We start from the raw sequence: 52,365 nt of genomic DNA on the forward strand, positions 1-52,365 counted from the left end.
CAGGCAGCAACAGGTTGCGAGTGTTGGTCCCGCGCACCAGGCGATAGGTCATGATGAAGTAAAGAATATTTGCGAACCAGGCAGGCTGCAAACCGATGACCGCAATCCAGCCCATAAGGAGGACCTGAAATCCCAGCATGCTGTTGGACCGACAAAGGAATGCAGGCATCAGCAGACTTGACGCATAGGCGCTAACTGAAACGACAACAATAAGATATCGGCTCGGATTGATCAGCGCGCGCTCCATCGCCCCTTCTCCAATAAAACGCAGGCATCCTCCGCCAGCCTGCCATCAGCCATGGCGCCCATTGGCGCCAGCAGGATCGGATGCTCGATCCCGAGCTTTTCCTTAAGCCTTGTCTTCAGTCCCATGCACTCACCATCACGTAATAGCCATCCGGATCCCGCAACGCGAATTCCCTGGTACCGGTGCCTGGATTGACGCTTACCTCTTCCTCAAGTTTCGCCACCATGCCGCGCGCCCTGGACAGCGCCTCCTCGAAATCGTCGACTCGGAAGAAAAGCAGCAAACCATTTCCGGGCTGCGCGTTGCCGGGGCTTGCCAGCGTGGGATGATCGTGCGATCCCCACTGGTGAAGACAGAGCAGGACCGTGCCATCCTGATCCAGGAGCTGTCCAAAGAATTCATGGGCTGGCGCGGTCTGGGGCTGTCCAAACAAGGCCTGGTACCAGTTGAACCTATGGGCGACGTCGGCGACGCCAATGATTGTCCACGTGCGTTTCATAGTTCCTCCTGACGCGTGTTCGCCTAGCCTGACGGAAAACGCCGGTCCCAAAGCCCTATCAAACGAGGGTCCTCGTCAACACGCTTGATCACTGGCGTCATGTTTGGAGCCTCCTGATAGAAGCGCTCACGCCAGGGACCGAAGCGCGAGATCACGGCCACGTAGAGATCGAGCACGCTTAAGGTATCTCCCAGCAGGTACCCCGAAGGACTGAGTTGCGCCTCCATGACACGCCAACAAAAGGCGATGCGCTCATGAACAGAGTTTACTATCTCGTCCCTGGCGCTTTGCGGCGCGCCAATCCTGCTTACGTCCGGCTTGATCCAGTGTAGCGAATAGATTGCTGATGAGACGAAGAACATCCAGCGCAGGAACTGCGCTCGCAATGGATCGTTCGAGCCCGGGGCCAAGTTGGCATCCGGATGAGCATCGGCCAGCCAGAGCAGGATGGCTGCGCATTCGGTGACGATTTCGCCGCTCGGCAGCACCAGTGTCAGCACTTGCCTCATCGCGTTTTGCCCTCCAACACGCATGCGCGCAGCTTCGGACGACCAGGTTTCGCCCTCGATCAACTGGAACGGCGTGCCAAGCAGGGTGACGGCTGCTTCAACCGCGACAGAGCCGGAAGCAGCTGCGCCATACAAAACGATTTCCGGTTCGCGGGCCATCTCGCCGTGAAAGTCAGTCGCAATCCAGGCCAAAGCGCTCCCTGAACTTGCTGGCTTCTTCAGGAGCCTCCTTTGTCAGGAGCGCACAGGCTGTGAAATTGCCGAACATCTTGCGTTTCGATGCATCAATATAAGTCCAGTCAACGATCAGGTTCTTCGAGAAATCAAAGCGCTGTCCATTCTTGAATTTCTTCACCATCCTTGGCTCATTTGCCAGCGTGCCTACGAACTTCTCACCGTGCCGCTCAAAGTCCCTCACCCAGAAGTACTCGGTATTTTTCCCATCAGTCACGCCGACCTTCACAGAGTAATCCGAAGTTCCTTTAGCTGGAGCAGCTGCCATGCGCAGGAAATTGTCCAGGGTCGAGCGGGCCTTGCCGAACGCTCTTTCCATCGCAGGATCTGCAGTGGCCATCATCGAGATCTCATCACGTTCCGCTTGCTTGATTGGTGTTTGTGCGCCGGCAGCGGGGATCGCAAGCACCGCAAAAAGCAGCGCCAATAGGGTGAATCGTTTTGTCATTCTTCAGTTTTAGTTTTCGAGGTTGGCAAAATTAAGTTCAACACCGTTCCCGGCGGGGTCCGTGAGAAATATTTGAAGCTGCTGCGTGGCTGGCACAACGGCCACCCGGTAGTTGATTCCGCGCGATGAGAGCTTGCCTTCATACGCAACACGATCAGTGCAACGAAAGGCCGCATGGTCAAACGTCCCCTCAGGCTGGGCCGGCCGGTTTTCATCTGGAGCGGCTTCGGATAGATGGAGCAGCGCATGTTCGCCGGCATAAAGCCAGTACCCAAAGCTGCGGAACGGCGGCCGATGGCCGACCGTCAGTCCGACCACTTCGCAGTAGAAATCACGCAGTTCATCGAGTAACGCCCGCGGCGCACGCAGGTTGTAATGGCTGAATCCAATAATCGGCATAAATTGGCTCGTCCTGATGGCCGCTCACCGAATCATCCGGCCGGCTACGTGATAGACCCCACAATATGTAGCGATCGAATCCTCATACACCATCACGCTGTTTGGATCAATTTCAAATGAGGCATAAACCAGGCTCCAATCGATGGGGCGCTTGAATTGCGTATGGAACCCTTCCTTGCTACAGGACCAGCGCGTTCCGTCAATTTCATTTCCGCTCTTCAAAAGCAAATCAATGAGGGCATCAAACGACTCCTGCGTGTGATCCAGCTTGCTCTTCATCGGGTCCTCAGGTAAGCGTACGTACTGCATTCAGGCTGGTGTCGAGCCAATTGCGATACCAGTCAGCGAACGTCATCGGCGAGCCGTTTGCGTTTCTCAAGGGAGCGATGCCTTGGTAGTCTGCCCGCATATCACGCCACACGGTACCTGCCAGCTCGCCTGTGACCACCAGCCAGTTCCTGAGTGCGCAGCCTTCATGGCAGATTGGGATTGCGCCGTTCATAGTCGAGGGATTCCAATATTGCACATCCAGCTTGTCATACCAAACATCCCACAGCGCTTCTTCTTCCAATTCCGACAGGCCTTCTTCGGGATCCGGCTCGCCGGCCCAAAACGCGGGTGGGAGATTCCACGCCTCGACATGCTGGAATGGCAGGCTGAGATCTCCGATAAGGTCACCCTCCGGCCAAGGAATGAAATCGTAGCCCTCGTCGTGCTCGCCGAGCACGAACAAACCGTAGAATGGACCGGCGCCCCCGTTGCCCACCGTCGTGACAAACGATCGATAGACCTCAGGAAGCGTAAAGCGATACTGCTCTTCCACCTGACGGACTTCGTCTGGCGAAAGAACAGGACCGAGCTCATAAGCATGCGTCCTGGCGCCAAAATTCAATAAATCCTTGTCAGCCGCCTTTAGTTCGTCAAGCTTTTCAATGATCGTTCTCATACTTTTTCTTCTGGGGGTGGCCAGGCTTTGCCGCAAATCAGGAGTCGCGGCGAAAACAGCATCGGGGTAAGTGGCCGAGGTAATTGCCGCTTTGGCAAAACACCACTATGCCACCGAAATGGCCTATGAACAATCGCGAAGGAAAAGCGGGCAGCGCCGGCATGGCTGCCCATGTTGGAGCAAGGGAGCGCTCCACGGAAGGATGCGAAGAACCTTAATGCAGCAGCACTGGTTGACTCATCAGTGCTTCATAGTTGCCCAGAAAATCATCGATCTCCTCGATGGTGGGCTCGCTGGCAATCAACTCGTTAACGTCGCGGCGGAAGTTCTGCGCCATGACCCCGGCAATGAAGATTTCGCGCTTGCCGCCTTTGTCGACAATCTCATAACCGCCGAAGCGCAAGGCTTCCAGGCTGCGGTCCGCGCCAAATTCGACAACACTGTATTGCTCGCTGTTGTAAATGAGGTTCATATGGCTTCCTTCACGTTTCGTTTCCAAACCGAGATGGGGCTGTGCTAGCCATTTTCAAGCGTTCAGTACTGGCTCCAGGCGCAGCAGGGCGTCGTAAGGGGCCGTGACAAGCATGGCGCGCAGGCTATCCACGTGTGTGGCATCGGCCAGGCTGATAAAGAGCTGCGCCGGGGGACGGCGCAAGAGTCGATTCAATGTAACACGCAAGACAAGATTACCGGCGCAGCATAGGCAGCCGGGGGCGATGCGGTGTACCTGCGGCTGCCATACCGTCGGGTCACTTTCATCATACACCAATGGAGAATTAGCGTCGGCCAAACCTTCCAGGATGATGGCCGTTGGTGCGCCAGGCAACAAAACGGCCGCAATCGCGCGCTCGCGCGTTGCGGCCGTCGGGCCTGTTACCAGGGTCGTCGGAATCAAGCCTGGTTCTTTTTAGACAGCTTGCCGGGTTCGACGCCCAGTTGCTTCAGCTTGCGGTACAGGTGGGTACGTTCCAAGCCGGTCTTCTCGGCCACGCGGGTCATGCTGCCGCCTTCGCGGCCCAGGTGGTGTTCGAAGTACATGCGTTCGAAGGCGTCGCGTGCTTCGCGCAGCGGCAAGTCGAACGACAGGTTGAAGATCGGATTGTCGCCATTGACCGCACGCGCCATGCCCAGGTTGTGGGTCACCGGCTGTTGCGTCACCTGCACCTGGCCGAAACTGGTTTCCTCGACCGGCGCCGGCATCACCGGACGGGATGCCATCACCGGTGCTCGCACGGCTTCCTGCGCCCGGCTCAGGCCAGCCTGCACGGCCTTGAGCAGCTTTTGCATCGCAATCGGCTTTTCCAGGAAGTTCATGGCGCCGATGCGCGTCGCCTCCACCGCGGTATCAATGGTCGCGTGACCCGACATCATGATGACCGGCATGGTCAGCAAGCCATCGCGCTGCCACTCCTTCAGCAGCGTCACGCCGTCCGTGTCCGGCATCCAGATGTCGAGCAAGACCAGGTCGGGCGCGCCGGCCGCGCGGGCCTGGCGCGCCTGCTGGGCGTTCTCCGCCAGCGTGACCGCGTGACCTTCGTCGCCCAGGATTTCCGAGAGCAGCTCCCGAATGCCCATTTCATCATCAACTACGAGAATGTTTGCCATGTATCCCTTGCCCCTTCCCTCATTTTTATCGCTCTCTACGCAGGCATTCTATACCTGTCGGCGCGACAATGATTTTATTAGTCCAACAATATTATGCCAACTACACCGACGCCAACTTTAACAGCAAAATCAGCACCGACGCTCCACTACTATCGTCACGGTTCTGGATATCGATCCGGCCGCCGTGTTCCTCGATAATCTTTTTCACCATTGCCAGGCCCAGGCCCGTCCCCTTTGCCTTCGATGTTACGTACGGCTCGAACGCGTTGGCCAGGATTCTCGGTGCGAAACCGGGGCCATTGTCCGAGATTGAGAGGCGCACTGCAATACGTGTGCCGCCATCCGCACTTTGATAGATGATGCCCTCGGTGACCACGTCGATGCGCGGCTCGGCGTCGGCAGGCGGATGCTCCTGCAGCGCGTCCTGCGCATTTTGCAGCAAGTTGTGGATCACCTGGCGCAATTGTGTGTCGTCGCCCAGGATCATGGGCAGGGCGGGCGCCAGGTTGGCGTGGATGATGTCGTCGCCCTCGCCGCTCACGTACAGGTGCAGGATGTCCTCGACCAGGGTGTTCAGGTCGAGCGGCTGCAGCACGGCAGGCGGGGTACGGGCGTAATCGCGGAAGTCGTCGACCATGCGTTTCATGGCCGAGACTTGGTTGACGATGGTGGTGGAGGCCTTGTTGAGCAGTTCCACATCGGGGCCGGCCAGCTTCGATTCAAGCTTCATTTGCAGGCGTTCGGCTGACAGCTGGATAGGCGTCAGCGGGTTCTTGATTTCATGGGCCAGGCGGCGCGCCACTTCGCCCCAGGCGATCGAGCGCTGGGCCGAAATCACGTCGGTGATATCGTCGAACACGACGATATAGCCGGTGCCGGTTTCCAGCGGCAGGCGCGAGCCGCGCGTCAGCAGGATCTGTTCATGGTCCTCAGGACTGCCGGGCTGGCGCGGGATCTCGATCTGGCGCTGCCAGTGCAGTCGCGCCACGTTGCGCCCGGCGGCCGTTTGCGCGCTCTGGGCCGAGAAGGCGCTGATGATGGCGGCGGCAAATTCCTGCATGCCTTCCACTTCCGACAGCGGTTGGCCGATCAGGGTCACGCCGGCATGCTGCAGGATGCGCTCGACCGAATCGTTGCAGGTGACCAGGCGGAATTCCGAATCCAGCACCATCACCCCTGCCGACATGTTTGCCAGCACCGATTCCAGGTGGGCCTTGGCGTTCTGCAGCGCTATTCGATTGCGTTCCACCGCGCTGCGCGCTTCGGACAACTGGCGCGTCATGGTGTTGAAGGACTGGGTCAGCGTGCCCAGTTCGTCGGAACTGGCCACGATCGGGCGCGGCGACAGGTCGCCCTCGGCCACGGCGCGCGTGCCCTCAGCCAGCAGCAGCAGCGGCTGCGCCAGGTCGTTCGCGATCAGGAAGGCGGCGGCAATGGCGCCGAACACCGCCAGCAGCAGCGTCAGCGTCAGCGTCTCGGTATACATCTTGCGCAAGCCCTGGCGGGCCACGAAGCGCTCTTTGTATTCGGAAAAGGCGGTACGCAGCATTTCGCCGTTGCTGGCCAGTTTCTGCGGTACCGCCTGGATGATCTGCAAGTAGCGTGGTGCCAGGTGGGCACCTGACGGCTGCACCGGGTCGGGAATGGCCATCAGCACCCGCAGGCGCAGCACGCTGTTGGCATCCAGCGGCGCAGGTTGCGGCGCGCCGATGCGGTCGTCGCGCAGCTCACCGCCGCCTTCATAGGCTGCATACGATGGTTCATCCTTGGCCTTGTTCAGCATGACCGCGCTCGGCAGGTCGGCCGACAGGTTGATGCGGCGCTCGCCCATGGCGGACACAATCAGGCCGCCGTCGGCATCAACGATGATGGCGCTCTGGGTACCGGGGTGACGGCGCACGAAACGCGCCAGGGTGGCCGGGGCGGAATAGAACGGGTCTTCGGCCAGTTGGCGCACGGTGCCGCGCGCCTGCGCCTCCAGCTCGGCCAGCGATTCGTCCAGTGCGGTGCGGCCCAGGTCCAGGCCCGCGTCCAGCGCTTCTTCCACACGCACATTGAACCAGGAATCGATGGAATGCGACACGAACTGCACCGATACCAGGAAGATCACCAGCCCTGGCAACACGCCGATGGCAGCAAACAGCACCACCAGCCTGGTCATCAGGCGCGAGCCGAATTTGCCGCTCTTGTAGCGCGAGTAGAGGCGGAACAGTGATACGCCGACCAGCAGCACCAGCGCCACCGCGACGGAGGCGTTCAGGCCCAGCAGCCAGCCATAATAGCGGTCGAAGAAGCCGGAGTTGTCGGAGGCCGATGCGAGCAGGAACAACAATATGCTGCAGATCGCTCCCGCGACGACAAACAAATACCTGAGGGCAGACTTCACTTACTCAGCCCTGTACTGGAAGGTTTTCTTGGCGGACGAGAGTCGCCACTCGCTGTTGTTGAAGGCGTTAACCTGGATCGGTTTGGGCAGGTAATCCTTGTCCATGCCCATGCGCAGGGTCACGTTATACGTTTCGCCCACCTTCAGGGCGCCGCGCGGTGCCACTACCCAGCGGGTCGGCCGGCGGATGAAAAACAGGGCTTCGTCCAGCGACTGGAAAGGCTGGGCGACGGAGCCGATGATCTTGACGTGGTACTGGCGCGTCAGCACGTCGTACCACAGCTTGTGGGTGCGCTTGGCGGTGACGGCTTTTTCGTCGAACCAGTACCAGCGCGGACGGGTGAAGCTGATTTCGGTGGTGAAGTGCAGCGATACGCCCGATTGCACGGCGTCTTCCAGGCCGTGGCTCAACTCAAAGGCGTAGTCGGCACGCAGGCGATACCCTTCTTCCGCCGCCTCGATATAGGCGCGCGTGATCTCCACCGACTCGTCGGAGGCGTGGGCGGCGTGCGGCAACGCACACGCAAGCGTCAACAGCAACTGCCAGCATAGGAGTCGAAGAAATCTTTGGATCACTTGCCTGGTGCTCGTCAAAGGGTTACGCATCTTTCTGGAACAATGCGTAGAACAAACCATCGTGATCCTGCTCGGCGCCGCCCAGGGGCAGCAATTGGCCCGGCGCATCGAGGCGGGTGGCGCGGTTGCGCACCGCGAAAGCGGCCGCCTGCGCCTCGGACTCCTGCGGCCACAACGAACATGTCACGAACAGCAATTTACCATTGGGGGCGAGCATTTTCCAAAGGTTGTCGAGAATTTGCGACGAAAGTGTTGCAAGTTGGCGGGTGTCGCTCTTGCGGCGCAACCAGCGGATATCGGGGTGGCGGCGCACGATGCCGGAGGCGGTGCAAGGCACATCGGCCAGGATGCGGTCGAACTGCTGGCCGTCCCACCAAGCGTCGGTTTCAGCCTCCGCCGGCTGCAGGTTCGCTTGCAATTGCAGGCGGTCGAGGTTCTCCTGCACGCGCTGCAGACGCTTCGGATCCGCGTCCAATGCTGTCAAATTGACATCGACCAGTTCGAGGATGTGGCAAGTCTTGCCGCCGGGGGCGGCGCAGGCGTCCAGCACACGCATGCCGGGTTGTACGTCCAACAACGGTGCGGCCAACTGGGCGCCGGCGTCCTGCACCGACACGTCGCCATCGTCGAAGCCTGGGATCTGGTGTACCGGCACCGGCTTGGCCAGGCGCACGGCGAAGTCGCCGACCTGGGCGGCTTCGATGCCGTCAGCGGCCAGGCGCGCCAGGTAGTCAGCCAGCGAGCTGCGGCGGGTGTTCACGCGCAGCGTCAGCGGCGGCGCCTTGTTACCGGCGGCCAGCACTTGTTCCCAGTCCTTCGGATAAGCGGTGATGACGGAGTCGATCCACCATTGCGGGTAGTTGTATTTGGCTTCCGGCTGCTGCATGGCGTCGTCCAGCAGCTCTTCTTTCTCGCGCAGGAAGCGGCGCAGCAGGGCGTTGACCATGTTTTTTGCGCGCGCTGTGTCCGGGTGGGAGCCGGCTGCGGTGACGGCCTGGTCGACCACCGTGAAGGCTTCGTATGGAGCTGGGCTGCCGTCAGCCGGGTGCATCAGCGGCAGGGCGACGGCAAGCAGGGCCTGGACCATCGGGTCCGGGGCTTTCGGCGCCATCAGGCCGATCAGGATTTCGCTCAGGGCCAGCTGGCGCATGGCGCGGTAGGCGATGTCCTGGATTGCACCGCGGGCTTGCGGGGTGGCGTTGCCGCTTGCGAATACCGCTGCCAGCGCCTGCGGCAGCGCGGTGCCTTGCTGAACCTGCACTGCCGACGTTGCGGCGCCCAGGATCGCGAAGGCCAGTGAATCCTGCTTCAGTTCGGACTGGAAGTCGGTCTGTACGCGCGGTTTCAGGTCGCGGTGGTGGCTCTCGCGCATGGCTGGCTTGGCTGGGGCGCGCGGCGCGGGCGCGTCCGCAGCACGGGCTGCGGGCTTGCGGGCCGCCCACGGCGAGCCGGAAGCGGCACCCTCTCCGCCCGCCGCACGTTCGAAGCCGCGCTGCTTGCCCTCAGCGCGAGAATCGTTGCGGAATTCGGCGCCTTCGCTTCGGCCGAAACCGCGCTGGCCGCCCTGGCCACGTCCTTCGCCGCGGTTTTCGCGATCCGGACGCGGTCCGCTGGTGCGTGGGGCGGATTCAGCGCGAGGTTGGCCGGCCGGGCGCGGGCCGGCGGCGCGAGGCCGGTCCGATCCCGCGGAGCGCTGTCCGCCATCCCCTTGCGCACGAGGCGCCTTGGCCGCCGGCGCAGCCGGTTTAGCCTTTGGTTTGAGGGATAAGGTTGGGCGCTCTTTCTTAGTCATTGCAATCCTGTCATCGCGCCCGCCAGCCGGCGGCACAGCCGTGCAGCCGTATTCGTCGCGGTAAATCTGTGAAAACCAAGATTGTACCCGGGTTAAGCGCCCAAACCTCCGGTTTCCCCCTGATTTACCCGTTCTTGCAAACAAGTATAATGTTCCTCTTTCAGACGTTCCCGGCTATTCACATGCTCGCCCAACAAAAGCAAGAGATCATTTCCCTGTTCCAGGCCGCCCTCGCGCCGATCCTGGAAGGTTCCGACGTTAAAGCCAACGTGGTGCTGGAGCGCCCGCGCGACGCATCGCACGGCGACGTCGCCTGCAATATCGCCATGCAGTTGGCCAAGCAGCTCAAGATGAACCCGCGCGAACTGGCGCAAAAGATCGTCGCCGCGCTGCAGGAGTCCCCTGCCGGCAAGGCCCTGGTGGCTTCCGCCGAAATCGCCGGCCCGGGCTTCATCAACCTGCGCGTCACCGACGCCGCCAAGCAGTCGGTGGTCAAAGCGGTGCTGCAGCAAGGCGCAAGCTTCGGCCAGAGCGAGTCCCTGGCCGGCAAGAACGTCATCATCGAATTCGTTTCCGCCAACCCGACCGGCCCGCTGCACGTGGGCCATGGCCGCCAGGCGGCCCTGGGCGACGCCCTGTCCTCGCTGTTCGAGGCGCAAGGCGCCAAGGTCACCCGCGAGTTCTATTACAACGACGCCGGCGTCCAGATCCAGACCCTGGCCAATTCGGTCCAGTGCCGCGCCAAAGGCTTCAAGCCGGGCGACGCGGAATGGCCTGAATCGGCCTACAACGGCGACTACATCGCCGACATCGCCGCCGACTTCCTGGCCAGGAAGACCGTTTCCGCCTCCGACGGCCAGCCGGTGACCGGCTCAGGCGACGTGGAAGACATCGAAAACATCCGCGCCTTCGCGGTCACCTACCTGCGTAACGAGCAGGACATCGACCTGCAAGCCTTCGGCGTGAAGTTCGACAACTACTACCTGGAATCCTCGCTGTACTCCGACGGCAAGGTGGAAAAGGCCGTGCAAGCGCTGGTCGCCAACGGCCATACCTACGAAGACGGCGGCGCGCTGTGGCTGCGCACCACCGACTACGGTGACGACAAGGACCGCGTCATGCGCAAGACCGACGGCGGCTACACCTACTTCGTGCCGGACGTGGCCTACCACATCGTCAAGTTCCAGCGCGGTTTCACCCAGGCCATCAACATCCAGGGTTCCGACCACCACGGCACCATCGCCCGCGTGCGCGCCGGCCTGCAAGCGGTCGGCCTGGGCGTACCGCAAGGCTTCCCGGACTACGTGCTGCACAAGATGGTCACCGTGATGAAGGACGGCGCCGAGGTGAAGATCTCCAAGCGTGCCGGCTCCTACGTGACCGTGCGCGACCTGATCGAATGGTCCGGCGGCGGCGACATCACCAAGGGCCGCGACGCCGTGCGCTTCTTCCTGATCTCGCGTAAAGCCGATACCGAGTTCGTGTTCGACGTCGACGTCGCGCTGAAGACTTCCGACGAAAACCCGGTCTACTACGTGCAGTATGCCCACGCCCGTATCTGCCGCATGCTGGCAAACTGGGGCGGCGACGAAGCCTCCGTGGCCAACGTCGACCTGTCGCCGCTGACAGCGCCGACCGAAGCTACCCTGCTGGCCGCCCTGGCCCAATACCCTGAGGTACTGGCCCGCGCCCAGTCCGAACTTGGTCCGCACCAGGTAGCCTTCTACCTGCGCGACCTGGCTGCCGCCCTGCACTCGTTCTACTTCGCCGAAAAGGTGCTGGTGGAAGACGAAGCAACCAAGCTGGCCCGCGTGGCCTTGATGGTTGCCACCCGCCAGGTGCTGCGCAACGGCCTGGCACTGATCGGCGTTTCCGCTCCTAACCAAATGTAAGGTCCACATGGCTTTTCGCTCCCTTCGCTTTTCTCCGCGTCAGCAACAAGGCAACACCTTGGTTGGCTTCATCATCGGGCTGGTTATCGGCCTGGTCATCGCCGTCGTCGTGGCACTGAGTATCACCAAAGGCCAGTCGCCGTTTACCGACAAGGTGCCGAAAAACGGCAAGCCGACCGATGAAGCATCGGGCCAGATCGCCGATCCGAACAAGCCGATGTACGGCAACAAGGAGGCCGTGAAAAAGGCGAACAGCGATTTCGAGCGCGAAACCGCGAAGAAAGCGCCGGCCGACGAATTGCAGAAGGTAGTGGACACCATCCAGGCCCAGGGCCAGGCTGCGGCCAAGGCGCCTGCCGCCCCGGCCCCTGCGCCGACGCCGGCAGCCACCTCGCCTGGCGCGCCGCCGCCGGTCAACAGCGCAGCGCCGCCGGCGCAGGCGGCCGCGCCGGCACCTGCCCTGCCAGGCGAAGACAAGTTCGTGTACTACCTGCAGGCAGGCGCCTTCCGCGAGGTGGGCGATGCCGAGAACACCCGCGCCAAGCTGGCCCTGCTCGGCTTCGAGGCCACGGTTTCCGACCGCGCCACCGACGCCGGCGTGCTGCACCGTGTGCGCATGGGCCCTTTCACCCAGGTGGAAGCGATGAACAAGGTACGTGCCAAGCTGTCTGAAAACGGCATCGATGTTGCCGTCGTCCGCAATCAAAAATAAGGGAAGTGTGAGCGATGAAACTGTTTAAGCAGATCCTGGCCACGGTACTGTGCAGCGTAGCGTTTGGCGCCGTTGCGTCCCCGGCGGCGCCGGTTGCCGGCACCGATTACGTCGTGCTGCCCGAACCGCAAACGGTCGATACCGGCAAGAAGGTCGAAGTCATCGAGTTCTTCGCCTACTACTGCCCTCACTGCAACGCGCTGGAACCGGCCATGGCGGCCTGGGTCAAGAAACAGGGCGACAACGTGGCATTCAAGCGTATTCACGTGAGCCGCGGCCCGACCGTGCTGCCGCAGCAGAAACTGTACTTCGCGCTGGAAGCCATGGGACTGGTGGAGCAATATCATGCGAAGGTCTTCAATGCCATGCATGAACAGGGCAATTCGCTGCGCAACGACACTGCGGTGATCGACTGGGCCGCCAGCAACGGCATCGACAAGACCAAATTCACCGAAGCCTATAACAGCTTCGGCGTGGCCGCCAAACTGCGCCGCACCGAACGCATGATGGGCGACTATCGCGTCGACTACTGGCCGATGCTGGTGGTCGATGGCAAGTACATGACCTCCCCTGCCGAGGCAAACAAGAACGTCAAGCCGGTGCCTAACGAGACCCAGCAGCACGCCAATGCGCTGACCGTGCTGGACTTCCTCGTGTCCAAGGCCAAGGCGGAGAAGAAGTAAGGCTTTGAAGCGCGTTTTCATTACCGGCGCCTCCAGCGGCATCGGGGCGGCACTGGCGGCGCATTACGCCGCGCAAGGCTGCACCCTCGGCCTGCTGGGCCGCCGCGCAAGCGCGCTGCAGGCGCTTGCCGCCACCCTGCCCAACCCGGAGCGCCACCGCTGCTATGCGGCCGACGTAACCGACCACGCGGCGCTGCGCAGCGCCGCCGACGCTTTCCTCGCCCATGCCGGCGGCTGCGATATCGTCATCGCCAGCGCGGGCATCTCGCACGGCACCATCACCGAACTGGCGGAAGACCTGCCGGTTTTCGAATCCATTCTCGCCACCAACGTCACGTCCACCGTGGCCACCTTTGCGCCTTTCGTGGCCGCCATGCGCGCGCAGGGGACGCCGGCGCGCCTGGTCGGCATTGCCAGCGTTGCCGGCGTGCGTGGCTTGCCGGGCGGCGGCGCCTACAGCGCCTCCAAGGCTGCTGTGCGGATCTACTGCGAATCGCTGCGGGTTGAGTTGCGCGGCAGCGGGATCAAGGTGGTCACCATTGCGCCGGGATATATCGATACGCCGATGACGCAGCAGAACAAGTATCCGATGCCGTTCCTGATGCAGCCTGCCGATTTTGCGGCGGCCGCGGCGCGCAGCATCGAACGGGGCGACAGCTACCGTGTCATCCCGTTCGGGGCGGGCATGATTGCGCGCCTGCTGCGCGCGCTGCCGAACTGGCTGTACGACAGGGCTTTCGCCAAGGCGCCGCACAAGGCGCGCAAGGGCACAATATGAATGCCATGCCTCTCACCGCCGCGGCGATCCGGGCCCTGGTTGCCGACAGCGCATCGCACGTCGCCATTGAAGTGGTCGACGAAACCGGCTCCACCAACGCCGACCTGCTGGCGCGCGTGCCCACCGCGGGGCAGCGGGCACCGGTCGCATTGTGCGGTCCCGTATTGCGCGCTCCCGTATTGCGCGTGGCCGAGCGGCAGACCGCAGGCCGTGGCCGCGCCGGCCGCAGCTGGCTTTCCGCGCCTGGCGCATCGCTGACCTTTTCCGTCGCCTGGCCATTCCGTGCGCCGCTGCATCGCATGGTTGGCCTGCCGCTGGCTGTCGGCGTGGCGCTGGCCGAAACCGTGAACGGCCTGGGTGTGCCGGTCCAGCTCAAGTGGCCGAACGATATGCTGAAGGACGGCGCCAAGCTGGCCGGCATCCTGGTCGAAACCCAGGCCGCGCCGGACGGCACCATCTGGGCAGTCATCGGTTGCGGCATGAACCTGCTGATGCCGGACGAAATGGAAGCGGCCATCGGCCGCGAAGTATCCTCTGCCCCGTGGCTGGCGCAGATGGACCGCAATGCCTTGCTGGCGCAACTGCTGAGCCGCCTGTGCGCGGTGCTGGCGGAATTCGACGATACCGGCTTCGCCGCCTTCACCGAGCGCTGGAATGCGTTGCAGGCGTGGCGCGGGCAGCCGGTGCGCTTGCTCGACCAGGGCGCAGTCCAGCAGGAAGGCTTGGCCGCCGGAGTGGACCAGCAGGGCCGGTTGCTGCTCGACACGCCCTCCGGCCGCGTGGCCGTGCTGTCGGGCGATGTGTCGCTGAGGCTAGCGCCATGAGCTACGAGCTGCTGATCGACGCCGGCAATACCCGCATCAAGTGGGCGCTCGCCGCGCCCGCCGCCGCTCTCGGCGACTGGCTCGCGCAAGGTGCGCACATGCACGCCGACGCCGCCGGCTTCCCGGCCGCCTTGGCCGCCGCCCTGGCCTCTCCCCTGGCCGCAGCAAGCGCCGGCACCGCGCCGGCCATCGGCCGGGTGCTGATCGCCAACGTCGCCGGCCAATCCGTTCGCGACATGCTGGCAGGCTGGCTGGCCGCGCCGCAGCTGCGCATCCAGCCGCAAGCCATCGAATGGTTCGCCTCCATCGCGCAGCGCGCCGGGGTGCGCAACGCCTACCGCAATCCGGCGCAACTGGGATGCGACCGTTTCGCCGCAGCCATCGGCGCGCATGCGCTGTGCCCGGGCAAAGCCATCGTGGTGGCCAACTGCGGCACCGCCACCACCATCGACGCGATCACTGCCGACGGCACTTTCCTGGGCGGCATGATCCTGCCGGGACTGGGCCTGATGGCCACCTCACTGGCCAAAAACACCGCCCAGCTGCCCCAGGTCCAACCGGGCAAGCTGCCGGAAGGTTTCGCCGACAACACCGACGACGCCATCCTGACCGGCTGCCTGGCCGCGCAAGCCGGTGCGATCGAGCGCGCTTTTGAGCTGCATCAGGCCGTAGAATGTATTATTTCCGGCGGCGCCGCGCCGTATGTCGCGCCCGCGGTCCCCGTGCCGCACCGCCATGTCGAGAACATTGTGATGATAGGACTGCACGCTGCCCTGCGCAGCGCCTGACCGTATGGAGTACCCGTGCTGAAACTGATTTTCGCCCTGCTGCTGGTCGCCAATGCCGCGCTGTTTGCGTACGGCGAAGGCTACCTCGGCCAATTCAGCGGCAACGAGCACGAGCCTGCGCGCTTGCAGCGGCAGCAGAACGTCGACAAGCTGCAGTTGATCAGCGCCGGCAAGGCCGAAAGCGCCGTCGCGGCGCTCTCCCCGCCGCCGCCGCCGCCGGTGCCGCGCGACGAGCCGGCAACCACCGCCTGCCTGGAAGTGGGCAATTTCGCGCTGGACGAGGCCCGCAAATTTGAAAACCGCCTGGCGTCCTTGGAACTGGGCGACCGCCAGCAGCGCCGCAACGTGGCGGAGCAGGAAGTCTCCAGCTACATCGTGCATATTCCGCCGCAGGCCAGCCGCGCCGCCGCCGAAAAGAAGGCCGACGAGCTGCGCGAGCTCGGTGTCACCAACTTCTTCATCCTGAACGACAGCTCGCCGCTGAAATGGGGGATCTCGCTGGGCGTGTTCCGTACCGAAGCGGCCGCGCAGGCGCAATTGGCGGCGTTGGTCAAGCAAGGCGTGCAGAGTGCCCGCGTGGCACCGCGCTACGCCAGCAGCAAGCAGGTGTATTTCCAGTTCCGCGACATCAGCGAAGACGCCAAAGCGCGCATCGAAAAGATCGCCGCCAAGTTCCAGGAACAGGAATCCCGCTCCTGCTCTAGCGCTCGATAACGATCGGCTTCAGTTTCAGGCTCGAAGGCAGCGCTTTGCCGGCTGCCAGCGCTTCTTCACGGCTCGCGTAAGGGCCGGCAAACAGGCGATAGAATTTTCCTGCCTGCTCCATATCCAGTTTCAGCCCGGCGTCGCTGGCCGTCAACCGCTTGCGCAAGCCATCGGCGCCGTCTTCGCGCGCGTAGGAACCCAGTTGCAGGTAGAAGCCCGGCGCGCCTGCGCCGCCCAGCAGTACCGGCTTGGCCTCGTCGCCGCTGGAAGATGCCAGCATCGGCGCCGCCTTCGGCATGCTCTGCGGCGCCACGGCAGTTGTCTCCGGCGCGCTGCCGCCCTCTTTGCGCGCTGCGATCATGCGCTCGATTTCAGCCGGCGCCAGGTGCACCACCTCGAGCTGGCTGCTGCCGCTGACCAGCAGGCCCAGCTTCAGCGCCGCCGTATACGAAACGTCGATGATGCGGGTGGAATGGAACGGCCCCCGGTCATTGATGCGTACCACGACCGATTTGCCGTTGGCGATATTGGTCACCCGCGCATAAGACGGAATCGGCAGCGTCGGGTGCGCCGCCGTCATCTTGTACATATCGTAGATCTCGCCGGACGAGGTACGCTGGCCATGGAATTTCTTGCCATACCAGGTGCCAGGGCCGCGCTGCTTGAAGTCCGAACCGAGCGGGATCGGCTTGTAGGTCTTGCCGAATACGACATAAGGACGGTTGGAGTACGGCGCGAGGGGATCGTTGCGCACATCCGCGTCCGGCGTATCCAGCAGGCCTGCGGGCGGGTTCGCGCCGGGGCCGTCGTCCTGGTAGTAGGCGCCGCGCCCGGAGCCGGCCGCCGGCAGCACCGGAATGCTGGTCGGTGGCTTGGCCGTCACCGGCGACGGCGGCTTGCGCGATGCGGAGTCGGTCTGCGTGGTACCGCAAGCGGCCAGCAGGGCGGCGGCCGCAAGCGGCAACAGTCGGATTGCGTGCTTCTTCAAGTTTGCACCAGCTTTCTATGTCGCTGGATAGACATCAGGATGCCCGATGCCAATCCAAGTGTCAGCAGCGCAGTGCCGCCGTAGCTTATGAACGGCAGCGGCACGCCCACTACCGGAAGGATGCCGCTCACCATGCCCATGTTGACGAAGGCATAGGTGAAGAAAATCATCGTGATCGCACCTGCCAGCAGGCGCGTGAACAGGTTCGGGGCGCCCGATGCGATCATCAGGCCGCGGCCGATCAGCAGCAGGTAGAGGAACATCAGGACCAGGTTGCCGACCAGGCCAAATTCCTCCGAATAGACGGCAAAGATGAAGTCGGTGGTGCGCTCGGGGATGAATTCCAGGTGGGCCTGGGTGCCCTGGGTCCAGCCTTTGCCGGTCACCCCGCCGGAGCCGATCGCAATGGTCGACTGCAGGATGTGGAAGCCTTTGCCCAGCGGGTCGGACGTCGGGTCGATCAGCGTCATGATCCGCTCGCGCTGGTAGTCGTGCATCATCGACCAGGCAACCGGCAGGCAGGCCGCGCCCATCACCACCAGGGCCAGAATGGCTTTCCACGCCAGGCCGGCCAGGAAGATGACGCAGGCGCCAGCCGCCACCACCAGCAACGCCGTGCCCAGGTCGGGCTGGCGCGCGATCAGGAACACCGGCACCAGCAGCAGTACCGCGCCCAGGATATAGGCGTGCCAGCGCATATGTCCATGACGCTGCTGGAAGTACCAGGCCAGCATCAGCGGCACCGCGATCTTGGCGAATTCGGAAGGCTGGATCTGCGCAAAGCCCAGGTTCAGCCAGCGCCGCGCACCGAGCTTGATGGTGCCGAACAATGCCACCGCAAGCAGCAGCGACACCGTCATCACATAGGCCGGCAGCGCAATGCGCATCATGTTCTGCGGCGAGATGTTCGCCACGAACCACATCACCAGGAAGGACATGGTGATGTTGCGCAACTGGTCTTCGATCTTGCCGGGAATGCCGATGCTGGCCGAATACAGTGCGACCAGGCTGGTGGCCAGCAACAGCACGATAATCAACATCAGCGGGCCATCGAATACCGTCACATAAGGGCGCATGCGCCGCCACAGTGAACGTCTTTCATTGATCGGCATGCTGCCTCCTTATTCTCTCTTGCGCGGCGGGCCGGCCGGCAGCTTCTGGTCCGCCGGCGCCGGCACTGGCGCTGGAGCCTGCGCCGGCGGCGCTGCCGCCTGGCCCTGTTGCAATGCGCGGCGCTCGGCAGCCGCGTCCACATCCGCTTCAGGCAAGTCCTCCACCGGCACGGTTTCCGCATCTTCCTTCGGCACCGGCGTGGTTTCCTTTTCCGTCGGGCGCTTGCCCAACAACCAATAGTCCAGCACTTTACGCGCAATCGGCGCCGCCACGGCGCCGCCGAAACCGGCGTTCTCCACGATCAGCGCCAGCACGATCTTCGGTTTGTCGGCCGGCGCGAAGGCGGTGAACCAGGCGTTGTCGCGCAGGCGCTCGTCCAGGCGGGCCGCGTTGTACTTCTCGTTGGCCTTGATCGCCACCACCTGCGCGGTGCCGGTCTTGCCGCCCACGGTATAGCCTGCGTTCAGGAACGCGCGGTAACCGGTTGCCCCCGGCTCGGTGGTCACCCCCACCATCGCATCCTTGATGAAGTCGATGTTGGACTGCTTGAGAGGGATGCGGTAGCTTTCCTTCGGCACGGTCAGGGTGCGCTTGCGGGTGCCGCCGTCTTCCAGGATCTTGACCAGGTGCGGCTTCATCACCACGCCGTTGTTGGCCAGGTTGGCCACCGCGTGCGCCACCTGCAGCGGCGTGTAGTTGTTGTAGCCGGAGCCGTTGGAGACCGAAATCGTATCGCCGCCCACCCATTTGCCTGCCGCCGGATTCTTCTTGAAGCGCTGGCGCTTCCATTCCTGCGAGGGCAGCACGCCCTTCTTCTCGTTTTCCAGGTCGATGCCGGTCAGCTGGCCGAAACCGAAAGGCGCCATGAAGTCATGGATCAGGTCGATGCCCATGTCGCGGCCCAGCATGTAGTAGTAGGTATTGCACGACACCACGATCGACTTGCGCATGTCGACCATGCCGTGGCCGCCCACCACGTCGTCACGGAACTTGTGGGTGCCGAGGTAGAAGAAGCCCGGGTCGGCAATCGCCTGGCCGGCGGTACGCTTGCCTGTTTCCAGCGCCGCCAGCGCCATGAACGGCTTGAAGGTGGAACCCGGTGCATAGGTACCGGACAAAGGCCGGTTCATCAGCGGCTTGTCGAGCGAGGTATTCAGCTCGTTCCAGCTTTGCGCGTCGATGCCGTCCACGAACAGGTTGGGATCGTAGCCGGGGCGCGACACGTACGCCAGTACGTCGCCGGTACTCGGCTCGATCGCCACCAGCGCGCCGCGGTATTCGCCGAATGCTTCTTCGGCGACTTTCTGCAGTTCGATGTCGATCGACAGGATCAGGTTGGCGCCCGGTGTCGCCGGGGTGCGCGACAGCGTGCGGATGGCGCGGCCGCCGGCAGTACGCTCCACTTCCTCGTAGCCGGTCTGGCCGTGCAGCTGGCGTTCGTAGCTCTTCTCCAGGCCTTCCTTGCCGATATGTTCGGTGCCGTTGTAATTGGCTTCGTACTCGGTCCCTTCCAGCGCCTTGGACTCGGCCGGGTTGATGCGCCCGATATAGCCGACCACGTGCGAGGCCACTTCGCCCAGCGGGTATTGGCGGAACAGGCGGGCCTGGATATCGACACCCGGGAAGCGGAAGCGGTTGGCGGCGAAACGCGCCACTTCCTCGTCGCTCAGGCGGCTGCGCAACGGAACGCTGGTGAAGCTTTTGGATTCCTCCATGAGCTTCTTGAAGCGGCGGCGATCCTTGGGAGTGATCTCGACCAGCTTGGCCAACTCGTCGATCACCTCCTCCATCGGCGCGGCCACCTTGGACGGCGTGATCTCCAGCGTGATGGCCGAGTAGTTGCGCGCCAGCACCACCCCGTTGCGGTCGAGGATCAGGCCGCGGCTTGGCACGATCGGCACCACCGCGATGCGGTTGTCCTCGGCCTTGGCAATGTAGTCGTTATGCTTGATCACCTGCAGCCAGATGAAGCGCGCCAGCAGCAGCGAGAAGCAAAAGAACACCAACCCGCCCAACACGGACAAGCGCACCCGGAAACGGTGCAGGTCTTGCTCTGTATTCTTGAACTCGGTCATGCTCAGATCGGGCGGGTGTGGTCTTTATCCACTGCGCGGCGCTGCGGCGCCAGCAGCAGCATGGTGGCCAGCGGCCACAACAGCGCAGCCACCACGCTTTCGATGAAGAAGAACCAGCCGGGGAATTTGCCGGCCACGATGAAACGCACCACCATCTGCACGGTTTGCGCCAGCAACAGCAGCGGCACCACATGCAGGATCTGCGTCGTCACGCGGAACCACAGGATGCGGCGATGCAGCATGATGGCGAAATACGACAGCAGCGTGTACGCCAGCGCGTTCTCGCCCAGCAGGGAAGCGTCGTGCACGTCCATCAGCAGGCCGAGGAAGAACGCGGTGCCGATGCCTACCTTGCGCGGCTGGTGCACACCCCAGAACACCAGGGTCAGCGCCACGAAGTCCGGTGCCGCGAAGAAGCGGCCCCACGGCAGCATATTGAGCAGCACCGCGCAGAACAGGCTGAAGAAAATGAACAGCGGGCTGACCGGCAGCAGGATGTATTGTGGACGGTTCATCGGGTCCCCTCTTTCGGTGCTGGCGCGGCGGCTGGAGCCGGCGCCTGCGCAGTTTCCGCCTTGGCCTTTTCCTTATCCTTATCCTTCTTCTTCGACGGCTTGGCGGCCGGCTCTTCCTCCGGAGGACGCGGCGGTATGTCCGGCAGCGACATCAGGATCAGCAGCGCGGTATTGCGCTCGGTACCGGCCAGCGGCGCGCACACCACGCGGCCGAAGGCGCCGCTGGCATTGCTCTCCACCTGTACCACGCGCGCCACGGCCAGGCCGGCCGGATAGACGCCGTCGATACCGGAAGTAATCAGGATGTCGCCGACCACCACGTCGGCTGTCGGCGCCATGAAGCGCAGGTCCAGGTTGCCCGACTGGCCGCGGCCGACGGCCACGGAACGCAGGCCGTTGCGCAAAATCTGCACCGGAATCGCCTGCTCCTTGTCGGTCAGCAGCGTGACTTCGGAAGTGAACGGGAACACCCGCGTCACCTGTCCCACCACGCCCTGGTTGTCGATCACCGGCAAGCCAGCGGCCACACCATGCTGGATGCCGCGGTTCAGGATCACCTTGCGCGTGAACACATCGCGCGCTTCGTACAGGATTTCAGCCAGTTGCGACTTGCCCGGCACACGCTGTTGCGCATCGAGCAGCTTGCGCAGCTGGTTGTTTTCAGCCTGGTAGAGCTGCGCCTGCTGCAAGGCCTGCGAGGCGGCGATCTGTTGCTGCTGCAGGACGCTGACCTGCTTCTCCAGCTTCGACAGCGTGGAGAAATAGTCGCCCATGCCGTAGATGGCATCGCGCGGCAACAGTGCGATTTTCTGCAAGGGATAGAGGACAAAGCCGACGCCCTGCCGAACTGCCGTCAGCGCGTTGACGCGCGAATCGGCCAGCAGCAGCGCAATCGAAATGCACGCGAACACCATCATCTTGAAACGGGCGGACGCGCCTTGCTTGAACAGTGGCGGTGGACTGTATTCCATGTCTTCCAATTAACAAGGGCAGCTTCCGCTGCCCTTTTTCTCAAGCTTACTCGTAGGAGAAGATGGATCCCAGCTGGTCCATGCGCTCCAGCGCCAGGCCGGAGCCGCGCACCACGCAGGTCAGTGGGTCTTCTGCCACCAGCACCGGCAGGCCGGTTTCTTCCATCAGCAGGCGGTCCAGGTCGCGCAGCAGTGCGCCGCCGCCGGTCAGCATCATGCCTTTTTCGGCGATGTCGGCGCCCAGTTCCGGCGGGGTCTGTTCCAGCGCGTTCTTGACGGCGGAGACGATGTTGTTCAGCGGGTCGGTCAGCGCTTCCAGGATCTCGTTCGACGAGATGGTGAACGAGCGCGGGATGCCTTCCGACAGGTTGCGGCCCTTGACTTCCATTTCCTTGACTTCGGAGCCAGGGAAGGCGGAGCCGATGGCCTTCTTGATCGCTTCGGCGGTCTGCTCGCCGATCAGCATGCCGTAGTTGCGGCGGATGTAGTTGACGATCGCTTCGTCGAACTTGTCGCCGCCCACGCGCACGGAACCCTTGTACACCATGCCGCCCAGCGAGATGATGCCCACCTCGGTGGTGCCGCCGCCGATGTCGACCACCATGGAGCCGGTGGCGTCGGATACCGGCAGGCCGGCGCCGATCGCCGCTGCCATTGGTTCTTCGATCAGGTACACCTGGGATGCGCCGGCGCCCAGCGCCGATTCACGGATCGCACGGCGTTCCACCTGGGTCGAGCCGCAAGGCACGCAAATGATGATGCGCGGCGATGGGCGGAAGAATTTGGAATCATGCACCATGCGGATGAACTGCTTCAGCATCTGCTCGGTGACGGTGAAGTCGGCGATCACGCCGTCTTTCATCGGGCGGATCGCCTCGATGTTGCCAGGCACCTTGCCCAGCATCTGTTTTGCTTCTTTACCGACGGCCTGGATGGTTTTCTTGCCGTTCGGGCCACCTTCCTGGCGGATCGCCACAACCGAAGGCTCGTCCAGCACGATGCCGGAACCGCGTACGTAGATCAGGGTGTTCGCCGTACCAAGGTCGATTGCCAGGTCAGACGAAATATAGCGACGTAAAAAACCAAACATGAGTGTCCTGTAGGGCGCAATGCGCAAAATTCGTTATATATGAGGTATCCGGTCAAATGCGGCCAGGCGGGTGTTCAGCACCAGCAGCGCATTAACCCGCGATTGTACCTTATAATCTACAGCTTATTTGCCCTAAATCCACTCTATTGTGCGAGCACGCAACCGTTGATTTATGCGGTGTTCGCCGCGATTTAACTGGTGATAGGCAACCGATCCAATAAATTACACTTCTGACAATTTCCATGTCCCTGACACTGAACGACGTTGAACGCATCGCCAAGCTGGCCCAGTTGGAGATGGACCAGGCCCATTCCGCCAATATGCTGGAAAAGCTGAATGGCATCTTCGCGCTGGCCGAGCAGATGCAGGCCGTGGACACCGAGGGTGTCGCCCCGCTGTCCCACCCGCTGGCCAATGCCATGCAGGTCGCACTGCGCCTGCGCGAGGACGTGGCAACCGAGCCGAATCGCCGCGAGGCATACCAGCACGTGGCGCCAAAGACCGAAGATGGCCTGTATCTGGTGCCAAAGGTCATCGAAAGCGAGTAAAGCATGCATAACAAAACAATCAAAGAGCTGTCCGAGCTGCTGCAAAAGAAGGAAGTCAGCGCCGTCCAACTGGCGACCCACTTCCTGGACCGCATTGAAAAAAGCGACCTGAATGCCTTCCTGCACGTGGACCGCGCGCTGACGCTGGCCCAGGCTGAAGCGGCCGACCAACGCATCGCCAACGGTACTGCCACCCCGCTGACCGGCGTGCCGATCGCGCACAAGGACATTTTCGTGACCCAGGGCTGGCGCTCGACCGCCGGCTCGAAGATGCTGGCCAACTACACCAGCCCGTTCGACGCCACCGTGGTGCAGAAGATGCTGGACGCCGGCATGGTCACCCTCGGCAAACTCAATTGCGACGAGTTCGCCATGGGTTCCTCGAATGAGAACTCGGCTTTCGGCGCCGTGAAAAACCCTTGGGACAAGTCTGCCGTTCCCGGCGGGTCCTCCGGCGGCTCCGCTGCTGCGGTAGCTGCCCGCCTGGCGCCTGGCGTGACGGGCACCGACACCGGTGGCTCGATCCGCCAGCCCGCTGCGTTCTGCGGCATCACCGGTATCAAGCCAACCTATGGCCGCGCCTCGCGCTTCGGCATGATTGCCTTCGCCTCCTCGCTGGACCAGGCCGGCCCGATGGCCCAGACCGCGGAAGACTGCGCGCTGCTGCTGTCGGCCATGACTGGTTTCGACGAACGCGATTCGACCAGCCTGAGCGCCGAACAAGGCAATGCTGCCGAAGACTTCACGCGCGCGCTGAACCAGCCGCTGGCCGGTCTGCGCATTGGCGTGCCGAAGGAATATTTCGGCGAAGGCCTGGCTGCCGACGTCGAGAAAGCCGTGCGCGCTGCGCTGGCCAAGTTTGTGGAACTGGGTGCCACCCTGGTCGACATTTCGCTGCCGAACACCGCGCTGTCGATCCCGGCCTACTACATGATCGCTCCGGCGGAAGCTTCGTCCAACCTGTCGCGCTTTGACGGCGTGCGCTACGGCCACCGCGCCGAAGGCTACAAGGACCTGCAGGACATGTACAAGAAGAGCCGCGCCGAAGGCTTCGGCCCGGAAGTACAGCGCCGCATCATGGTCGGCACCTACATCCTGTGCCACGGCTACTACGACGCTTACTACCTGAAAGCGCAAAAGATCCGCCGCAAGATCACGCAGGACTTCGCCAATGTGCTGGGCAGCCAGTGCGACGTGATCATGGGCCCGGTGGCCCCGACCGTGGCCTGGGACCTGGGCTCGAAGGCGGACGATCCGGTAGCGAACTACCTGGCCGACATCTTCACCCTGTCCACCAGCCTGGCCGGCTTGCCTGGCATGTCCATCCCTTGCGGTTTCGGCGAAGGCGAGAAGAACGCCAACCGCCCGGTAGGCCTGCAAATCATCGGCAACTACTTCGCCGAAGCGAAGCTGCTGAACGTCGCCCACCAGTACCAGCAGGCGACCGACTGGCACAAGCGCAGCCCTTCTTCGATTTAAGGAAAAAGATATGGAATGGGAAGTCGTCATCGGTATTGAGAACCACGTACAGCTCACCACCGACTCCAAAATTTTCAGCGGCTCGCCGACCAAGTTCGGCGCCGAACCAAACACCCAGGCCAGCCCGGTCGACCTGGCGCTGCCAGGCGTGCTGCCTGTCATGAACAAGGCTGCCGTCGACCGCGCGATCCGCTTCGGCCTGGCCGTCGGCGCCAAAGTCGCACCGCAGTCGATCTTCGCGCGCAAGAACTACTTCTACCCTGACCTGCCGAAGGGCTACCAGATCTCGCAGTTCGAAGACCCGGTGGTGCAAGGCGGCCAGCTTACCTTCGGCTACGAGAAGGACGGCAAGTTCGTCACCAAGACCGTGAACCTGACCCGCGCCCACCTCGAGGAAGACGCGGGCAAGTCGCTGCACGAGGATTATCACGGCATGTCGGGCATCGACCTGAATCGCGCCGGCACCCCGCTGCTGGAGATCGTGTCCGAGCCTGAAATGCACAGCGCCTCCGAAGCAGTGGCCTACTGCAAGGCCCTGCACGGCCTGGTGATGTGGCTTGGCATCTGCGACGGCAATATGCAGGAAGGCTCCTTCCGCTGCGACATCAACGTGTCCGTACGCCCGAAAGGCCAGAAGGAATTTGGCACGCGCTGCGAACTGAAGAACCTGAACTCCTTCCGCTTCATCGAGGAAGCCGTGCACGTTGAAGTGGCGCGCCAGATCGAGCTCCTGGAAGACGGCGGCAAGGTGGTGCAGGCGACCCGCCTGTACGATCCGGACAAGAAGGAAACGCGCCTGATGCGCGAAAAGGAAGACGCGCAGGATTACCGCTACTTCCCTGACCCGGACCTGCCGCCGCTGACCATCGGTGCCGACTGGATCGAACGCGTGAAAGCGTCCATGCCGGAACTGCCAGCCGTGATGCGCACGCGCTTCGTGGAAGAGTACAAGCTGCCGGAATACGATTCGCTGATCCTGACCGCATCCAAAGGCATGGCGCTGTATTTTGAAGCCGTGGTTGCTGCAGCTGGCAAGGACAACGCCAAGGCCGCAGCCAACTGGCTGATGGGCGATGTGTCGTCGACCTTGAACCGTGAAGGCGTGGAAATCGCCGACGCGCCAGTGTCGGCCGCGCAATTGGCCTTTATGCTGAAGCGCATCAGCGACGGCACCATCTCGAACAAGATGGCGAAGGAAGTGTTTGCCGACATGTGGGCGGCCAAATCCGACGACGAGAAGGTCGCGGACGCCATCATCGCTAAAAAGGGTGGCGGCCAGATCTCCGACGCGGGCGCGCTGGAAGCCATCGTTAACGAAGTCATCGCCAACAACGAGAAGTCCGTTGAGCAGTACCGTGCCGGCAAGGAAGCGGCCATCAACGCCCTGATCGGCCAGGCGATGAAAGCCTCGAAAGGCAAAGCCAACCCGGCCCAGCTGACTGAGCTGCTGAAGCAGAAGCTGGCTTCTTAAAACCGGTAAACCTGGGTCTGACCCACAGGTCAGACCCCGTCTGCGGAACGGCCCGCGGCCGGGAGATCATACAGGGTCAGGCACTTGTGCCTGACCCTGGTCTACCGGTTTTGACAGGTGCGCGCACATCCAGCGAAGAATATCCGCAAAGATCTCCTCGCGATTCACCTCGTTGAAATTCTCATGATAATTCTCGTGCTGCACATGGCATTCCAGCAGCTTGGGATCGATCATCGCCAGCAAATCCAGTGTCGCCTTCGGGTCGGCCAGCTTGTCATCCCCCGCCACCACCGCGTATAAAGGCCAGCGCCAGGTCGGCATCTTCTCCGCCAGTCCCTTTTGCGCCCCCTGCAGCGCCACGCCAAAACGCACCGTGCATTCGCGCGCCCGCACATCGTCCGCCTCATCGCGATGATGCCGCGCAGTAATCGAAGGATCATGCGTCAGCACATCGGTCAACGACGCCATCGGCACCTTCATGGTCGGCGCCAGCGCGGCCAGCACGCCGGACAACCTCTCCAGCAAGGCCGGCACCTTGATCGCATTCACGTAATACGGCGACGACAGCACGAAACCCTTCACCAGCGGATCCCGTTCCAGCGCTTCAAGCCCGAAACGCGTTGCAATCAGCGCGCCCATCGAATGGCCCATGATAAACACCGGTACGCCTGGATAATGCTGCTTGACCCAATGCAGGAACAGCCCCACCTCTTCGATGAAGACGGCGAAGTCCGGAATGTCGACGCGACGCGCATTCTCGTGCCCGCACAAATCGAACGCCACGGTCGCAAAGCGGTGCTGCTTGAAATACAGCGCCGGCGTCACATAGTCGCCCGCATGCGCCAGTCCGCCGTGGATGGCCAGCAGCACGCCAGCCGCAGGCTTCGCGGGTTCCCAGATGTGGATCTTGCGTTCGGCGCCATGGCGCCCCTTGAAGGTGGCGAAGCGGTCTTCGGAGAATCGGTTCATGCGGTCACGAGGAAATGCTCAGCGCAATGCCCATCTCCAGCATCAGCGAGAGGTCGGCCAGCGTGAAATCGAGAGTGGATGCGCCCTGGTTGGACGCGGCGGGGGAGAAGGCAACGCGCAGTTCGGCCTGGATCGGCGCCACGTCGAAGGTGATGCCGCGCGCCTGGCATTCGTGCAGGTAGGCGCGCACCTTGCGCATCAAGGCGTCCGGAACGGGGTCGGTGCCCAGCGTGGCGTAGAAGCCATGGTCAAGGCGGGTGCGGCCGGTCGGGCTGGTGTCGCCCTTCTTCCAGTCGCTTTCGGGCTCGCTGGGGAGCCCGTCCCGCACGTCCGCGACCGCGGCTTCGTCGCCGTATACCTTGAGCGTTGCGATGTTCATTACTTTCCTCGATCTTAATGTTGTAAGGAAGCAATCACAGTCTAGCACAACGCCCGGCCGGCGCCAGCTTGGCTTATTCCACGCCGTACTTGCTGCGGTAGGCGGCTACCGCGTCCTTGTGCTGTGCAAGCGAGGGGTCGGCCGACAGGTAGGTAAACAGGTCGGACAGGTTGCCGATCGAGATCACCGGGATGCCGTAGTTCTTGCTCACCTCCTGCACCGCCGACAGCGCGGACATCTGGCCATCCTTGCCGCCGCGTTCCATGCGGTCCAGTGCGATCAGCACGGCGCAAGGCTCGGCGCCTGCGTTGCGGATCATTTCCACGGATTCGCGTACCGAGGTGCCGGCCGAGATCACGTCGTCAATAATGACAACTTTGCCAGTCAATTTCGCGCCCACCAGGGTGCCGCCCTCGCCATGGTCCTTGGCTTCCTTGCGGTTGTAGGCGAAAGAGGTGTTGCGGCCTTTGCCGGCCAGCGCCATCGACGTCGCGGAGGCCAGGGTGATGCCCTTGTAGGCCGGACCGAACAGCATGTCGAATGCAACGCCGGAGTCCAGCAGGGTCTGGGCGTAAAAGTCGGCCAGCCTGGCCAACGTCGCGCCGTCATGGAACAGGCCGGCGTTGAAGAAATAGGGCGATTGCCGCCCTGCTTTGGTCGTAAACTCGCCGAATTTCAGCACTCCCGCCTGTACGGAAAACGCGATAAACTCTTGCCTCAAATTGCTCATAGTGCACCCATCTTTGTTCAAAGTGCCGATATTTTAACCGGAACACCTATGCCAAAAATCATTTCCGCAAACCTGAACGGTATCCGCTCCGCCGCCAAGAAGGGCTTTTTCAACTGGATGGGCACCATCGACGCCGACATCATCTGCGTGCAGGAATTGAAGGCGCAGGCAGCGGACATGACCGGGGAATTCCTCAACCCGCACGGCTACCACGGCCATTTCCACTACGCGGAAAAGAAAGGCTACTCCGGCACCGGCATCTACAGCAAGCTTGCCCCTGACCGCGTGATGATCGGTTTCGGCAGTCCCGAATTCGACGCCGAAGGCCGCTACGTGCGCGCCGATTTCGGCAACCTGACCGTGATCTCGGTGTACTGCCCCTCCGGCTCCTCGTCGGAAGAACGCCAGCTGGCCAAGTTCCGTTTCATGGAGTTGTTCCTGCCGCACCTGCAGCAGTTGCGCGCCGAAGGCCGCGAGTTCGTCATCTGCGGCGACTGGAACATTGCCCATAAGGAGATCGACCTGAAAAACTGGAAGGGCAACTTGAAGAACTCCGGCTTCCTGCCGGAAGAACGCGCCTGGATGACCAAGCTGTTCGAGGAAGTCGGCTACGTCGACGTGCACCGCGGCCTCGACCAGCGTCCAGAGCAGTACACCTGGTGGTCCAACCGCGGCCAGGCCTATGCGAAGAACGTGGGCTGGCGTATCGACTACCACGTCGCCACTCCAGGCATCGCGTCCAAGGCCCACACCGTGTCGGTCTACAAGGACGAAAAGTTCTCCGACCACGCCCCGCTGATCATCGAGTACCACGCCTGATGCGCCGCGCGCTCGCAACGTTGCTGCTGACGGCCGCCGGCGTTGCCGGCGCCGCCGATACCGCGGTCATCATCGATAGCTCGCGCCAGTTCATGCCGAACAGCATGCCGCGCAACGCGGCATGGCTTGGGCTGTTCTGCCAGAAGCTGGAGTGCGAACTGCTTCCGGCCGAAGTCGACATCTCCATCGATACAGCCAAGGATATCCTGGAGCAGGACGAAGAGCTGGACCGTGTGACCGTCCAGGGCAAGCCGCTTGCCGTTTTCGCCAACGTGCCGCTCAAGCCCGGCAAGGTCGTCACCTGGCATGCCATGAACGACGCCCAGTATTTCGGCAGCCCGCAATTCGAAAAGCTGCGCAAGCTGGGCAAGTGGAGTATGCCTTGGGGTACGCAGCCGATGGCCCTGTCCTGGGTCAAGACTGCGGAAGAACGCAAGCGCTATCACCTGAGCGATGGCACCAGCAAGCAATTCCTGTTTGCGGTCAACGCATCGGGCGAGTATGGCGGCGACACCACGCCCGTAGTGTATTGGGCGGGCGATCTGGATGGCGACGGCAAGCTCGACCTGCTGATGGGCATCCCCGACGAGAGCTGTGCCTACGATGAGAGGCTGTACCTCTCCTCCGGCGCTGCGGAAGGCATCCTGCTGCGCAAGGCTGCTCACACGCAAGGCAGCCAGGCCGCTTGCGGCTGCTGAGCAACGGCCTGCTTGCTGGCCGTCGTTGCATGTGCGATCCTGCATGTTCTTTTCAAAAACACAAGGAAAAGACCATGCAACAGAACACGCCCACCAAGCGCCTCGCGCGCACCGCCGGCCTGCTGTACCTGGTTGTCGTCGTCACCGGCATCTTTGCCTTGATGTATGTGCCGTCCCAGCTCAAGATCGGCAATGATCCAGTCGCAGTGCTCGCCAGCATCGATGCCCACGAGGGACTGTTCCGTGCGGGAATCGCTGCGAGCCTGGTGTGTTATCTCGCCTTCCTGCTGCTGCCGCTGGCGCTCTACAAACTCCTCAGCCCCTACGGCCGCAGCACTGCGGCAGTGATGGTGGCGCTGGCCGTGGCCAGCGTGCCGCTGTCGTTCGCTAATGTCGGCCACCGGCTCGAAGTGCTGAACCTGATCAACGGTGCCGACTACCTGCGCGGCATGACGCCGGACGCATTGGCGCAGCAGGTCATGTTGTCGCTCAAGGCTTACAGCAAAGGCATGGTCCTGAACCAGGTATTCTGGAGCTTGTGGCTCGGACCTTTCGGCTACCTGGTCTACAGATCCGGAATCCTGCCAAAAGTGCTTGGCATCTTGCTGATGGTCGGCAGCGCGGGCTATGCCACAGAGGCCTTCGGCTATATCCTGCAGGCCGATTTCACCTCGCTGCCAGGCGTCGACCTGCTGTCGATTCCAGCTTCGCTCGGCGAAATCGGCACTTGCCTGTGGCTCTGCATCATGGGCGCGCGCGAGCCGGCTCACAGCGCAGGCGCCTATAATACTGGGATAAAAATCGCCCGGAATTAAAATGAAAACCGTATTGGTCCTTTTCCTGCTGACTATCAAGAGCAGCTTCATCAACGACGAAGAGTCCGAAGCCACCGACGAGCAATTCGACACGATCCAGTTCGTGCAGACGGAGCAAGGCACCTGGCGCTTCAAGACTTTCGCCGAGGATGAGGATGTGCACCTGTGGAGCATCGAAGCCGACGGCGACCTGGTCGAGCTGGCGATCGAAACCACCAACCGCCATTATGGCGACGTGATCGACGAAGCCTTCATCATCGAGAGCGATGACGGCGTGGAAGGCCTGCGCCGCGAGCTGAAAAAGCAGGGCTTGAGCGATAACCTGCAGATCTCCCCGAAAGGGCCGCTGTTCTGGGCTCCGCCAGGCTCCAGCTACAGCCCCAAGTCCGCGCCGGCGCACTGAATCACGCACTGAGCCAATTAAAAACGCCCATTCCGGCCTTGGTTGTTTAGAATGCCAAAATTCAAACAACTATTGCGCTGGCCATGAACCAAGTCCTGACACCGTCTAACGAAGAAAACAGCAGCATCGACAAGATCGCCCTCGCCAAGCAACTGGCGGGCGATGTCACCCGCGGCGCCGGTGCCGGCATCCTACGCACTGTACTGGCAGTGCTCGCAGCGCTGATGGTCAATGCGCTGGGCGTTACGCTGTTGTTCCGCAGCGAACTGGGTGGCAGCCATGGTTCGGCCATGATCTACGCGGCCTTTGTCGCCGCACCATTCATGATCGCCGTCGGCGTCACCGGCATGATGGCTTACAAGCTTGGCTTGCAGGGCATCCTGGCGCGCGTGGTGGAGAGCCAGGCCGGGCTGATCGCCAAGCTGGGCGCAGGGATCCTGGAAACCTTCCTGCGCAGCGTCAATTACCAACCGGGCCGCCCACTGTCGGAGAAATTCCTCGGCGGCTGGCGCAGCTTCCTGAACCTGCAGTCCGGCCTGCCGAAACCGCTGCCATGGCTGCTCGCCAGCCTGACCTCGCGCATTCCTCTGGCCGAGACGATTACCGAAGTCGCCACCACCGGCATGACGCTGCGCGAAGTGGCGCATGCGGCGATGACGCGCATCATTTCGGAAGGTGCCGCAGGCGGCCTGCGTCCTTCCAACCAGGCCCTGTTCATCGCCCTCGCAATCCAGTTCGGCATGTGGTTCCCCATCGGCCTGCTGGTTCGCTACATGTTCGGCTAAGGACAGCATGAACAAGCCGGCAGCCCAGCTATAGGCGCTGCCTGCTCTCGAAAAAGCGCCACTCGCCCGTCAGCGGGTCCGGGAAGCCGATCGCCTTGGCCAGCAGCTTGAGCGGCGACGACACGTCGTCCTGCTTGCATGGCAGGGCAACTGGGTAGAAGACGTCATTCACGATCGGGATGCCCAGCGACGAAAGGTGTACCCGCAACTGGTGCTGGCGGCCGGTGTGCGGCCATAGTCGATACAGCACATGTTCGCCGCGCTGTTCGATCACATCGATCATGGTTTCCGAATTCGGCTCGCCCGGCGCTTCCTTCATGGTGAAGAATTTATCGCCTTCCACCATCCTGCTGCGATAGACGAAGGGGAATTCCCGGCCCGGCAGCGGGCCGGCGAGCGCCTCATACTCCTTCTGCACCAGGCGCTTCTGGAACAATGACTGGTAATCGCCACGGCTGCCCGCATTGCAGGAGAAGATCACCAGCCCCGCCGTCTCGCGATCAAGGCGATGGATCGGCACCAGGTCTTCAATGCCCAGTTTGCGGCGCACGCGCACCAGCAGCGTCTCTTTCACGAAGCGGCCGGATGGAATCGTCGGCAGGAAGTGCGGCTTGTCGACCACCACGATGTGCTCGTCCTGGTGCAGCACTTCTTCTTCAAACGGGATCGGGAATTCGGTGTCCAGCTCGCGGTAATACCAGATGCGGGCGCCGCGCACATAGCGCGATTCGGGCTGCACCGGCAAGCCCTTGCCGTCCACCACGTCGCCGCGCGCCATGCGTTCACGCCACCTGGCTTCGCTCACGGCAGGATAGTTGGCCGACATGAAGGTGATCATGTCCGGCCAGACGCCCTCCGGCAGCCACAGGTAGCTGGGCGTGACGCCATCGCGCATCGGCAATGGCGGCGCGCCCGAGGCGTGCTTCGGGCGCGACATTTCAGGACTTGGGCAGCGGGGACGTCTGGTAAGGCGGCAGCTTGTTCACGTCCAGGCCGCGCTGGCGGGCGTAGACCGGCAACACCAGCGGCATTTGCTTCTGCATGTCCTGGATGCGCGAATTGCCGCTTGGGTGGGTGGACAGGAATTCCATCGGCTGCTGCGCATTGACGGCGCCCATCTTCTGCCACAGCGCGATACCGGCGCGTGGATCGAAGCCGGCGCGGGCCGCCAGGTCGATGCCGACCAGGTCCGATTCGGTCTCATCGCCGCGCGAGAACTTCATCACGGTCAGTTGGCCGGCCACATTGGCGCCGGCATCGGTGATGCGCGGGTCAATGCCGAGGTAGGAGGACAGCACCGCACCACCCAGCTTGCTGGCCAGCGACACGGCCGTCGATTGCACGGCGCGCTTGCGGGCATGCTCGCGCAGGGCGTGGGCAATTTCGTGGCCCATGACCATCGCCACTTCATCGTCGGTCAGGTTCAGCTTGGTCAGGATGCCGGTATAGAAGGCGATACGGCCGCCCGGCATGCAGAAGGCGTTGACCTGGTCGGAATTGAGCAGGTTGACTTCCCATTGCCAGTTGGCTGCGGACGGGTTCCAGCGCTGGGCATTCGGCACGATGCGGGCCGCGATGGCGCGCAGCCGCTTGACCTGCGGGTCGGACTCCGGCACCAGCGCTTCCTTCTGCCTGGCTTCATTCAGCAGCTGGGAGTACTGCAGCTTGGATTGCTGGTCCATTTGCTGCTCATCAGCAAAGACGCGCAGGCGCGACAGCTTGGTGACGGGGATGCCGTCAGCTTTGGGGTTCATCGGCGCGGCCTGCTGAGCCGATGCGGTGCCGGCGGCCAGCGCCAGCGCAATAAGGGTGAACTTGAACTTCTTCATGGCTTTTAAGATATCACAGCTGGATGGCGCACAGCTTAACTGGATTGTTTTTTGCGCAGGCGGAACACGGCCAGGTCGCCGCGCAGGTTAGGCAGCACGGAGACTGTCCTGCCCTCCGCCAGCGCCACGCATTCGATCACTTCCAGCCCCACCTCTTCCGCCAATTCCTGGAAGTCGTAGATGGTGGCACAGCGCACGTTGGGCGTGTCGTGCCACTGGTATGGCAGCGATTTCGAGACCGGCATGCGGCCCTTCATCAGCGCCACGCGGTGCGGCCAGTAAGCGAAATTGGGGAAGGACACGATGGCTTCGCGGCCGACGCGCACGATATCGCGCAGCAGGTCCTCCACGTGCTTCATCATTTGCAGCGAGGACAGGCACAACACCGTATCGAAGGAGTTGTCGCCGAAGATGCCCAGGCCGTTTTCGAAGTCCTGCTGGATCACGCGCACGCCGCGCTGGGTGGATGCCAGCACCTGCTCGTCCGCCAGCTCCAGGCCGTAGCCGGTGCAGCGCTTTCCGCTCTGCAGGTAATCCATCATCACGCCATCGCCGCAACCCACGTCGAGCACGTGGGCGCCTTCGCGCACCCAATGCGCAATGAAGGCCAGGTCGGGACGGGCGCTGCTCAGGTCATCGAAAGTCATGCTGCTTGTTCCTTGTTCGTTTCTTTCCATACTTGCTCGTAGTAGGCGCGCACCATGTTCATATAGCGCGCATCCTCGAGCAGGAAGGCGTCGTGGCCGTGCGGCGCGTCGATCTCGGCGTAGGTCACCTCGCGCCGGTTGGCCAGCAAAGCCTGCACGATCTCACGGCTGCGCTCCGGCGAGAAGCGCCAGTCCGTGGTGAAGGAAGCGAGGAAGAACTTGGCGCGGGTGGCAGCCAGGGTCTTGGTCAGGTCGCCGTCGAACTTACGCGCCGGATCGAAGTAGTCGAGCGCCTTGGTGATCAGCAGGTAGGTGTTGGCGTCGAAGTACTCCGCGAACTTGTCGCCCTGGTAGCGCAGGTAGGATTCGATCTCGAAGTCGATGCCGAAGCCGAATTTGTAGTCGCCGCCGCTGGCCGCGATGTCGCGCAGCTTGCGGCCGAATTTCTCGGCCATGTCGTCGTCCGACAGGTAGGTGATGTGGCCGATCATGCGCGCCACTTTCAGGCCGTTCTTCGGCACCACACTGTGTTCGTAGAAGTCGCCGCCGTGGTAGTCAGGGTCGGACAGGATGGCCTGGCGGGCCACGTCGTTGAAGGCGATGTTCTGCGCCGACAGCTTCGGCGTGGACGCGATCACCAGGCAGTGGCGCAGGCGCTCAGGGTGCATGATGGACCAGGCCAGCGCCTGCATGCCGCCCAGCGAACCGCCCATCACCGCAGCGAACTGCTGGATGCCCAGCTGGTCGGCCAGGCGCGCCTGTGCCGCCACCCAGTCCTCCACCGTCACCACCGGGAACGCCGCGCCGTACTGCTTGCCGGTTTCCGGATTGATGTGCATGGGACCGGTCGAGCCGAAGCAGGAGCCCAGGTTGTTCACGCCGATGACGAAGAACTTGTCGGTATCGAGCGCCTTGCCCGGCCCGACCATATTGTCCCACCAGCCCACGTTCTTGGGATTGTCGGCGTAATAGCCCGCCACGTGGTGCGAGGCATTCAGCGCGTGGCACACCAGCACCGCGTTGGACTTGTCCGCATTCAGCGTGCCATAGGTCTCGTACATCAGCATGTAGTCGCGCAGGGACGCTCCGCTCTGTAGCTGAAGGGGTTCCGCAAAGTGCATTGTCTGCGGCGAGACGATTCCAATCGAAGGCATGTGAATCCGGTTTATGGTTAAATTGTGCTGCGAAAGTTGGTGTTACAGGGCTTGCAGGGCGTTGACTGCGTCGGCAATCGTTTCAGGGTCCATGCTGCGCATGATCTTGCGCATCTGCGGCGCAATCAGCTGCAGGTCGCTGTTCAGGATTTCCTGCTTCACCGACAGCAGCTGCGACGGGTGCATCGAGAATTCGCGCAGGCCCATGCCCAGCAGCAGGCGCGTCATCTTGGCATCGCCCGCCATTTCGCCGCACACCGCCACTTCGATGCCGGCTTTGTGGCCGGCGGCGATGGTCATCGCGATCAGTTGCAGGATGGCCGGGTGCAGCGGATCGTACAGGTGCGCCACTTCGTAATCGACGCGGTCGATGGCCAGCGTGTACTGGATCAGGTCATTGGTGCCGATGGACAGGAAATCCATCTTCTTGACGAACATCGGCAGCGCCAGAGCGGCAGCCGGGATTTCGATCATGGCGCCGACCGGCACTTCGGGGTCGTACTTCTCCCCCCTGTCGTCAAGCTGTGCCTTGGCGCGCTGGATCATGGCCAGCGACTGGTCGATCTCGAAGGCGTGCGCCATCATCGGAATCAGGATGCGCACCTTGCCGTGCACCGAGGCGCGCAGGACGGCGCGCAACTGGGTCAGGAAGATCTGCGGCTCCGCCAGGCAATAGCGGATGGCGCGCAGGCCCAGTGCCGGATTGAGCGCGGTATGCTCCATCTGGTCCAGCGGCTTGTCGGCGCCGATATCGAGCGTGCGGATGGTGACCGGGCGGCCCTTCATGGCCAGCACGGCTTTGGTGTACTGCTGGTATTGCTCGTCCTCGGTCGGCATCTGGCCGTCGCGGCCCATGAACAGGAATTCGGAGCGGAACAGGCCAACGCCGTTGGCGCCAGACTCCATCGCGTGCTCGCAGTCCTCCGGCAATTCGATGTTCGCCATCAGCGCAATCTGCGTGCCGTCCTTGGTAATGGCCGGTGTTTTTTTCAGCTTGCCCAGCTTCTTGCGGGCGCGCATCGCCGCCAGTTGGCGTTCGCGGTACTGTTCCAGCACCTGTGCGCTTGGGGTGACGATCACCACGCCGGCATCGCCGTCGATGATCACCCAATCGTCCTGCTGGATCAGGGTCGATGCCTGCGACATGCCGACCGCCGCCGGTATGTCGAGCGAACGCGCCACGATGGCGGTATGCGAGTTCTGGCCGCCGACATCGGTCACGAAGCCGATGAAGGAGCGGTCGCGGAACTTCAGCATGTCGGCCGGCGAGATATCGTGGGCCACCACGATCATCTGGGCCAGGAATTCATCGCCCTCGAGTTCGGCCTGTTTCGGCAGCAGCGGTTCGCTGCCCATCAGGACTTTCAGCACCCGCTCGGCGACCTGCTGGATATCGGCCTTGCGCTCGCGCAGGTACGGGTCTTCGATCTCGTCGAACTGGGCCGACAGTTCGTCGATCTGGGTCACCAGCGCCCATTCGGCGTTGTAATGGCGGCTGCGGATGATATCCAGCGGCGCCTCGGAAATCATCGGGTCCGACAGGATCAGGGCGTGCACATCGATGAAGGCACCCAGCTCCGTCGGGGCATCCTTCGGCAGCTCGTTCCACAGCGTTTGCAGTTCGCGGTGCACGGTGGCCAGCGCCGATTGCAGGCGCTTCACCTCCGCCTCCACGTTCTCCTCGGAAATCAGGTAATGCTTTACATCGAGCGCCGCCGGCGCAAGGATGTGCGCGCGGCCGATCGCGATGCCTCGCGAAACCGGAATTCCGTGGAGGGAGAACGATGCCATCGGGCTGCCGTCCCGCATTTACTCGCCTTCGCCGAACTTGTCGTTGACCAGCCCGGCCAGAGCGTTGATGCAATCCTGTTCATCGGCGCCGTCCGCTTCCAGCAGGACCTTGGCGCCCTTGCCGGCGGCCAGCATCATCACGCCCATGATGGACTTGGCGTTGATGCGGCGACCGTTACGCGACAGCCAGACATCGCTTTGGAACTTGGCTGCCAATTGGGTGAATTTTGCAGAAGCACGTGCATGCAATCCGAGCTTGTTGATGATTTCAAGTTCTTGCTGAATCATGTTTTAGTTTTGCTTGGTTGACTCGTTAATTGACTCGGATACGGTTATCGACCTTGACTGCGCCATTCTGCGCGCCGGCCAGGGCCATTTCCACGACTACGTCCAGCGTATCGGTACGATAGGTGATGGCACGCAGCAGCATGGGAAGGCTGATGCCAGCAACCACCTCGACCTGGCCGGCGTCGGCCAGCTTGTTACAGCAATTAGCGGGCGTGCCGCCCTTGATATCGGTCATGACCAGCACGCCGGCACCGCTGTCGAGGCGCTTGATGGCTTCACGCGCCAACTGCTGCACTTCGTTCAGGTCCTGGTCTGCCAGCACGTCGATCGCCTCCAGTTTTTCAACCGGAGCCCGGAACACATGCGCTGCGGCGGCCAGGAAAGCCTGGCCCAGCGGCGCGTGTGTCATCAATAAAATCCCTACCATGTTTATCCTTGCTTGCCTGCCCGGGCTTCCACCGCGTCGATGAACATGGACGCAACCTGGAAGCCAGTCTGCTGGGTGATCTCCTGGAAACAGGTCGGGCTGGTGACGTTTACCTCGGTGAGGTAATCGCCGATCACGTCTAATCCTACCAGCAAGAGGCCGCGCGAAGCCAATTCCGGGCCCAGGGCCTCGGCGATTTCGCGGTCGCGCTGCGACAGGGGCTGCGCCACGCCGGTGCCGCCGGCCGCCAGGTTGCCGCGCACTTCGCCGGCCTGCGGGATGCGCGCCAGGCAGAACGGCACCGGTTTGCCGTCGATCAGCAGGATGCGCTTGTCGCCCTTGACGATGTCGGGGATGTAACGCTGCGCCATGATGGTGCGGGTGCCGAGCTGGGTCAGGGTCTCGATGATCGAACCCAGGTTCAGGCCGTCGGACTTCACACGGAAGATACCGGCGCCGCCCATGCCGTCCAGCGGCTTCAGGATCACGTCGCCATGTTCAGCCTGGAAGTCGCGCAAGCGGGTCTCGTCGCTGCTCACCAGGGTCGGCGCGGTGAATTGCGAGAACTGGGCAATCGACAGCTTTTCATTGTGGTCGCGGATAGCGGCAGGCTTGTTGAAGACTTTGGCGCCCTGTTTTTCCGCCAGCTGCAGCAGGTAGGTGCCGTAGACGTATTCCATGTCGAACGGCGGATCCTTGCGCTGGATCACCGCGTCGAAGGCGGCCAGGCTGGTGTCTTCCGAGGGCGCGGCCTGGTACCAGTCGTGGGCGTCGCCGGTCAGCTCGATGCGCGAGACGTGGGCGGTGACCTGGCCTTCCTTGAGTGCCATGTGGCGCTGCTGGAAGGCGTACACCTCGTGCCCCCGGCGCGCCGCCTCCGCCATCATGGCAAAAGTGGAGTCCTTGTAGATCTTGAAGCTGGACAGCGGGTCGGCGAGGAAGGCGATTTTCATGGATTAGTCCAAAAATGTAACAACTGATTCTAGCCGATCTGCGCGTCCGGCGTTCAGTACACCTCAGGATCCGGGTCGGTGCGCTCCATCTCCAGCGAAGCGGCCAGCAGCGCCAGCCGCGCCACCACCCCGTAGACGTAGAAGCGGTTCGGCACAGCGGTGCCCGGCTTGGCCTTCACATCCGGCAGGGCATGCTGCTGGGCGAACGCCAGCGGCACAAACTGCGAGCCCGGCGCGTTCAGGTTCTGGTCCGGGCCTTTCTCGCCGTGCACGCGGTAGAAGCCGCCCACCACGTAGCGGTCGATCATATAGACCACCGGCTCGGCAAACGCCTCCTTGATGCTCTCGAAGGTCGGCACGCCCTCCTGGATATTCAAGTCGGTTACCGCCTTGCCATCCTTGATCACGGTCATGCGCGCACGCTGCTCTTCCGACAACTCCTTCAGCTCGGCCGCGTCGCGAATGGTGATGATGCCCTTGCCATACGTGCCAGCATCGGGCTTGATGATGACGAACGGTTTTTCCTTGATGCCGTATTCCTTGTACTTCTTGCGGATCTTGGCCAGCACCGCGTCAACCGACGACGCCAGGCACTCCTGCCCCTCGCCGGTCGCCAGGTCCACCGCGCCGCATTTGGCGTGGAAGGGGTTGACCATCCATGGATCAACGCCAATCAGCTTGCCGAACTTCTTGGCCACTTCGTCGTAGGCATTGAAGTGATTCGACTTGCGGCGCACCGCCCAGCCGGCGTGCAGCGGCGGCAACAGGCTTTGCTCGTGCAGGTTGGTCAGGATGTCGGGAATGCCGGCCGACAGGTCGTTATTCAGCAAGATGGTGCAAGGATCGAAATCCTTCAGCCCCAGGCGGCGGCCGTTCGGCGAGCGCACCAGCGGCTCCACCACCAGCATATTGCCGTCGGGCAGCGCCAGCGGCGTTGGCTGGGTGATGGACGGGTCCAGCGTACCGAAGCGCACGCTCAGGCCGGTCTGCCGGAAAATCTGCATCAGGCGCGCCACGCCCTGGAAATAGGTCGGATGGCGCGGCTTGATCTCCGGGATCAGCAGCAGGTTGCGGGCATCGGGGCAATACTTGTCGATCGCCGCCATGGCCGCCTGCACCGAAAGGGGGAGCATCTCGTTGGCCAGGAAATGGAAGCCGCCCGGGAACAGGTTGGTATCCACCGGGGCCAGCTTATAGCCGGCATTGCGCAAGTCCACCGACGCATAGAACGGCGGCGTATGCTCCTGCCACTCGAGGCGGAACCACCGTTCAATGGCTGGGGTCGCGGCAATGATCTTTTCTTCAAGATCCAGTAACGGCCCGGTCAGGGCCGTGACGAGATGGGGAACCATGTGACTTCCTTGCGGGTTGGTATTTGCAGACTCTCCATTTTGGGGCAAAACCGCCAATTAAAAGATACTTTGGAACAAAAAAAGCGCCCCGAAAGGCGCTTTTAAAGTTCTAAGCTTATTAGGCGTGGTAAGCCGATTCGCCGTGGCTGGTGATGTCCAGGCCCTCGCGCTCTTCCTCTTCCGGCACGCGCAGGCCAATCACGATGTCGACCAGCTTGTAGGCCACGAAGGCAACAACAGCCGACCACACGATGGTGACGCCGACAGCGGTCGCCTGGGTGAGCACCTGGCCGCTGATCGAGTAATCCGCGCTTGCCTTATTGGCAACGTAGTCAAATACACCCTGCCCGCCCAAGGACGGTGCGGCAAACACACCGGTCAGGATCGCGCCCAGGATACCGCCCACGCCATGCACGCCGAACACGTCCAGCGAGTCATCCGCGCCGATCAGGCGTTTCAGGCCATTCACGCCCCACAGGCAGATGATGCCGGCCAGCAGGCCGATCGCCAGGGCGCCCATCGGGCCGACGAAGCCGCAAGCCGGGGTGATCGCCACCAGGCCAGCCACTGCACCGGAGGCGCCACCCAGCATGGAAGGCTTGCCCTTGAAAATCCACTCACCGAACACCCACGATACGGTTGCGCAGGCAGTTGCCAACAGGGTGTTGACGAAGGCCAGTGCAGCGATGTCGCCAGCTTCCAGCGCCGAGCCGGCGTTGAAGCCGAACCAGCCCACCCACAGCAGCGAAGCGCCGATCATGGTCATGGTCAGCGAGTGCGGAGCCATGGAGTCGCGGCCGTAGCCGACCCGCTTGCCGATCATGATCGCGCCCACCAGGCCCGCGACAGCGGCATTGATGTGCACCACGGTGCCGCCGGCAAAGTCCAGCGCGCCTTGCTGGAAGATCCAGCCCGCCTTGGCGGTTTCGGTCGCCAGGGTCTCGGCATTGGTGATCGCATCAGGACCGGTCCAGAACCAGACCATGTGGGCGATCGGCAGGTAGCTGAAGGTGAACCACAGCACCATGAAGGCCAGCACGGCGGAGAAGCGCACGCGTTCTGCAAACGCGCCGACGATCAGGCCGCAGGTAATGGCTGCGAAAGTACCCTGGAAGGCAACATAAATGAATTCAGGGATCACGACACCCTTGCTGAAGGTCGCTGCCACCGAGAAGCCCTTGACCGGATCATAAATGCCGGACAGCAGCGAACGGCCAAACCCGCCGAAGAAGGCATTCCCTTCGGTGAAGGCAATCGAGTAGCCGTACAGGCACCACAGCACGATGATCAGCGCGAAGACGAAGAACACCTGCAGCAGCACGGACAGCATGTTCTTCGAGCGCACCAGGCCGCCGTAGAACAGGGCCAGGCCCGGGATCGTCATCATGATCACCAGCAGGGTCGCTACGAACATCCAGGCGGTATCGCCCTTTTGCGCGACCGGCGCGGCCGGAGCCGCGGCCGGGGCGGCTGCAGCTGACGCAACAACGGCGGCATCAGCCGGAGCTGCCGCAGGCGCGGCGGCAATTGCAGCGGCAGCCGGCGCTTCCGCCGGCTTGGCATCTTGCGCCAGCACAGGCAGTGCTGCGCTGAAGGCCAACAGGACAGTCACCCCCGCCAGCCATTTCTTAATGGTCTTGTGCATCACGGTTCCCCTTACAGTGCTTCGTTGCCGGTTTCGCCGGTACGGATACGGATTACTTGCTCCAGCGACGAGACGAAGATCTTGCCGTCGCCAATCTTGCCGGTGCGGGCGGCATTTTCAATCGCCTCGATAGCCTGGTCAACGATGGCATCGTCCACCGCCGCCTCGATCTTGGTCTTGGGCAGGAAATCAACCACATACTCCGCCCCGCGATACAGCTCGGTGTGGCCTTTCTGGCGGCCGAAGCCTTTGACTTCGGTCACCGTAATACCTTGCACGTTGATCGCCGACAGGGCTTCACGCACCTCGTCGAGCTTGAACGGCTTGATAATGGCGGTAATCATTTTCATACGAGTGCCTCTTCAGAAGGTTTTGGACACGGTCAGCACCAAGCCGCCCTTGCCCAGGTTTTTGCCATTGGTCGGCGCGATATACGCGTCGCTATTGGTCTTGATATAGGCCAGCGCAACGGCTGCCACGCCGAAATCCTTGGTTGCGCCGACTTTCCAGTCGGTATAGCTGAAGAAGCTGTTGTTCTTCACCTTCTGGCGGCCAACGTGCAGGTTCAGGACGATGCCTTCGTACACTTCCTGGTTGACGGAAGCGTCGATGTAGGTACTGTGCTTGCTGTCGGCAAAGCCGAACAGGTTGCTCAGCGAATGCGAATACTTGAGGGTTGCCGGGCCATAGCCTACCTGGCCATACAATTCGCGGGTATTCGGGCTTGGACGCAGGTCGTTGGATGGATACACATAAGCCAGGAAGCCCACGTCATAGCTGACGCCAGGCGCGATTTCGCCGCGCTTGCCGCCATACAGGTCCAGTTCAACGGAAGCATCACCGCCGCCATCCTTGATCCACTTGATGGTGGAGCCCCAGGCACCTGCATAGAAACCGGTCGGATTGTTGACCCAGTCGGCGCCGCCTTGCAGCGCTGGTTTCAGGCGGGTTTGCGAGATACCACGGTAGCGGTAGTCGCTGGTCAGGGCCGCGTTATAGCTGAACTCATTATCAGGCTTCGCCCCAGGTGCGGCATCGGCCGCTTGGGCCAGGCTGGTTCCCATCGTCGCCATGGCCAGCGCGACTGCAACGGTGAGACCCAGCTTCTTGCTCTTATGAATCATGGCGATTTCCTTTTGAGTGAACTTTTATTGCGGTTTAAAATTCAGTCTGAAATGACAGCTTTCTTGCTTATTAGCAGATTGCGTGCCAGCCAAAATTCGTGCGCGATTGATATATGGACAGTTTTCCGCACCATTTAATGCCAAAGCCGCACCGTCGTGGTGCACAAACTCACACATCGGAAAGAAAAACATGGACATGAACGCCTTCTTCAATGACCTGCAACAAAAGGTCAACCAGGTTATCGAGAACTCGCCGGCCAAGGATATTGAAAAGAACGTCAAGGCGATGATGACCCAGGGCTTTGCCAAGCTGGACCTGGTGACCCGCGAGGAATTCGACATCCAGGCGCAGATGCTGGCCAAGGCCCGCGCCAAGCTGGAGCTGCTGGAAGCGCGCCTGGCCGAGCTGGAAGCCAAGCTGGCCGACAAGTAATCCCCTTGCGCTAGCTCAAACGGGCGGTGGCGCCCGAGGCCTACGATCTCCAGTTGTAGACCGGGAGGCCACCATGACCATTGCCGTAATCAAGAGCCGCGCCCTGGCCGGCATGCAGGCGCCGGAAGTCAGCGTCGAAGTGCATCTCGCCAACGGCCTGCCCGCCTTTACCATCGTCGGCCTGGCCGACACCGAAGTGAAGGAGTCACGCGACCGCGTGCGCGCCGCCATCACCAATGCGGGATTCGAACTGCCGCAGCACCGCATCACGGTCAATCTGGCACCGGCCGACCTCCCCAAGGAATCGGGCCGTTTCGACCTGCCGATCGCCATCGGCATCCTTGCCGCCTCCGGCCAGGTCCCTTCATCGACACTGGAACAATTCGAGTTTGCCGGCGAACTGTCGCTGACCGGCGAGCTGCGTCCGATTCGCGGCGCACTGGCAATGACCTACGCCATGCAGCGCTCCGCTGGTGGCGCCGGGCGTGGCTTCATCCTCCCCATAGCCAATGCCGACGAAGCCGCGTTGGTCGCAGGCGCTCGCATCTACCCCGCCGCTACTTTGCTGCAGGTATGCGCCCACTTTGGCCTGGATCCCGATGGCAGCTTTGCCCTGGCGCGCCACGTTGCGCAGCCCCTGCCGCTGCCGCCGGCGATCCCCGATTTCGCCGACGTCAAAGGCCAGATCTTCGCCAAGCGTGCGATGGAAGTTGCCGCCGCTGGCCGCCATTCGGTGTTGCTGGTCGGCCCGCCCGGCGCCGGCAAGACCATGCTGGCAACCCGCTTCGCCGGCTTGTTGCCTTTGATGACAGACGACGAAGCCCTGGAAGCCGCCGCCGTCCAGTCCCTGATCAGCGGTTTCACCGTCGACGGATGGAAGGTGCGCCCCTTCCGAGCTCCGCATCACACTTCGTCCGGCGCCGCGCTGGTCGGTGGCGGCAGTGTGCCACGGCCCGGCGAGATCTCGCTGGCGCATTGCGGCGTGCTGTTCCTCGACGAATTGCCCGAATTCGACCGCCGCGTGCTGGAGGTATTGCGCGAGCCACTCGAATCTGGCCGCGTCACCATCGCCCGCGCAATGCGACATGCCGACTTCCCTGCCCGCTTCCAGCTGATCGCTGCGATGAATCCTTGCCCCTGCGGCTACCTCGGGCACCCCGCGGGCCTGTGCCAATGCACGCCTGACCAGATCCTGCGCTATCAAAACCGGGGCTCCGGTCCGCTACTCGACCGCATCGACATGCAGATCGAGGTAGGCCCAGTGCCACCCGACATCCTGCAAGCGGACGCAGTGGGCGAGCTTTCCGAAACGATTGCCGCGCGCGTGCACGTGGCCTTCGAACGTCAGCTAGCGCGCCAGGGCAAAACCAATCAGCAGCTTTCGCCGCGCGAAATCGACCGCTTCTGCAAGCCGGATGTCGGTGGCCAGGCTGTGTTGCGCGCTGCCATGCATAAGCTTCATTGGTCGGCCCGAGCCTACCACCGCGTGCTGCGTGTAGCCCGCACCGTGGCAGACCTGGACGGCCAGAAGCAGGTCGGCGGCAAGCACGTATCTGAAGCGATCAATTTGCGCCGAGCCCTTCGGCAACTCTAAGTTTCAAATGTAAGTCCGCGTAAATCCGTGGTTTTGGTGGCGCTTTCTTCGTTAGAATTGCCGCCACCATGACTACCCAATACCGTTACTCGCGCTACTGCGCCGGCCCTCTCCTGATTCTTCTGTGCTGCGGCAGCGCCGCCGCACAAACCTCCCAGCCAGCCAAGGCCGACGCCACGCCAGCAACCGTAAAGAAGGAAGTCCCGCCCGAACCTGGCAACATCGCCAGCGTAACGGTGGCCGCCGAGCGCCCTACCAACCGCATCGACCGCCAGGTCTACGATGTGAAATCCGACACGTCCAGCAGCAACGGATCCGCTGCCGATGCGCTGAACAACGTCCCCTCCGTGAACGTCGACCCGGATGGCTCGCTCACCCTGCGCGGCAGCAGCAATGTACAGGTCTATGTCGACGGCAAGCCATCGGCCATGCTGCAAGGCGATAACCGCGGCCCTGCGCTGCAGTCGATTCCGGCCGAAGACCTGGAGTCTGTGGAAGTGATCAACAACCCCGGTGCGCAATTCGGCAATGAGGGCGGCGGCGGTCCGATCATCAACCTGGTGATGAAACGTTCGCGCAAGCCGGATGGCTTTGGCGTAGCCAATGCCAACTACGGCACCGCAGGCCGCTACAACAGCGCGCTGTCCGGCACCTACAACGAAGGCCTATGGGGCTTCCAAGGCGGCATCAACGTGCGCCATGATGGCCGCAACTCTGTTGGCGAAACAGTGCGGGATCGTATAGACGCGCGCAACGGTGCGCTGTCGCACAGCGAGCAGCAGTCGCAATCGAACGGCTTGAACGACAACGCGGGACTGAACGGCGGCGTCACCTACAACCTGGGTGCCAACGATACACTGGGGGCGCAAGTCGCCTACTCGCATCGCACCAACGATGCGCGCGCGACCGACAACTACCTGTCGACCGATCCCGATGGCGTGGTAACCGACAACTACCTGCGCAGCACCCTGCGTGAAGGCGAGAGCACGAATTACTCGTGGAACGCACGCTGGGACCACAAGGGCGACGCGCCGGGCGAAACCTTCAAGATGGACTTGCGCGTTTCAACCGCCACCAACGATTCCGACAACAACTACCGCAACAGCTACGTGGTCCGGCCGCCGGTCGGCAGCCAGGTCGACAGCGCGCAGAAGAACCGCAACAAGAACGAGATCATCGACTTCACCGGCGACTACGAGGCCAACCTTCTTGGCGGCGTGACCAAGCTTGGCTACAAGATCGTCCAGAACCGCAACGATTCGAGCATCGATTACACCAACATTGATCCGATCACGCAGGAAGGTTCGCCCAACGCCTTGCGCAGCAATGCCTTCGACATGAAGGAAACCATCTACGCAGCGTATGGTTCCTACCAGATGCGCCTCAACGAACAGTGGGGCCTGATGGCCGGCCTGCGCGCCGAACACACCGAGATGGAAATCGACCAGCTCACCAGCCAGGTCGTCGCCGGCAACAGCTACACCAACCTGATCCCGAGTTTCTTCGCCACCTACAAGATGAGCGAAAATTCGCAAATGCGCTTCGCCTACGCGCACCGCCTGCGCCGCCCGAATGCACAAGACCTGAATCCCTTCGTGGTCTATCGCGATGAACTGAACGTTTCTTCCGGCAATCCGAAATTGAAGCCGGCCCAAACGGATTCCTTCGAACTCGGTTACGAGACCCGCCTGTTCGGCCTGGAGAGCAACCTGCGCGGCTACTTCCGTGACGAGACCGATTCCATCCTGGACCGCAAATACTTCATCAGCGACACGGTGCTGCTGACCACCCGCGAAAATGCCGGCAGCACGCGCTCGGGCGGCATGGAATTCACGCTGACCGGCAAGCTGTTGCCGACGCTTTCGCTGAACCTGAGCGGCAACCTAGCGCGCTTCGAGCAAAGCGTGCTGGAAGTGAATGGCGACCAGACCAGGCGCACCGCCTCTTCGCTGAGCGGCCGGTTGCGCTTGAACTGGCAAGCAACCAGCACCGACATGCTGCAAGCAGCCGTCCAGGCGCAAGGGAAGATGCTGACCGGCCAGGGCTACCGCGAACCAAACACCACGCTGAACCTGACCTGGCGCCACGCCATCACGCCGCAACTGTCCCTGATGGTCAACGCCACCGACGTCTTCGACAGCAACAAGATGTCGACCATCACCGACACCTATGCCCTGCGCGAACGCTCACTGCGCGAGTTCGACGGCCGCATCGTCTATGTCGGCCTGTCCTACCGTTTCGGCGGTTCGCCGGGCACGCGTCGCGAAGGCGGGCCTGAACGCGGCCAGGGCGGCATGCGCGGGCCGGGCGGTCCTGGCATGGGCCCGCCACCTGGCGGCGGCATGGGCCCCGGCGGGGATTGATCACATCGCGAGGTGCTACCATGCAGGCTATGAAGAAACCGACCCTGAACAAAGCCCTCGCGACCCTGCTTGCCGCAGGCGCGCTCGCAGCCTGCAGCCCCAAGTTTGACTGGCGCGATTTCCGCAGCACCGACGCACCTTACATCATCATGTTGCCCGGCAAAGCCGCCACCCACACCCGCGTCGTCAACCTCGATGGCCAGGAAGTGAAGATGACCATGTCCGCAGCAGAAGTCGACGGTACCATGTTCGCCGTCGGTACTGCTGAGTTACCGGATGCAGCCAAGGCCGCACAGGCTGTACAAGCGATGAAGCTTGCCATGGTGCGCAATATCGGCGGTACTATTACCAAAGAGAGCACCAAGGACGGTGCGTTTGAAGTGGAAGCACGCGGCGCCGCGCCTAATGGCGCCCCGCTGGCCATGCATGGCCGCTTCCTGGCGAAAGATAAACGCGTATATCAGGTCGTCATTCTGGGGAACCAGAAACATTTTGATGCGGATACGGTTGATACATTCTTGAGTTCGTTTAAATTGTATTAAGTAGCACGACGCGCGCGACTGCACTCGTGCTATCGTGAGCACATCAACAAACTAAGGGAAGCGCGCCATGTTGATCAAATTTAAATCCATTTCGTCGCCGGAAGTCATGATGGCTCACGAGCACGTCGAACGCATCATGGATCTGCTGCAGAAGAGCCCTACGCGGGGCGTCATCACGGCAGCCGAAGCTTCCCAGGCGCTGCAACTGCTCGAGAAAGAAGTTGCGCTAAGCAAACTGCATCCGGAAGTCGATTCCGAACATGCCGCGCATATGCCCAGCCATGCGCTGCCGGACGATGATGGCGATGCCGATTTCGGGGAGACCCAGAAGGTAGGATTTGCGCAGCGCGCCTTCCCCCTTCTGGAAATGCTGCGTGCCGCCCAGACGGGCGGGTACGATATTGTATGGGGCGTCTAGCCCCATCTCTGGCTTATTTCTGAGCCGGTACGAACTCTTCCATGACCGCCTTGCGCAGCAGCGCAGGCGGCAACATCCCCTGAGCCAGCACGAAATCGTTGAAGGCCTTGCGATTGAATTTCTGGCGCAAGGCCACTTCCGCTGCCTGGCGGGTTTCCATCAGGCGCTGATAGCCATAGAAATATGAAGTCGCCTGGCCTGGTGCACGGAAGGTGTAGCGTTGCATCTCCTGCGTTGCCATGCCTTCGGACAGGCCAACTTCGTCCATCAGGAAGGATTTCACGCCTTCAGGGCTGATTTCACCCAGGTTGACCATTGGGTCGAGGAAAGCACGCGCCGCGCGCTGCATCCGGGCCTGCAGCGCGAACAACTGGCCGTCGAGTGGCTCGAACGGCTGCATCTCCGCCTCGGCATACAATGCCCAGCCTTCCACATTGACACTGTTGAAGGCGAACACGCCACGGGCTGTCGACACGCCCATCTCGATCATCTTCGCAAACTGCAGTTCGTGGCCTGGACGTGCTTCGTGCGCGGTGAGGGTCCAGCTACCGGCCTGGTGGGTGAAGTCGTCGAAGACCAGCTTCTTGCCGCTGGCATCAGGCGGCATGCCAGTGGTCAGTACAAACTCGCCATACTCGCCGGTATTGCCGATCAGGCGCGGTGGGCTCATGTGCGGAGCAGGTTGCTGCGCGTTCTCGGCTTCACTTGCCAGGCGAATCACGGCCTTGCGGTCCGGCAGGGTCACGATGCCTTGCTCACGCACCGCGGATTCGATTTGCGACAGGCGTTCGCCATACAAGGGCATTACCTGATCAACCGGAATCTGCTGCTTTTTCAACTCGCGCATGACAGCGCGGTAGTCCGCGTTCGGCAGCTTGCGCTCCTTGGCGATCAGGCTGGCAGTGATGGCCATCTGGTTGCGGATTTCTGCAAACGACGTCAATGCCTTCGCAATCAGTTCCTTCGGCGCGATATCTACGCCGAACTGGCGCAGGTTGTCACCGTAGACTTCCGCCGGCAGGCGATGGTCGGCGCGCGCCTTCGGCAGGATCTGGTCCTTGATCTTGGCGTTATATGCGGTCAGTTGGGATTCGATCGCGGCGTATGCCGGCTCCCAGCCTTTCAGTTCGCTCTTGCTGAGCAGGTCCTTCATCCCCTTGATCATGGCCGGGGCCGCACTCAGCGACTGTTCCACCTCGCCCTTGTAAGGACCAAGCAGATTCTTATCAGCCTTCTGCCGTTCCACGTAACGCTCATAGGCCAGTTCGGTAATCGGACGGTAGCCCTTGGTGATGCCAGCGTATTTTTCCATGCGCACCAGCAGGGTTTTCTGGCGCTCTTTCGGGATGCGTGGATCGAGCGTCTGGCGCATCACGCTGAACATGAGCTGGGTCAGGTCCAGGAATGGCAGCATGTGCTTGCGGTTCACTGCCGCCGAACGCAGCTGGTCTTCCGAAGTGCCGATCAGGATCTCCAGGTCTTGCCTGACCTTAGGGTCCTTCTCCGCTTTCAACCGCTTCTGCAGTTCGGCGATGACCGCACGCGTATCCTTGGCGGTGACTTCGTACAGGTCGCGCGACATATCGGTGATCTGTTCGTCATAGCCATCAACGCCGAGCCCGCTCGCGCTTTCAGGCGAATACTTGGCTTGCAGGTTCAGCAGCAGCTTCGCATTCTCATTGCTCTTGGTGACCCAAGCCGGCTCGGTAGCCGCAGAGACATGCAGGGAAAGCAGGGCCAGGGTCAGGCCACTGAGGAGTTTCGTGATCGGCATCGTTATTCCTTTATAAAGAATTGCGTGCCGTAGTGTAAATCAAAAACCTCAGAGTTGTGCCCGGTCTCTTACTTCGCTTTGGCTCCCGCCTTCGGCTCGACAACTGCTGGTAGGCCACCGATATGCAGCTGAAGGAAATCCAGTATCTTGTGGTAATAGTCTCGTAGGTTGCGCACGGAGAAAATGCTGTGTCCCTCCTCAAAGTAGAGCCATTCCGGTTTATTCCCCAAGCGGTCAAGCTCAGTCCACATTTGATAGCTATGGCTGATAGGAACCCTTCGGTCCTTTCTTCCATGGATCAGCAAAACCGCAGCCTTGATTTTTTCAGCATTCTTCAAGGGGGAAACCTCCGCAAATTTTGCTCGCTGGGTGCGCACATCACCGATCCGGCTCGTCATGTACTCGCGGCCAACCTTACTTTCGGAGGTGTCTGAATCATCGTTCCACATATGTTCGAGGTCCGACACACCAGCAAAGCTGATGCCGCAACGATAAAGTTCAGGCGTTTTCGCAAGTCCCCAAAGGGCTGCATAACCGCCATAGCTCGCGCCATAAATGCATATCCGCTTGGGGTCTGCAATACCTTCGCGTATCAGGTATTGCACGCCTGCAGTCACATCATCTTGCATGGCAAGGCCCCATTGGCCCACTCCAGCTTGCTCAAACTTCTTCCCGAATCCGCTGGAACCCCGGAATTGCGGCTGGAAGACGACGTAGCCCCGGCTAGCCAGCAGTTGTACATCTATATTCCAACGCCAGCTATCCCGCGAGACAGGGCCGCCGTGAATCATCACGACTGTCGGTTGGGGTCCCTCGGTCTTGTCTGGACGCGTCAAGTAAGCCGGGATGGCAAGCCCATCTAGCGCCTTATATTGAATCACCGACATCGGGCGCATCTCTTCCGGCCGGATCAATGGATCGGCAACTGCCACCGTCCTTAGCTGCATGGAAGCAATATCGAGGAGATACCAGGCGCCGGGATCGACATCACTGTAAGAGTGGACGAGGACCCGCTTCGTCGGGTCTCCAGACAGGGAGTTGACCATGCCTGGGAAAGCTTGGTCTACACTTGCTTGAAGTCGTGCCCACGCTGGATCAAACCAGACCACCTGAGGCTTCATCCCGTGCGTGAAGACTCTGTCGATAGCGTCCACACCGCCGGATACGCCATCGGCGTGAATGATATCGAGCGTTGGATGACCAACCATCACGCTGCCTAACGCCCTTGCCTCAATGTCGTATTCGAACATCGCGTATGTGTCACGGCCTGCACGGGAGCGCACTACCAATTTGCCTGAATCATCTGGAACATAGATCGGCGTCCAGAAGTCATCATTCACTCCGAACTCGGCCAACTTCTGCCACTTCGCGTCGGCGCTGGTGCGATACCAATTGCTGACCTTCGTAACGTCTTTCCAGAATGCCGAGTTCATCAAGGTGACCGCGCGCAACTGGCCGGACTTATCGAAGGCCCAGCAAAGTGGCTTCCCACTTGGATAGCTGAATTTTTGAAGTTCTCCCGTTCGCGCATTGGCTAAAGCAATGTCGCCGTCCGTACCATCTGTATAGACCAGCTTCATGACCGAACCACTATTTGCCCGTTCGGCCGGCCCGATCAAGGATTCGGCAAAAGTTGCCACGACCTTGCCGTCCAGTGACAAACTCGCGACATCAAGACCTAGGTCGACGGTCAGCAGATCATTACCTGCCCATTCAACGTTGCGCGGTGCCCGCACGTAGGTTCCACTGCCCCAGGTCGCGTTGGTGCCATCGTAAATCAGCCTGCTTTTGAGCGTTTCACTGTCAAGCAAACCTAAACCGTAATTAGTGCCGTTGAAAACGATCGCGGCAATGTGCTTGGTGTCGGGTGAAATCACCATTTTCACCATCGAACCAGGCGCGGTGGCGTCGTCAACACTGAGCGGAGGGGCAGCCTGGGCTATTGACGCAAAGTGAAATTGCAGCAGGAAGGGCAAAAGGAAGCTTCGCATGTCGAACAAAAATTGAGAGATGCGAAATTATATTGCATAAAGACAAAAAGCCCGCTGGCAGATGCCTAGCGGGCTTTTCTAATAAGAGCCTGACGATAACCTACTTTCACACTGGTTGCAGCACTATCATCGGCGCAAAGTCGTTTCACGGTCCTGTTCGGGATGGGAA

Annotated in this window: 57 protein-coding genes (1 of these 57 cut by a window edge); 20 read left to right on the forward strand and 37 right to left on the reverse strand. The window is 61.9% G+C overall.

The window, feature by feature from the left end:
• From BM269_RS25305 to rsmB, 14 genes are all read right to left on the reverse strand, one after another.
• Positions 1-247, reverse strand: partial view of a hypothetical protein gene (locus tag BM269_RS25305; RefSeq protein WP_090444005.1) — the 5' portion only. The gene continues 167 nt to the left of window position 1, outside the view; 247 of the gene's 414 nt are visible here — the first part of the coding sequence; it begins with the start codon at positions 245-247; the stop codon falls past the left edge of the window.
• Complete coding sequence (locus BM269_RS29550; RefSeq protein WP_170860484.1) at positions 232-372, reverse strand: hypothetical protein; 141 nt, start codon at positions 370-372, stop codon at positions 232-234. The genes BM269_RS25305 and BM269_RS29550 overlap by 16 nt, the downstream gene beginning before the upstream one ends.
• Entirely contained in the window at positions 363-746 is a 384-nt protein-coding gene (locus tag BM269_RS25310) for a VOC family protein (protein WP_090444008.1), read from the reverse strand. Before BM269_RS25310 ends, BM269_RS29550 begins: the two co-directional genes overlap by 10 nt.
• Before the next feature lie 23 nt (positions 747-769).
• Complete coding sequence (locus tag BM269_RS25315) at positions 770-1,447, reverse strand: glutathione S-transferase family protein (RefSeq protein ID WP_229204797.1); 678 nt, start codon at positions 1,445-1,447, stop codon at positions 770-772.
• Positions 1,428-1,937: a YegJ family protein gene (locus tag BM269_RS25320; protein WP_090444011.1), complete on the reverse strand. Its 510-nt coding sequence runs from the start codon at positions 1,935-1,937 to the stop codon at positions 1,428-1,430. The genes BM269_RS25315 and BM269_RS25320 overlap by 20 nt, the downstream gene beginning before the upstream one ends.
• Before the next feature lie 9 nt (positions 1,938-1,946).
• A complete protein-coding gene (locus BM269_RS25325; protein ID WP_090444014.1) occupies positions 1,947-2,336 on the reverse strand; it encodes a VOC family protein in 390 nt (129 codons plus the stop codon).
• Positions 2,337-2,360: 24 nt separating this feature from the next.
• Positions 2,361-2,615, reverse strand: coding sequence for a hypothetical protein (locus tag BM269_RS25330; protein ID WP_090444017.1), 255 nt, complete (start codon positions 2,613-2,615; stop codon positions 2,361-2,363).
• 7 nt (positions 2,616-2,622) lie between these two features.
• Positions 2,623-3,282, reverse strand: a complete 660-nt coding sequence (locus BM269_RS25335) for an SMI1/KNR4 family protein (RefSeq protein WP_090444020.1) — start codon at positions 3,280-3,282, stop codon at positions 2,623-2,625.
• 214 nt (positions 3,283-3,496) lie between these two features.
• On the reverse strand, positions 3,497-3,754 hold the full coding sequence (locus BM269_RS25340; RefSeq protein WP_055928525.1) for a BTH_I0359 family protein: 258 nt from the start codon (positions 3,752-3,754) through the stop codon (positions 3,497-3,499).
• A gap of 54 nt (positions 3,755-3,808) precedes the next feature.
• Complete coding sequence (locus tag BM269_RS25345; RefSeq protein WP_090444023.1) at positions 3,809-4,177, reverse strand: GTPase; 369 nt, start codon at positions 4,175-4,177, stop codon at positions 3,809-3,811.
• Positions 4,174-4,887 (reverse strand): response regulator, encoded by a 714-nt coding sequence (locus BM269_RS25350; protein WP_090444025.1) that lies wholly within the window; start codon positions 4,885-4,887, stop codon positions 4,174-4,176. The genes BM269_RS25345 and BM269_RS25350 overlap by 4 nt, the downstream gene beginning before the upstream one ends.
• A gap of 100 nt (positions 4,888-4,987) precedes the next feature.
• Positions 4,988-7,273 (reverse strand): sensor histidine kinase, encoded by a 2,286-nt coding sequence (locus tag BM269_RS25355; RefSeq protein WP_090444027.1) that lies wholly within the window; start codon positions 7,271-7,273, stop codon positions 4,988-4,990.
• Positions 7,274-7,807 carry a DUF4390 domain-containing protein gene (locus BM269_RS25360; RefSeq protein WP_307154661.1) on the reverse strand — a complete coding sequence of 178 codons (534 nt, stop codon included), beginning with the start codon at positions 7,805-7,807 and terminating at the stop codon, positions 7,274-7,276.
• A gap of 64 nt (positions 7,808-7,871) precedes the next feature.
• Complete coding sequence (rsmB, locus tag BM269_RS25365) at positions 7,872-9,221, reverse strand: 16S rRNA (cytosine(967)-C(5))-methyltransferase RsmB (RefSeq protein WP_090444152.1); 1,350 nt, start codon at positions 9,219-9,221, stop codon at positions 7,872-7,874.
• A 602-nt stretch (positions 9,222-9,823) separates the two neighbouring features.
• Between rsmB and argS the strand changes: the two genes are divergently transcribed.
• Genes argS through BM269_RS25400 form a run of 7 tightly spaced genes read left to right on the forward strand, consistent with a single transcriptional unit; the run spans position 9,824 to position 16,032 of the window.
• Entirely contained in the window at positions 9,824-11,533 is a 1,710-nt protein-coding gene (argS, locus tag BM269_RS25370; protein WP_090444033.1) for an arginine--tRNA ligase, read from the forward strand.
• Between the two features lie 7 nt (positions 11,534-11,540).
• A complete protein-coding gene (locus tag BM269_RS25375; RefSeq protein WP_090444036.1) occupies positions 11,541-12,245 on the forward strand; it encodes an SPOR domain-containing protein in 705 nt (234 codons plus the stop codon).
• A 14-nt stretch (positions 12,246-12,259) separates the two neighbouring features.
• Positions 12,260-12,928 carry a thiol:disulfide interchange protein DsbA/DsbL gene (locus BM269_RS25380; RefSeq protein WP_090444039.1) on the forward strand — a complete coding sequence of 223 codons (669 nt, stop codon included), beginning with the start codon at positions 12,260-12,262 and terminating at the stop codon, positions 12,926-12,928.
• A gap of 4 nt (positions 12,929-12,932) precedes the next feature.
• Complete coding sequence (locus BM269_RS25385; RefSeq protein ID WP_090444042.1) at positions 12,933-13,706, forward strand: SDR family oxidoreductase; 774 nt, start codon at positions 12,933-12,935, stop codon at positions 13,704-13,706.
• Positions 13,703-14,530, forward strand: a complete 828-nt coding sequence (locus BM269_RS25390; protein ID WP_090444045.1) for a biotin--[acetyl-CoA-carboxylase] ligase — start codon at positions 13,703-13,705, stop codon at positions 14,528-14,530. Before BM269_RS25385 ends, BM269_RS25390 begins: the two co-directional genes overlap by 4 nt.
• Positions 14,527-15,318, forward strand: a complete 792-nt coding sequence (locus BM269_RS25395; protein WP_090444048.1) for a type III pantothenate kinase — start codon at positions 14,527-14,529, stop codon at positions 15,316-15,318. The genes BM269_RS25390 and BM269_RS25395 overlap by 4 nt, the downstream gene beginning before the upstream one ends.
• A 15-nt stretch (positions 15,319-15,333) precedes the next feature.
• Complete coding sequence (locus tag BM269_RS25400) at positions 15,334-16,032, forward strand: SPOR domain-containing protein (RefSeq protein WP_090444051.1); 699 nt, start codon at positions 15,334-15,336, stop codon at positions 16,030-16,032.
• Here BM269_RS25400 and BM269_RS25405 read toward each other — a convergent pair.
• The 6 genes from BM269_RS25405 to BM269_RS25430 are packed head-to-tail and all read right to left on the reverse strand — an operon-like array spanning position 16,019 to position 22,775.
• Complete coding sequence (locus BM269_RS25405; protein ID WP_090444054.1) at positions 16,019-17,011, reverse strand: septal ring lytic transglycosylase RlpA family protein; 993 nt, start codon at positions 17,009-17,011, stop codon at positions 16,019-16,021. The two genes, BM269_RS25400 and BM269_RS25405, sit on opposite strands and share 14 nt — an antisense overlap.
• Positions 17,008-18,123, reverse strand: a complete 1,116-nt coding sequence (gene rodA / locus BM269_RS25410; protein ID WP_090444057.1) for a rod shape-determining protein RodA — start codon at positions 18,121-18,123, stop codon at positions 17,008-17,010. The genes BM269_RS25405 and rodA overlap by 4 nt, the downstream gene beginning before the upstream one ends.
• A 9-nt stretch (positions 18,124-18,132) precedes the next feature.
• Positions 18,133-20,199: a penicillin-binding protein 2 gene (gene mrdA / locus BM269_RS25415; protein ID WP_090444060.1), complete on the reverse strand. Its 2,067-nt coding sequence runs from the start codon at positions 20,197-20,199 to the stop codon at positions 18,133-18,135.
• A 2-nt stretch (positions 20,200-20,201) separates the two neighbouring features.
• On the reverse strand, positions 20,202-20,714 hold the full coding sequence (gene mreD / locus BM269_RS25420; RefSeq protein ID WP_055928570.1) for a rod shape-determining protein MreD: 513 nt from the start codon (positions 20,712-20,714) through the stop codon (positions 20,202-20,204).
• Positions 20,711-21,685 (reverse strand): rod shape-determining protein MreC, encoded by a 975-nt coding sequence (gene mreC, locus BM269_RS25425; RefSeq protein WP_090444156.1) that lies wholly within the window; start codon positions 21,683-21,685, stop codon positions 20,711-20,713. The genes mreD and mreC overlap by 4 nt, the downstream gene beginning before the upstream one ends.
• A 46-nt stretch (positions 21,686-21,731) precedes the next feature.
• Complete coding sequence (locus BM269_RS25430) at positions 21,732-22,775, reverse strand: rod shape-determining protein (protein WP_028102363.1); 1,044 nt, start codon at positions 22,773-22,775, stop codon at positions 21,732-21,734.
• A gap of 242 nt (positions 22,776-23,017) precedes the next feature.
• On the opposite strand from BM269_RS25430, the gene gatC reads away from it, so the two are divergent.
• The 3 genes from gatC to gatB are packed head-to-tail and all read left to right on the forward strand — an operon-like array spanning position 23,018 to position 26,273.
• On the forward strand, positions 23,018-23,323 hold the full coding sequence (gene gatC / locus BM269_RS25435; protein WP_090444063.1) for an Asp-tRNA(Asn)/Glu-tRNA(Gln) amidotransferase subunit GatC: 306 nt from the start codon (positions 23,018-23,020) through the stop codon (positions 23,321-23,323).
• Between the two features lie 3 nt (positions 23,324-23,326).
• Entirely contained in the window at positions 23,327-24,802 is a 1,476-nt protein-coding gene (gene gatA / locus BM269_RS25440) for an Asp-tRNA(Asn)/Glu-tRNA(Gln) amidotransferase subunit GatA (RefSeq protein ID WP_090444065.1), read from the forward strand.
• A 10-nt stretch (positions 24,803-24,812) separates the two neighbouring features.
• Positions 24,813-26,273 carry an Asp-tRNA(Asn)/Glu-tRNA(Gln) amidotransferase subunit GatB gene (gene gatB / locus BM269_RS25445; protein WP_090444068.1) on the forward strand — a complete coding sequence of 487 codons (1,461 nt, stop codon included), beginning with the start codon at positions 24,813-24,815 and terminating at the stop codon, positions 26,271-26,273.
• A 66-nt stretch (positions 26,274-26,339) separates the two neighbouring features.
• On the opposite strand, the gene BM269_RS25450 is transcribed toward gatB, so the two are convergent.
• The 3 genes from BM269_RS25450 to pyrE all read right to left on the reverse strand — a co-directional run bounded on the left by BM269_RS25450 (position 26,340) and on the right by pyrE (position 28,351).
• Positions 26,340-27,242, reverse strand: a complete 903-nt coding sequence (locus BM269_RS25450; RefSeq protein WP_090444071.1) for an alpha/beta fold hydrolase — start codon at positions 27,240-27,242, stop codon at positions 26,340-26,342.
• Between the two features lie 4 nt (positions 27,243-27,246).
• Positions 27,247-27,621 (reverse strand): hypothetical protein, encoded by a 375-nt coding sequence (locus tag BM269_RS25455; protein ID WP_090444074.1) that lies wholly within the window; start codon positions 27,619-27,621, stop codon positions 27,247-27,249.
• Positions 27,622-27,694: 73 nt separating this feature from the next.
• Positions 27,695-28,351, reverse strand: coding sequence for an orotate phosphoribosyltransferase (pyrE, locus tag BM269_RS25460; protein WP_090444077.1), 657 nt, complete (start codon positions 28,349-28,351; stop codon positions 27,695-27,697).
• Between the two features lie 48 nt (positions 28,352-28,399).
• On the opposite strand from pyrE, the gene BM269_RS25465 reads away from it, so the two are divergent.
• The 5 genes from BM269_RS25465 (at position 28,400) to BM269_RS25485 (ending at position 31,871) form a co-directional block, all read left to right on the forward strand.
• Positions 28,400-29,170: an exodeoxyribonuclease III gene (locus BM269_RS25465; protein ID WP_090444080.1), complete on the forward strand. Its 771-nt coding sequence runs from the start codon at positions 28,400-28,402 to the stop codon at positions 29,168-29,170.
• Positions 29,170-29,868 (forward strand): FG-GAP repeat protein, encoded by a 699-nt coding sequence (locus BM269_RS25470; protein ID WP_090444083.1) that lies wholly within the window; start codon positions 29,170-29,172, stop codon positions 29,866-29,868. Before BM269_RS25465 ends, BM269_RS25470 begins: the two co-directional genes overlap by 1 nt.
• Before the next feature lie 74 nt (positions 29,869-29,942).
• On the forward strand, positions 29,943-30,683 hold the full coding sequence (locus BM269_RS25475; RefSeq protein ID WP_090444086.1) for a DUF4386 domain-containing protein: 741 nt from the start codon (positions 29,943-29,945) through the stop codon (positions 30,681-30,683).
• A gap of 1 nt (position 30,684) precedes the next feature.
• A complete protein-coding gene (locus tag BM269_RS25480; RefSeq protein ID WP_090444089.1) occupies positions 30,685-31,086 on the forward strand; it encodes a hypothetical protein in 402 nt (133 codons plus the stop codon).
• A gap of 83 nt (positions 31,087-31,169) precedes the next feature.
• Positions 31,170-31,871, forward strand: a complete 702-nt coding sequence (locus tag BM269_RS25485; RefSeq protein WP_090444092.1) for a hypothetical protein — start codon at positions 31,170-31,172, stop codon at positions 31,869-31,871.
• Between the two features lie 28 nt (positions 31,872-31,899).
• Here the strand turns inward: BM269_RS25485 and BM269_RS25490 are convergent, their stop codons facing one another.
• From BM269_RS25490 to BM269_RS25545, 12 genes are all read right to left on the reverse strand, one after another.
• Positions 31,900-32,808, reverse strand: coding sequence for a pseudouridine synthase (locus tag BM269_RS25490; protein WP_229204798.1), 909 nt, complete (start codon positions 32,806-32,808; stop codon positions 31,900-31,902).
• Between the two features lies 1 nt (position 32,809).
• Complete coding sequence (locus BM269_RS25495) at positions 32,810-33,700, reverse strand: M48 family metallopeptidase (RefSeq protein WP_090444095.1); 891 nt, start codon at positions 33,698-33,700, stop codon at positions 32,810-32,812.
• Between the two features lie 35 nt (positions 33,701-33,735).
• Entirely contained in the window at positions 33,736-34,347 is a 612-nt protein-coding gene (metW, locus tag BM269_RS25500; RefSeq protein ID WP_090444098.1) for a methionine biosynthesis protein MetW, read from the reverse strand.
• Entirely contained in the window at positions 34,344-35,501 is a 1,158-nt protein-coding gene (locus BM269_RS25505) for a homoserine O-succinyltransferase MetX (RefSeq protein WP_090444101.1), read from the reverse strand. Before BM269_RS25505 ends, metW begins: the two co-directional genes overlap by 4 nt.
• Before the next feature lie 42 nt (positions 35,502-35,543).
• Positions 35,544-37,292, reverse strand: a complete 1,749-nt coding sequence (gene ptsP, locus BM269_RS25510) for a phosphoenolpyruvate--protein phosphotransferase (RefSeq protein WP_090444162.1) — start codon at positions 37,290-37,292, stop codon at positions 35,544-35,546.
• A gap of 18 nt (positions 37,293-37,310) precedes the next feature.
• Positions 37,311-37,580 (reverse strand): HPr family phosphocarrier protein, encoded by a 270-nt coding sequence (locus BM269_RS25515; RefSeq protein ID WP_090444103.1) that lies wholly within the window; start codon positions 37,578-37,580, stop codon positions 37,311-37,313.
• A gap of 25 nt (positions 37,581-37,605) precedes the next feature.
• Positions 37,606-38,007, reverse strand: a complete 402-nt coding sequence (locus tag BM269_RS25520) for a PTS sugar transporter subunit IIA (protein ID WP_090444106.1) — start codon at positions 38,005-38,007, stop codon at positions 37,606-37,608.
• Between the two features lie 2 nt (positions 38,008-38,009).
• Positions 38,010-38,960: a glutathione synthase gene (gene gshB, locus BM269_RS25525; protein WP_090444109.1), complete on the reverse strand. Its 951-nt coding sequence runs from the start codon at positions 38,958-38,960 to the stop codon at positions 38,010-38,012.
• A gap of 53 nt (positions 38,961-39,013) precedes the next feature.
• On the reverse strand, positions 39,014-40,312 hold the full coding sequence (gshA, locus tag BM269_RS25530; RefSeq protein ID WP_090444113.1) for a glutamate--cysteine ligase: 1,299 nt from the start codon (positions 40,310-40,312) through the stop codon (positions 39,014-39,016).
• A 118-nt stretch (positions 40,313-40,430) separates the two neighbouring features.
• Positions 40,431-41,957, reverse strand: coding sequence for an ammonium transporter (locus tag BM269_RS25535; RefSeq protein WP_090444116.1), 1,527 nt, complete (start codon positions 41,955-41,957; stop codon positions 40,431-40,433).
• Positions 41,958-41,968: 11 nt separating this feature from the next.
• A complete protein-coding gene (locus BM269_RS25540) occupies positions 41,969-42,307 on the reverse strand; it encodes a P-II family nitrogen regulator (protein ID WP_028102386.1) in 339 nt (112 codons plus the stop codon).
• Between the two features lie 12 nt (positions 42,308-42,319).
• Positions 42,320-43,081: a TorF family putative porin gene (locus BM269_RS25545; protein WP_090444119.1), complete on the reverse strand. Its 762-nt coding sequence runs from the start codon at positions 43,079-43,081 to the stop codon at positions 42,320-42,322.
• Between the two features lie 190 nt (positions 43,082-43,271).
• Here BM269_RS25545 and BM269_RS25550 point away from each other — a divergent pair, with 190 nt between their 5' ends.
• The 5 genes from BM269_RS25550 (at position 43,272) to BM269_RS25570 (ending at position 48,431) form a co-directional block, all read left to right on the forward strand.
• Positions 43,272-43,514 carry an accessory factor UbiK family protein gene (locus BM269_RS25550; protein ID WP_090444121.1) on the forward strand — a complete coding sequence of 81 codons (243 nt, stop codon included), beginning with the start codon at positions 43,272-43,274 and terminating at the stop codon, positions 43,512-43,514.
• 73 nt (positions 43,515-43,587) lie between these two features.
• On the forward strand, positions 43,588-45,108 hold the full coding sequence (locus tag BM269_RS25555; RefSeq protein ID WP_090444125.1) for a YifB family Mg chelatase-like AAA ATPase: 1,521 nt from the start codon (positions 43,588-43,590) through the stop codon (positions 45,106-45,108).
• A gap of 68 nt (positions 45,109-45,176) precedes the next feature.
• Positions 45,177-47,471 (forward strand): TonB-dependent receptor domain-containing protein, encoded by a 2,295-nt coding sequence (locus BM269_RS25560; RefSeq protein ID WP_090444128.1) that lies wholly within the window; start codon positions 45,177-45,179, stop codon positions 47,469-47,471.
• A 29-nt stretch (positions 47,472-47,500) separates the two neighbouring features.
• A complete protein-coding gene (locus BM269_RS25565) occupies positions 47,501-48,013 on the forward strand; it encodes a hypothetical protein (RefSeq protein WP_090444131.1) in 513 nt (170 codons plus the stop codon).
• Positions 48,014-48,080: 67 nt separating this feature from the next.
• The gene (locus tag BM269_RS25570) at positions 48,081-48,431 is read left to right on the forward strand and encodes a DUF1840 domain-containing protein (protein ID WP_090444134.1); all 351 of its coding nucleotides are present in this window, start codon (positions 48,081-48,083) and stop codon (positions 48,429-48,431) included.
• 13 nt (positions 48,432-48,444) lie between these two features.
• On the opposite strand, the gene BM269_RS25575 is transcribed toward BM269_RS25570, so the two are convergent.
• Both BM269_RS25575 and BM269_RS25580 read right to left on the reverse strand, forming a co-directional pair.
• Complete coding sequence (locus BM269_RS25575; protein WP_090444138.1) at positions 48,445-50,205, reverse strand: DUF885 domain-containing protein; 1,761 nt, start codon at positions 50,203-50,205, stop codon at positions 48,445-48,447.
• A gap of 68 nt (positions 50,206-50,273) precedes the next feature.
• Positions 50,274-52,181 carry an alpha/beta hydrolase family protein gene (locus BM269_RS25580; RefSeq protein ID WP_229204799.1) on the reverse strand — a complete coding sequence of 636 codons (1,908 nt, stop codon included), beginning with the start codon at positions 52,179-52,181 and terminating at the stop codon, positions 50,274-50,276.
• Between the last annotated feature and the right edge of the window lie 184 nt (positions 52,182-52,365).

Source organism: Duganella sp. CF458 (assembly GCF_900113115.1).
Lineage (GTDB): Bacteria > Pseudomonadota > Gammaproteobacteria > Burkholderiales > Burkholderiaceae_D > Rugamonas.

Coding starts and splice junctions, on each gene's coding strand:
- BM269_RS29550 (WP_170860484.1), bottom strand. CDS start 372: ATGGGACTGAAGACAAGGCTTAAGGAAAAGCTCGGGATCGAGCATCCG.
- BM269_RS25310 (WP_090444008.1), bottom strand. CDS start 746: ATGAAACGCACGTGGACAATCATTGGCGTCGCCGACGTCGCCCATAGG.
- BM269_RS25320 (WP_090444011.1), bottom strand. CDS start 1,937: ATGACAAAACGATTCACCCTATTGGCGCTGCTTTTTGCGGTGCTTGCG.
- BM269_RS25325 (WP_090444014.1), bottom strand. CDS start 2,336: ATGCCGATTATTGGATTCAGCCATTACAACCTGCGTGCGCCGCGGGCG.
- BM269_RS25330 (WP_090444017.1), bottom strand. CDS start 2,615: ATGAAGAGCAAGCTGGATCACACGCAGGAGTCGTTTGATGCCCTCATT.
- BM269_RS25335 (WP_090444020.1), bottom strand. CDS start 3,282: ATGAGAACGATCATTGAAAAGCTTGACGAACTAAAGGCGGCTGACAAG.
- BM269_RS25340 (WP_055928525.1), bottom strand. CDS start 3,754: ATGAACCTCATTTACAACAGCGAGCAATACAGTGTTGTCGAATTTGGC.
- BM269_RS25350 (WP_090444025.1), bottom strand. CDS start 4,887: ATGGCAAACATTCTCGTAGTTGATGATGAAATGGGCATTCGGGAGCTG.
- rsmB (WP_090444152.1), bottom strand. CDS start 9,221: ATGCGCGAGAGCCACCACCGCGACCTGAAACCGCGCGTACAGACCGAC.
- argS (WP_090444033.1), top strand. CDS start 9,824: ATGCTCGCCCAACAAAAGCAAGAGATCATTTCCCTGTTCCAGGCCGCC.
- BM269_RS25375 (WP_090444036.1), top strand. CDS start 11,541: ATGGCTTTTCGCTCCCTTCGCTTTTCTCCGCGTCAGCAACAAGGCAAC.
- BM269_RS25380 (WP_090444039.1), top strand. CDS start 12,260: ATGAAACTGTTTAAGCAGATCCTGGCCACGGTACTGTGCAGCGTAGCG.
- BM269_RS25390 (WP_090444045.1), top strand. CDS start 13,703: ATGAATGCCATGCCTCTCACCGCCGCGGCGATCCGGGCCCTGGTTGCC.
- BM269_RS25395 (WP_090444048.1), top strand. CDS start 14,527: ATGAGCTACGAGCTGCTGATCGACGCCGGCAATACCCGCATCAAGTGG.
- rodA (WP_090444057.1), bottom strand. CDS start 18,123: ATGCCGATCAATGAAAGACGTTCACTGTGGCGGCGCATGCGCCCTTAT.
- mrdA (WP_090444060.1), bottom strand. CDS start 20,199: ATGACCGAGTTCAAGAATACAGAGCAAGACCTGCACCGTTTCCGGGTG.
- mreD (WP_055928570.1), bottom strand. CDS start 20,714: ATGAACCGTCCACAATACATCCTGCTGCCGGTCAGCCCGCTGTTCATT.
- mreC (WP_090444156.1), bottom strand. CDS start 21,685: ATGGAATACAGTCCACCGCCACTGTTCAAGCAAGGCGCGTCCGCCCGT.
- BM269_RS25430 (WP_028102363.1), bottom strand. CDS start 22,775: ATGTTTGGTTTTTTACGTCGCTATATTTCGTCTGACCTGGCAATCGAC.
- gatC (WP_090444063.1), top strand. CDS start 23,018: ATGTCCCTGACACTGAACGACGTTGAACGCATCGCCAAGCTGGCCCAG.
- gatA (WP_090444065.1), top strand. CDS start 23,327: ATGCATAACAAAACAATCAAAGAGCTGTCCGAGCTGCTGCAAAAGAAG.
- gatB (WP_090444068.1), top strand. CDS start 24,813: ATGGAATGGGAAGTCGTCATCGGTATTGAGAACCACGTACAGCTCACC.
- BM269_RS25450 (WP_090444071.1), bottom strand. CDS start 27,242: ATGAACCGATTCTCCGAAGACCGCTTCGCCACCTTCAAGGGGCGCCAT.
- BM269_RS25455 (WP_090444074.1), bottom strand. CDS start 27,621: ATGAACATCGCAACGCTCAAGGTATACGGCGACGAAGCCGCGGTCGCG.
- pyrE (WP_090444077.1), bottom strand. CDS start 28,351: ATGAGCAATTTGAGGCAAGAGTTTATCGCGTTTTCCGTACAGGCGGGA.
- BM269_RS25465 (WP_090444080.1), top strand. CDS start 28,400: ATGCCAAAAATCATTTCCGCAAACCTGAACGGTATCCGCTCCGCCGCC.
- BM269_RS25470 (WP_090444083.1), top strand. CDS start 29,170: ATGCGCCGCGCGCTCGCAACGTTGCTGCTGACGGCCGCCGGCGTTGCC.
- BM269_RS25475 (WP_090444086.1), top strand. CDS start 29,943: ATGCAACAGAACACGCCCACCAAGCGCCTCGCGCGCACCGCCGGCCTG.
- BM269_RS25480 (WP_090444089.1), top strand. CDS start 30,685: ATGAAAACCGTATTGGTCCTTTTCCTGCTGACTATCAAGAGCAGCTTC.
- BM269_RS25485 (WP_090444092.1), top strand. CDS start 31,170: ATGAACCAAGTCCTGACACCGTCTAACGAAGAAAACAGCAGCATCGAC.
- BM269_RS25490 (WP_229204798.1), bottom strand. CDS start 32,808: ATGTCGCGCCCGAAGCACGCCTCGGGCGCGCCGCCATTGCCGATGCGC.
- BM269_RS25495 (WP_090444095.1), bottom strand. CDS start 33,700: ATGAAGAAGTTCAAGTTCACCCTTATTGCGCTGGCGCTGGCCGCCGGC.
- metW (WP_090444098.1), bottom strand. CDS start 34,347: ATGACTTTCGATGACCTGAGCAGCGCCCGTCCCGACCTGGCCTTCATT.
- BM269_RS25505 (WP_090444101.1), bottom strand. CDS start 35,501: ATGCCTTCGATTGGAATCGTCTCGCCGCAGACAATGCACTTTGCGGAA.
- ptsP (WP_090444162.1), bottom strand. CDS start 37,292: ATGGCATCGTTCTCCCTCCACGGAATTCCGGTTTCGCGAGGCATCGCG.
- BM269_RS25515 (WP_090444103.1), bottom strand. CDS start 37,580: ATGATTCAGCAAGAACTTGAAATCATCAACAAGCTCGGATTGCATGCA.
- BM269_RS25520 (WP_090444106.1), bottom strand. CDS start 38,007: ATGGTAGGGATTTTATTGATGACACACGCGCCGCTGGGCCAGGCTTTC.
- gshB (WP_090444109.1), bottom strand. CDS start 38,960: ATGAAAATCGCCTTCCTCGCCGACCCGCTGTCCAGCTTCAAGATCTAC.
- gshA (WP_090444113.1), bottom strand. CDS start 40,312: ATGGTTCCCCATCTCGTCACGGCCCTGACCGGGCCGTTACTGGATCTT.
- BM269_RS25535 (WP_090444116.1), bottom strand. CDS start 41,957: ATGCACAAGACCATTAAGAAATGGCTGGCGGGGGTGACTGTCCTGTTG.
- BM269_RS25540 (WP_028102386.1), bottom strand. CDS start 42,307: ATGAAAATGATTACCGCCATTATCAAGCCGTTCAAGCTCGACGAGGTG.
- BM269_RS25545 (WP_090444119.1), bottom strand. CDS start 43,081: ATGATTCATAAGAGCAAGAAGCTGGGTCTCACCGTTGCAGTCGCGCTG.
- BM269_RS25550 (WP_090444121.1), top strand. CDS start 43,272: ATGGACATGAACGCCTTCTTCAATGACCTGCAACAAAAGGTCAACCAG.
- BM269_RS25555 (WP_090444125.1), top strand. CDS start 43,588: ATGACCATTGCCGTAATCAAGAGCCGCGCCCTGGCCGGCATGCAGGCG.
- BM269_RS25560 (WP_090444128.1), top strand. CDS start 45,177: ATGACTACCCAATACCGTTACTCGCGCTACTGCGCCGGCCCTCTCCTG.
- BM269_RS25565 (WP_090444131.1), top strand. CDS start 47,501: ATGAAGAAACCGACCCTGAACAAAGCCCTCGCGACCCTGCTTGCCGCA.
- BM269_RS25570 (WP_090444134.1), top strand. CDS start 48,081: ATGTTGATCAAATTTAAATCCATTTCGTCGCCGGAAGTCATGATGGCT.
- BM269_RS25575 (WP_090444138.1), bottom strand. CDS start 50,205: ATGCCGATCACGAAACTCCTCAGTGGCCTGACCCTGGCCCTGCTTTCC.